Below are 57,671 nucleotides of genomic sequence, written 5' to 3'. Positions count from 1 at the left end.
AATTCGATAAAGTTCGGAATAACTTCAATTTCATTTTTTATATTAAATAATTTAAGAGTATCATCTTTCAAACTTTGGGAAACCGAAGTAACAAAATCAGATTTATTGATACTGAAGGTTACCGCAGGTTTATAAAAGGGATGATTTCCAACTAAAGTAATATCAGTTCCGTGAAGCGTAGTTACCATTGGAATATTAATTCCTTCATCTTTTAGCATTTGTTTGGCCATATAACCTGCATAAGCATGAGGAATAGCATAATGCACATGAAGTAATTCAATTTTATAAAGCTTCACCATATCAACCAATTTGCTCGACAAAGCCAATTCATAAGGCTGATAATGAAACAATGGATATTCAGGAACATTAACTTCATGGTAATGTACATTTGGATTTAAAAGCGCCAAACGTACTGGCTGACTGTAGGTTATAAAATGTATTTCGTGACCACGTCTTGCCAATTCAAGGCCTAATTCTGTAGCGACTACACCGCTTCCTCCAAAGGTAGGATAACAAACTATTGCAATTTTCATGTATGTATTTTAATGAAACGAAATTAATAAAAATAGGAATGGGTTTTATGGAAATTTAAGTTAAATACTATCAAACTTAAAATTTCATTCGTTGAATTCTTACAGCATTTAAAATAGCCAATAATGCTACACCAACATCTGCAAAAACTGCTTCCCACATTGTGGCTATACCGCCAGCTCCCATAACAAGAACTATAAATTTAACTGTGAATGCCAAACCAATATTTTGCCAAACGATTTGTTTTGTTTTTTTTCCAATATTGATTGCTGTAAAAATTTTAGTGGGTTGGTCGTTTTGAATTACTACATCTGCAGTTTCAATAGTAGCATCACTTCCTAAACCACCCATTGCAATTCCCACATCGGCCAAAGCAATAACTGGAGCATCATTGACTCCATCACCAACAAATATTATTTTTAAATGCTGCGCTTTTAGTTCTGAAACTTTTTGAACTTTATTCTCTGGTAATAAATCTCCAAAAGCCTGATCAATATTTAACTCTTTGGCGACAAGCGAAACTATTGCTTGATTATCCCCTGAAAGCATAATCGTTTTTACATTTGATTTCTGTAAGCTCTGAATTGTTTCTTTTGCATCTTCTTTGATTTCATCAGCAATAAGAAAATAGCCAGCATATTTTTGATTGATGGCTACAACAATAATTGTAAATGGAATCGCATCAATTTCAATATCATAACTGATGTCAAATTTTTTCATCAATTTAGCACTTCCCACTAAAATTTCTTTTCCATCAACGAGTCCTTTTATTCCATGACCTGCAATTTCATGCGCTTCAGTGACAGTTGTATCTTTCACAATATCCTTAGCATATTCAATTATAGCTGAACCAACAGGATGTGTTGATTTAGTTTCAATTGCTGCAGTATATTTTACTAAATCAATTTCTGAAATTCCAACGGCCACTACTTTTTGAACTTTAAAAACACCTTTAGTTAATGTTCCTGTTTTATCCATAACCACAACTTGAATCGTTGCCAAAATATCAAGAAACGTAGACCCTTTAATTAAAATTCCATTTTTACTTGCTGCGCCAATTCCTCCAAAATAACCCAATGGAATCGAGATTACTAATGCACAAGGACATGAAATTACCAAGAAAATTAATGCTCTGTACAACCAATCTTTAAAAACATAATCCGCTACAAACAGTATCGGTAGTAAACAAATCGCAATTGCCAGATAAACAACTATTGGCGTATAAATTTTGGCAAATTTTCTAATAAATAATTCAGTTGGTGCTTTTTTAGCTGAAGCTTCCTGAACCATTTCAAGAATCCTGGATAATTTGCTATCGTTGAAAGCTGTGGTAACTTCAACTTGTACAACAGCATTAAGATTAATCATTCCTGCGAGAACAGCTTCTCCTTTTGATTTTGTATCTGGTTTGCTTTCCCCTGTCAATGCAGCAGTGTTGAAAGTAGCATGTTCTGAAAGTAGTTTCCCATCCAAAGCCAATTTTTCTCCTTGTTTTAATTGAATGATTTCTCCAATAGTTATATCCGAAGCTTTTTTAGAAACAGTCTCAAATCCTTCAATAACGTTTGCTGTATCCGGTCTTTGGTCCAATAACGATTTAATATTAGATTTAGCTCTTTTTACTGCTAACATTTGGAATAACTCCCCGATTGAATAAAACAACATCACGGCAACACCTTCAGCATATTGACCAATTCCAAAAGCACCAAGTGTAGCAATACACATTAGAAAAAATTCAGAAAAAACTGCGCCTTTGCAAATACTTTCAAAAGCTTCTTTCAATACAGGCCATCCCACAGGGATATAGGCTATACAAAACCATATAATTCTAACCCAGCCTACAAACCAGGATTGAGGGAAAAAATTATCAAATGAAATAGCTATTAACAATAATACTAAACTTAGTATTGAAGGCAAAAACATTTTAAAAACACTATCACTTCCATTCGAATGATTATGATCGTGATCATCGTCATGAGAATGATTTTCTGAATCATCATGAGAACAACATCCAGAATCATGGGTTTTTTTTTTAACTGTTTTTTTTTCTAAAGCACAACAAGATTCGTTGTCGTTATGTTTGTGTGTCATTTTTAATAATTTTATCCTTAATAAAAAAAGAGAAATAAATAATAACTAAAATTGTCATTATTCCTGTAATCATAAATGTTGTATTGGCTCCAAATTGATACCAAATTATTCCTGCCAGAGAACTAGCAATTAAAGCACATATACTTTGAAATCCCGAATAGGTTCCTATTGCTGTAGCTGTATCTTTTTTATCGGAAATATTGCTAATCCAAGCTTTTGATATTCCTTCGGTAGCGGCTGCATAAACGCCATAAATAAAAAATAGAAGCGCAATCGTGCAACTATTTTTGCTGAAAGCCATCCCAAAATAGACAATTGCAAATAAGGAAATTCCAAATAGGAACATTTTCTTTAAACCTATTTTATCAGCTAAAATCCCTATTGGAAATGAGCAAAGAGCATAAACCAAATTATAAAAAATATAAATTCCAATTACATTAGTATCATTAAGACCTGCTTGCTTCGCTTTTAATAATAGAAAAATATCAGAGCTATTAAATAATGCAAATGCCAATAATCCAATTACCACTTTCCGATATTGTGCCGGACTTGTTTTCCAATAGTTTAGAAAAGAGAAAAAGGGTGTCGGCTTTTTTTTAGCTAAATGTTTTTGAGTTTTGTCTTTGAGCAAAAAAGAAGCAAATACAGCTAATAATCCCGGAATAAAAGCAATATAAAAAAGTGTTTTGTACTGTTGTGGGTAAAAATAAAGATAAATTAAAGCGATTACTGGTCCTAAAACTGCTCCTAAAGTATCCATTGACCTATGAAATCCAAAAATTTTTCCTTTAGTTTCAGGTGTTGCCTCGTCAGATAATATTGCATCTCTTGCTCCAGTACGAATTCCTTTTCCAAATCGATCAATCGATCGTGCAAAGAAAATCCACATTGGAAATATAAAAACTGCCATCATTGGTTTTGAAATAGCACTTAAAGTATATCCCAATCGAACAAAAGGAACTCGTTTGCCGGAATTATCGGATAATTTTCCGAAATATCCTTTACTTAATCCCGCTAACGCTTCGGCAAAACCCTCTAAAACACCAATTAATACAATTGAAAACCCAATTGATTTAAGATAGATAGGCATTATTGGGTAAAGCATCTCGCTTGCTGTGTCCGTAAATAAACTAATTAGGGATAAAACCCAGACTGTTTTTGAAATATAATTTAATATTTTCACCTTAAATTGTCTTCTTTTTTAAATAATCATTTCATAAATGCAAACAGCTATTTTTCCTTTTTAGATCGTTTTTTATTAATCCATTTATTAGCTTTATAGGTAAGATATGCAGAGCCACTACCTAAGATAGCACCAGCAAAAACATCCGAAGGATAATGAACTCCTAAATGCATACGTGAATACCCTACAGCACTCGCCCATACAAATGACGGCGCAATTACATACCATTTAGGATAAGCCATACTCAATGCTGTCGCTGTTGCAAAAGCTATAGATGTATGCCCCGAAGGAAATGAATAACCTCCTGCAGAAATAGCTTGATCGATATCTGCATACGTATCAAAAGGTCTATTTCTTTTTACAACTTGTTTTAATGCGGTTGTAACAAAAGCATTTACTAAGAATGTTTCACCAATAAAAATAGCCTGTTTTTTGATTGTACTATCTTTCTTTATCAAACCAACTGAATAGATAATAATAGGAGCCGCAATACTTATAGGAAGGGCACTTTTACTAACTAACTTAAAAGTGGGATCTAAATTCTTGTTTCTATTAACATTAATATCTCTTAAAATATTTATATCAATATTTTGAGCATTTACAATACTTACACAAAAAAGGAATATAGTTAAATAACTAGTTTTAAATACTTTAATTTTATTTTTCATAGTATTGGTTTACATATCAAATATACTATAATACAGCCTGTTATTTATACTGCAATTATAAAATAAAAAGCCAAAATAAAATCATTAAAATTTCATTTTGGCCTATAAATAAATTTACTTAAATATTTTATTTTATAATTGCATTATAAATTACTTCTTGAATATCCTCCCTAATATTTTCCTTTGATAATTTGTTTTCAGTAGCCAATGGAAAAGTTCTATTGGATAAAAATACATACACAATTTGTGTTTCAGGATCAGCCCAAGCCATAGTTCCCGTAAAACCAGTATGCCCAAAACTTGTCATTGAAGCACAACCGCATGTAGGTCCTTCTGCGCCTAATTGTGGTTTATCAAAACCAATACCTCGCCTATTCCCTGCTGCACAAAAATAGCAGGTATTGAAATCATTAAATGTTTTCTCTGAAAAATACTGGTGATTTCCATAATTTCCTTTTTGCAAATAGAGTTCCATCATTTTAGCTACATCCATTGCATTAGAAAAAATACCGGCATGACCTGAAACCCCGCCTTCTAAAGCTGCAGAAAGGTCATTTACATATCCTTGCAAAATTTGATGACGAAAATAAGTGTCTATTTCTGTTGGAGGAATTCTGTTTTTATCAAACTTTCGCAATGGATTAAAAGTTGAATTATTCATACCCAGTGAATGATAAAAATTCTCTTGAATCAAATCCTCCAGTTTTTTACCTGTTGTGTTTTCTAAATAATCTTTAAGAATCATGAAAGTCAAATCACTGTACTTATATTCTTTTTTTAATGATAATTTACTTTTAATTATCATCTTCATTATTGTATCATGAAAATCATTTCTTATAAAAAGACTATCCCCCAATTGTTTAGAAAACTGTTCTTCAGAAACTCTTCTGAAATATTTTTCAGAAGGAAATTTAGATTTGTCCATGGTAGCCTTATAAAAAGGAATCCCAGCAACAAGCCCGGCATAATGAGACAATAATTCTTTAAAATGAATATCTTGTTTATTCGTATTTTTAAAAATTGGAGACATCTCCCCTAATGTAGTTTCCAAATTAATTTTTTGTTGGTCGTACTGTAGCATAACATTAGGCAATGTGGCAAGAATTTTAGTCAATGAAGCCACATCATAAATATCCGAATCTTTAACTTTTAAAGTGGAATCATACGTATGATAACCAAATGATTTCTGATAAATTACTTTTCCATTTCTTGCAACAAGTACCTGAATACCTGGTGCCATTTTAGCACTGATAGCTTTTTTTGCAAGCGCATCAATTTGTGCTAAAATAGCAGAATTCATACCAACATTTTCCGGAGTTGTAAACCCCAATCGGTTTAATTTTTCGGTTGCTAAACCATCATTTACTTTGAAATTTGTATTTATGGATACAGGTAATTTTCCTTTGGCATCAATTGCCCCAAAAATTAATTCAGCTGAAACTATTTGTGCAATATCACTATTCTGATAAGAAACTACTAATCCTTCAATATCATCAAAATTTGTAATGGGTAATAATGAATACGGTTTAGCAAAAATATCCAGAATGACATTATTGTTTTTCGCTAAATAATTTATCTTAAATAATTCATCTGATTTTAAATCGCTATTTTTAAAAGCTACATCTGATTTGTGATATCCAATAATTACTGTTGTGAATGGTTTCAATTTCATTTGTAAACTATCCAGATTAGTATCTGAAATAACAGTTATATCGGCATATTTCTTTAAGGTTGAAACAAAAGAGTCATTAGTATCATCCCCTATTTTTACATAAGCAATTTTTTGACTTTCTAAATTTTTAATTGGTAAAACCAAAGCAGTATTTTTCAAAACAGTGATTGCATTTTCATACAATTCATAGTTTAGTGCTTCGTTTTCTGGAGAATTTAATTCGTTATATAAATTATTGGTTACAATAGGTTTAAAGGAATTCAAACCTGCTTTATATTTAAATTTCAATATTTTTTTAACCGAAAAAGCCAAACGTTCTTCTGTTATTAAATTAGTCGAATATGCCAGTTTAAATTTTTCAATTGCTAATGGTATATTTTCAGGAAATAACAAAACATCATTTCCAGCCATAAAAGCTTCAAAATTTATTTCGCTGGGCATATTAGAGTTACTTATGGCTTTCATATTTAAAGCATCAGTAAATATAAGTCCTTTGAAACCTAATTCTTTTTGGAGAATATTGGTTACCACATTATAAGAAATCGATGATGGAAAATTTGGTCTTGATTCTAAACTGGGCACATTTAAATGTCCCACCATTACAGAAGAAAGGCCTTCATGGAACATCTTTTTGTACGGATAAAACTCTACTTTCTCTAATCTTTCTTTCGAAAAATTTATTGTTGGCAATCCTTTATGAGAATCTGTTTCAGTATCGCCATGACCAGGAAAATGCTTTCCCGTAGAAAATACACCTTGGCTCTGAACACCTTTCATTAATGCGATAGCTCTTTCAGTAACCTTATATTTATCCTCTCCAAAAGAGCGAAAACCTATAATAGGATTTCTTGGATTAGTATTAATATCAAGAACTGGGGCAAAGTTAAATTGGATTCCTAATCGTTTGCTTTGTTCACCCATTTGAGCGCCCACTTTTTCTATCAATTTCATATCTTGGATAGCTCCAAGTGTCATATTCCAAGGATAACGGTATGTAGAATCGAGTCGCATGTTCAAACCCCACTCCGCGTCATTACCAATAAATAATGGGACTTTTGATTTCGATTGAAAACGGTTCGTGAGATTTGCTTGACGAACAGGTCCACCTTGAAAGAAAATCAATCCTCCAATTTTGTTTTCCTTAATCAATTTGTCAATTGCGTTGAAGTGTATGGTATCTTTATTAGAATAAGCGGCAACCATAAATAATTGCCCTAATCTTTCATCAAGATTCATTGCATTGTAAACGCTATCTACCCATTTGTTGCCTTGGGTAGATAATTCAAAAAGAGTCGGGACATTACTTGATTTTTCACTATCAAGATTCTCTATTTCAGACGGAATGTCAGTTAAAATTTTTTTTGGCTTATTAATTTTTGTTCCGACACAACTAGTGGCAACAAAGAAAAATAAGACATAAAAAAAAACAATTTTGATGTCTATTTTTTTCATTGAACTATTTTTATTTAAAAAAAGCGACTATGCCAGCTATCAATGGCTGGAACTTCCCAAGACTCATTATATTCTTCTATATTGTTAACCAAGTTATTGAAAACAATTGTATTTTCAGTAACGGCTTTATCTTTAACCATTTTCTTAAAATCAATTAAAGGCTTGTGGGCAATATGCTCGCCTAATTTAAAAGTCACATTCATTTTATCCAACAAATCAACATTATATTTTTGTTCTAAACTTTGGATAAATTCTACAGAGGAATCTATAGAGCAACCTGTTGCAGCTTGAACATCTTGATTTACTGCAATAATAATAAACCGATTGTATTTTAATTGGTAAGATGATTCTAAACTTGTACCATGTGCAGCCCAACTTTCAAGAAAAGATTGCAAAGCAGTTTCAATTTCAGAAAACTCTTCATCCGAAAATTTTCTGTTCGATTGATAAATCCATATCTTGGATTCTTCTGGTAAATTTTCAAATGGAATATACATACTATTTTTTTATAATTAATTCTACTATTCTTATGATTAAAAAACAGTTACAAGACCAAATCCTACTTGCTTTCCATCATAATAAGGTATAAATGTTGATTTTTTATTTGTGTTCTTTTTAGATGCTAATAATTTATTTATGGTAGGATACAACCAATAGCCTGCTTTTGCACTCAATATCCCAATTCCAGCTCCTGCAACTACATCAGTAAACCAATGACGATTATTATACATTCTAAATACACCCGTCCCCGTAGCAACAACATAGCCAGAAATTCCATACCAAATAGAAACATCCTTATATTCTTGATATAATAATTCTGCTCCCATAAAAGCTGTTGCAGTATGCCCTGAAGGGAAAGAATTTAAACTGGAACCATCAGGCCGTTCCACTTTAGTTATTTTTTTTAGACTATTCACAGTTAATCCCATAATTAAATAGGAAGTTGCAACAATAATAGTTTTATCTCGAATATTATTTTTTCCTTTAATTCCCAAAGCACCCAAAGCATATACTGAGGCAACGGGAACATATTGAGAAAAGTCATCAATTGAAAATTTTCTATCTATATTTTCTTTTACCTCTTCTCTAATTTCAAAATTAAATGCTTCTAATTGATCACTGCCAATTCCAATTATTCCATACCCAATTAAAGCCACAGGAATAATCAATTGTTTAGCCTTAAACTGTATTTGATAATTGTTTTTAACTTTTAAACTAGCTATCGAATCTGTTTTATCTATGGTTTGCGCCATTGAAACAAAACTCGTAACCATTATTATGAAAAATATAAAATTTTTGTAAATCATAATAAAATAGGTAAACGTTAAAAAAATATAACCCTACAAATCTTGTGCGTTTGCGATTAATTCCGCAATGTCCATCACTTTTACATCTGCCTCTCTTTCCTTATTTTTAATACCATCAGTCATCATAGTATTACAAAAAGGACAACCCGCAGCAATAATTTCTGGTTTTGTTTCTAATGCATCTTCCGTTCTCTCAACGTTGATTTCCTTATTACCAGGTTCAGCGTCTTTAAACATTTGCGCACCGCCAGCACCACAGCATAATCCGTTAGCTTTAGAACGTTTCATTTCTACTAATTCGGCATCTAATTTAAGGATTAGATCTCTTGGCGCTTCATATACATTATTCGCTCTTCCTAAATAGCATGGGTCATGAAAAGTAATTCTTTTCCCTTTGAATTGACCTCCTTCAATAGTTAATCTTCCATCATCTAAAAGCGATTTTAAAAACTCTGTGTGATGAACTACTTCATATTTCCCACCTAATTCAGGATACTCATTTTTTAAAGTATTAAAACAATGTGGACAAGCTGTAACAATTTTTTTAGCTTCATACGCATTGAGAACCTCAATATTCATCATAGCTTGCATTTGAAACAAAAATTCATTACCCGCCCTTTTAGCTGGATCTCCCGTACAACTTTCTTCTGTACCAAGAACTGCAAAAGACACATTGGAACGATTTAAAATTCGTACAAATGCCTTCGTTATTTTTTTTGCTCTATCGTCAAAACTTCCTGCACAACCTACCCAAAATAAAACTTCAGGTTGTTTTCCTTGAGCTAGCATTTCGGCCATGGTTGGTACTATTAAACTTTCTGACATAATATTTTGTTGATACGGTTATTCGTTGATTTGATTATTCGCGTAAGCGGTAATTTGTTAATTCGGTTTATCAGTTAAACAAATAAACGACTATTCATTTTTCCAATTCAAACGATCTTGCTGATTGTATTGCCATGGTGCTCCATTATTTTCTATATTGGTCATCATAGCATTTATTGGCATTGGTGCGGCACTTTGTTCCATTACTAAATAACGTCTCATATCCATAATAATAGATAAAGGACTTATACTTATTGGACATTCCTCAACACATGCATTACATGAAGTACATGCCCAAAGTTCTTCAGGTGTTATATAATCGTTTAATAATGATTTATTATCTGGAACGAAAACACCTTTATTAGCATCTATATTTCTTCCTACTTCTTCCAGTCTATCTCTTGTATCCATCATGATTTTTCGAGGAGACAATTTTTTTCCTGTAATATTGGCAGGACAAGCAGCCGTACAACGACCACATTCAGTACAAGTGTAAGCATTCAATAATTGTACCCAATTTAAATCCTGAACATCGCTTGCTCCAAACTTAGCTGGCACTTCACTTTCGTTAACCGGCGCTGCTGCAAATGGATCAGCATTAGGATCCATCATCATCTTCACTTCTTTGGTAACGGATTCTAAATTATCAAATTGACCTTGTGGATTTAAATTTGCAAAAAAGGTATTTGGAAATGCTAATATTATATGCAAATGTTTTGAAAAATAGAGATAGTTCATAAAAATCAAAATCCCGGTAATATGCAACCACCAAAATATTTCTGTAAGAAGCATAACCAACTCATTTGACATTCCATTAAACAATGGCTCAATAAATTGACTTACGGGGAATGAACCTGCTTTAATAAAATGAGAAAAACCTCCTGGTATATTTTGCAAATGCAAATCAGAAGCATTCATTAATAAAAACAATGTCATCAAAACAACTTCAAAATACAAAATATAATTGGCGTCTTTTTTAGGAGAACCATTCAAATCAGCACTTGAAAATCGTTTCAACTTAATTATGTTTCTTCTTATCCAAAAAGCAAAAACAGCAACTAAAACTAAAAGAGCCAAAACTTCAAATGAAGCAATCAATACATTATAAGCTGTTCCTAAAAAAGCAAAAATTCTATGAGTACCAAAAAGACCATCAATAATTATTTCCAATAACTCTATATTGATAATTATAAATCCTAGGTAAACGACAATATGAAGTGACCCTGCAACAGGTCTTTTCACCATTTTAGATTGTCCAAGAGCTATCATAGCCATATTTTTCCAACGCTGTTTAGCATTATCTTTACGGTATATTACTCCACCAAGGTTTATATTCCTAATGATTTTTTTTACATTGCTATAAAAACAACCAAAACCAATCCCTAATAATATGACAAATAATATATTGTCTAAATAGCTCATACTACTAGTTTTTTACTTTTATTAAAGTATCATTTTTTGGAGCAACATAAGGTTTGTTTTTCTTTCCAAACAAAGAAATATTAACATACCTAGTAGGAGAAAGTCTTACATCCTGAAGTAATAATTCTAATTCTTTTGTAGTTGCCTTAATGTTTTGGTAGAAGGCATCATCATTTAATAATTTACCCATAGAACCTTTTCCTGATTGTAAACCAGTCATAATAACATCAACTTTGGCTAGTGTTTTGTTCAAGTCTTTTACGGTTTTTCCAAGATCAGCTTTATTCAATGAATCCGATATTTTAGAAAAATCACCAGATATTTTATTGAAATTGGTCACTGCGCCTTTAATTTGAGCTTTATTATCATCCAATAAAGCATTAACACCTATGGTAGCTTTATGAAATTGCTCCATAGTTTTACTTAATTCAGCTAAACTAACCTTTAAATTTTCTTGCCCGTTTTTATCCAAAACATTATTAATTCCTGATATCAATTTATCAGTATTAGCCATGATCTTTTCAAATTTTTCCTGAAGTGGAGCTAATTGATTCCCTACTTTATCTGTAAGTCCTAATTTAGCTTCTCCCTGCAATTTCTGTCCATCAACGGCCAGAGTTTTATCATTATAATTCGGATAAATTGCAATTTGCTTTCCTCCAATGAATCCTGGCTCATATATAGAAGCAGTGCTGGATTTAGAAATAGGAAAATCCGTTTTCAATTGTAACTCAACCAATAATTTTCCTGTATTTTCATTTAATGCAATACTATTTACTTTTCCTATAATCAAACCGTTTAGAGTTACTGGCGCCGATGTGGCTAATCCTTCTACACTCTCATATTCTACATAAAATGTTTTGTAATTTGTAAAAAGGTCTCTTCCTTTTAAAAAACTATAGCCCCAAATGAATAATAAAATTGATGCAATGACTAATATGGCAGTTTTGATTTCTCTAGTTATTTTCAAAATATAATTTTTTTTCAAAATTAATATAAAATATTCAACTTGTTATTATTATTTAAGTGCTTCTTGAACACTAATTTTTTCTCCATTTTTAAAAGCTATTAAAAATGCAGAATCATATCCTTTATCTTTTGCTTCTTGCAATTGTTTTTTTGCCTCATCATAATCTGAAGTCTCTCCATACATATATTTATAAACTTTATTGTCATATGAAATAGATATATTTTTCAACCCTTTAAAATTTTTAGGGGCTAACTCCACTTTTTTTACACTGGCCGAAAGTTGTACCTTAAATAGAGGTTGAGAACTATCCGCACTTTTTATTGATTTTTTGAGTTCAGAAGAATTTAAAATTACTTTTGGTTTGACAGGAGATGAAGTGTCTTTTATTGGCTTGTCAAAAATTTTCTGTGACGGTTTTACATCAATAATTTCAGTTTCCCCATTCCCATAATAATCTCTTTTATAACTTACAATAGCCTCTGCTATAGCTTTAGCAATTTCATTTTGACCATCTTCTGAGTCTAAAAGGTTTCCTTCCGTAAAATTAGAAATAAAACCCATTTCAATTAGGACTCTGGGCATGTATGCTTTATGAAGAACCATATACGGGGCCTGCTTTACTCCTCCTCCCCTTATTTTTTTACCCAATAACTCAAATGCGTCTTCAACTTTACTTGCCAGTGAAATACTATTATCTAGGTATTCCTCTTGCATCAAAGTCATTCCTATCATTGTTTCAGGAGAATTAGGATCAAATCCCTCATATTTTTGTTTATAATCTTTTTCTAAGGTTATAACGGAGTTCTCTTTTTTAGCCGCTTCTAAGTTTGAAGCAACTTTTGTCATACCCATTACATAAGTTTCTGTCCCATATCCCTCAGTATTTCTATTTGCATTACAATGTATTGATACAAAAATATTAGCATCAGCCCTATTCGCAATATTGGCTCTTTCTACTAAGTCAATAAAAACATCCGTTTTTCGGGTATATATTACATCCATTTTAGGTATGGATTCTAAAATTTTTCCTACTTTTAGTACTACTGCAAGCGCAATATTTTTCTCTACATGTCCATTGTAAACTGCACCAAAATCATGAGCTCCATGCCCTGCGTCCAATGTTACTTTAAAAATATTTGATTGAGCATAAATACTAAATGAACCAACTGTAAAAAGAAGGGTAAATATTATTTTAATTTTATATGAAATATGCATAAATTTAAAAGTTAATTTTAATTAAAACACTAAGGTTATAAATTCTTTATTTGATTATTTTTGACAAAAAATAATATGTATGTTTGACATGTCAAAAAACAAGCCATAATTTTACAAAAATAGCATTTAAACCTTTGCATACAAACTTATTTAATATCGTTTTATTATCAATTTTCCTAACAATAGGAGCTGGTAAATTATATTCTCAAGATACAACAAAAAAAGCAACAGCTATAGCTACTAAAAAACAAACAGATAGCTCCAAAACCGTTGTTAATAATACTGGAAAATCGACTACAATTATAAAAAAGGAAACCGATTCAATAAAAAAAGACACTGTCAAATCCCAAAAAGCGTTTCTTGACGGTAAAGTAAAATACAAGGCTGAGAAATATGTAAAAATAGATCAAAAGAAAAAATTGATCACTTTATACGATAAAGCAGAGCTATATTATCAAGATGTTGAATTAAAATCTGGACTTATCGTCATGGATTATGAAAAGAACGAAGTTTATGCTGGCCGGATAAAGGATTCGACAGGAGCTTACAAACAATATCCAAACTTTAAGCAAGGTACTAATGTTGTCGAACCTGATTCAATTCGTTTTAATTTTAAAACAAAAAAAGCATTGATATGGAATTCCAGATCAGATCAAGGGGAATTTAAAATAAAAGCGGCTATTACTAAAAAAGAAAATGATTCTGTATATTTCTTAAAAGGCGCTCGCTTTACCACATCCAAAGATGTTGATAATCCAGAATATTATTTCCAAACGAACAAAGTAAAATTTATTCCAGGTAAAAAAGTGATCACTGGTTTGACCAATATGGTTATTGCCGATGTACCTACACCTATAGCTTTACCATTCGCATTTTTCCCAATGAGTAAAGAGACAAGCATTTCTGGATTGATTTTACCAAGTTATAATGATTCTAACACAAGAGGATTTTCTTTACAAAATGGAGGGTATTATTTTGCACTTAGCAATAATTATGATTTAACTGTTTTAGGAGATTATTATACCAATGGTAGTTATGGAATGCGTTTTGAGTCTAGTTATGCTGAACGATATAAATATCGAGGAAATTTAAATGTACGATTTGAAAATTTAATTACAAGCGAAAGAGGTTATCCTGATTATTTAAAACAGAAAATTTATAATATTCAATGGTCTCATTCTAAAGACTCTAAATCAAACCCTAACTCAAGTTTTTCTGCTTCCGTAAATCTTGGAAGTAGTAAATATTTTAGACAGTCCATAAATCAGGCAAACATTGGATCTAATCTTAATAATACATTAAGCTCTTCGATTTCTTACAGTAAAACCTTCAATTCAGTACCACAAGTCAGAATGTCATTGACAGCAACACATTCTCAAAACACACAAACGGAAGAAATCAATATGACTTTACCAACACTCCAAGTAAGTGTAGATCGTTTATATCCTTTTGTAGGTAAAGATGGCGTAAAAAAGGGTTTCTTTAAGAACATCAATCTACAATATAACTTAAGCGGTAAAAATAGCATTGTAACAACCGATTCTTTATTCTTTAAGCCTCAAATGTTTAGAAATGCAAAAACAGGTATTGAACATACTATTCCAATCAGTACCAATTTTAAATTATTCAAATATTTCAGCGCTTCTTCTTCTTTTAACTATAGAGAAGTTTGGTACACCAAGACAATTAATAGAAGTTATGATGACGAACAAAGCAAAGTAGTCGATAATATTGTAAATGGATTTGATGCCTATAGAACCTACTCTTTTTCATCAAGTTTAGGAACGACTATTTATGGGACATTTAATTTTGGAGCAGACAAAAAAATAAAATCCATTCGTCACGTCATGCGTCCTTCAGTTTCGTATGGTTATACCCCTAGTTTTGAAAAATATTACGATACGTATGCTTCAGATGCAACCGGGACTATGACAAAGCAATATTCTAGATTTGAAGCAGGAATTTTTGGAGCACCGGGTATTTCAAACTCTAATACGTTAGGATTTGACTTGAGTAATACTTTTGAAGCTAAAGTTACTGATAAGGATAGTACTAAATTGGAACCTAAAAAGGTAATGCTACTTAATAATTTAAATTTTTCAACCAGCTATAATCTTAATGCTGATGGTAAAACATCCCTAGCATGGGCACCAGTTAGAGTTAGTGGTGGAACACAACTTTTTGCCAACAAAATGAATGTTAATTTTGGAGCTACTTTAGATCCTTATGCCATTGACAATTCAGGCACTAGAATTAATGTCTATAATATTGACAATGGTGGAAGTTTATTTAGAATGACAAGTGCCAATATGACTTTGAACTATGCCATTTCAAGCAAAGAAAAAGATAAAATCAAGAAAGATAAAAACGTTCAAAGCGAAAGAAATGGAGGTCGGGAAGATGATTTATTTGGAACAAATACTGATTTAAACGACAGCAGAAAAAGTCAATTTAGCGAAAGTGAAAAAGAAGAAGATAAAATTTCTGAATTCTTCAATGCAAAACTACCATGGGACATGACTTTTGCTTACTCTTTGACTTACGGAAACAATAATAGAGAAAAGAAAATCATAGGGAATTCTATAATGATATCAGCCAATGCAGACATAAGTCCAAAATGGAAAGCTGGTGTATCAACAGGTTATGATTTTGTACAAAAAGGAGTTACTTTCACCCAATTACGTTTTGAAAGAGATTTATTAAGTTGGAGAATGGATTTTAACTGGACACCTTTTGGAACAAATGCTAATTGGGGCTTTTTTATTGGAATAAAATCTGGTGTATTGAGCGATATAAAATTCGATAAAAGAAGTAGAACAAACAGATAGTTTAGCTCAATATATCCATCCATTTTGAACTAATACTCAAGCCTAGATTCCTTAAGAAATAATTCTCCATACAAAATAAGCTATAATTCTAAATTATAGTTTTCGACTTAAATAATTAAACGCTACTACATATTATGAAACAGATAATCTTTACTAAAAATGCTCCTGCTCCTATTGGTCCATACAATCAAGCTGTTCTTAAGGGAAATACGCTTTATACTTCTGGCCAAATTGCAATAAACCCAACAACTGGAGAATTAATTACCGAAACAATTGAAGCCGAAACGGAACAAGTTATGCAAAACATGAAAGCAGTTTTAGAAGCTGCAGGAATGGCGTTTGAAAACGTAGTGAAAACTACAATTTTCATAATGGATATGAATGACTTTGGAAAAATAAATACTATTTATGGTTCTTATTTTAACGAAAAAACCGCTCCAGCTCGTGAAACGGTTCAAGTGGCTTGTTTGCCAAAAAATGTAAATGTAGAAATTTCTATGATTGCAATCCTATAGCATTTAATAGTAATTGTGCCGTTGCCTCATTTGTAGCCAATGGCACATTATGTACATCACAAACACGAATAAGCATATTAATATCAGCTTCGTGGGGATGACTGGATAATGGATCTTTAAAAAAGAAAACCATTTGAGTTTTACCCTCAGCAACTCTGGCAGCAATTTGGGCATCACCTCCTAAAGGACCTGAAAGCATTTTTGTTACTTTGAATCCTGAATTTTCGGCTTTGCCTCCTGTAGTCCCAGTTGCAATTAAATGTATTTTTTCTTCTTGTAAAATAGCTTTGTTTTTTTCTAAAAACTGAACTAAATCTGCTTTTTTACCATCATGTGCAATTATTGCAATCTCCATAAAAATTATTTATTAGCAATATGATACGCAATAAGTCCATCAATTGGTCTTCTTAGTACGTTACCTAATTTTAATTCATATTTATCAAAAGTCTCTTGAAGCTCCTCTTTTAAATAAAATGCTATAGAACCTACAAAATGTACAGGTACCTCTTTACAGTTATCATATTGTTTAATATAATTTTTCACAAAAGATTTCATTCCTTTGAAAATAATTTTTCTACAAAATTCAGTTTCTTTATGTTGAATTAAGAACTTGGCAAATGTTGCTAAATAAGCATTTGGATTTGGCTCTTTATATAATTTACTTTTAATAGCATCAGGATCTAAATCGTACTCTTTTTCAAATTCTACTGCCAATTCTTTCGGCATTTTATTGAAATAATACTTTCTGATTAATTCTTTTCCAAAAACATTACCACTACAATCATCCATAGCGATATAACCTAATGATTGTACTTTTTGATGTAATTCTTTACCATCAAAATAGCTACAGTTAGATCCGGTACCTAAAATACTAACAATAGCTTTTTCACCTTTAGGTGTTGTAGCATATACAGCAGCATAGGTATCCTCTTCAACAACTATAATTGCGTTTGGAAAATAGTTTTGAAAAATTTGTGAAAGTGCAACTTTCATTCTTTCTGTTCCACAACCTGCTCCGTAGAAGAACAAATGAGTCGCTTCCTTTTTATTTTGTAAAATATCAAAACGGTCATTTAAACGTTCCACTATTTCATCTCCCTCCAAAATTTCTGGATTTAATCCTAAAGTTTGCGTCGTAAACAATACTTTTCCATCATCATCTATCGCAATCCAATCAGCTTTGGTAGAACCACTATCAACTAATAATCTCATTTTTTTTTGGTTTTTTTGGTTTTTTGTATTTCGTTTTACTTATTTAAAATGCATGCAGTATAAAATTTGCATTTTAAAAAGTGCACAAAAAATAAAAAATCCCGTTAAATATAATATAACGGGACTTTGTAAATATAAAGAATTATTTTAAACCTGCAATATGTACAGATAAATCAATTAATTTGCTAGAATAACCATATTCATTATCATACCAAGAGATGATTTTGAAAAAAGTAGAGTTCAATCCAATTCCAGCATTAGCATCAATGATAGATGTTCTTGAATCAGAAACGAAATCTTGAGAAACAACTAAATCTTCAGTATATCCTAAGATACCTTTCATTGTAGTTTCAGAAGCATTTTTCAATACAGCCATAATTTCTTCGTAAGTAGTTTCTTTTTCAACTTTTACAGTTAAATCAACTACAGAAACATCAGTTGTAGGAACACGCATTGACATACCTGTTAATTTTCCGTTCAATGAAGGAATAACTTTTCCTACTGCTTTAGCAGCACCTGTAGAAGATGGGATGATGTTACATGAAGCAGCACGTCCACCTCTCCAGTCTTTTCTAGAAGGACCATCAGTAGTCATTTGAGTAGAAGTTGTTGCGTGAACTGTAGTCATTAAAGCTTCAACAATTCCAAAGTTATCATTGATAACTTTAGCTAATGGAGCTAAACAGTTAGTAGTACAAGATGCATTAGAAACAACCATATCAGTTGCTAAAGCTTCCTCATGGTTTACTCCCATTACAAACATTGGGGCATCTGCAGAAGGAGCAGAAATAATTACTTTTTTAGCACCACCTTTAATGTGCTCGTTTGCAGTTTCAATAGTAGTAAAGAAACCGGTACATTCAGCAACTACATCAACATCAACTTCATTCCATTTTAAATCTGCAGGATTTCTTTCAGCAGTAATACGAATGTTTTTTCCGTTTACAAAAAGTTTTCCGTCTATAACTTCAACAGTTCCATTGAAACGACCGTGAACTGAATCATATTTTAATAAGTAAGCTAAGTGATCTACATCTAATAAATCGTTGATAGCTACAACTTCTACATTATCTCTGTTGAAAGACTCTCTGAAAACAATTCTTCCTATTCTTCCAAAACCGTTTATTCCTAATTTTACTTTTGACATTTTACTTTAATTTTTGTTTGTATTTATTTAACTTATATAAAGTCTAATTTCCTCACAATAAACTTTAACCACTTCTATGTTGACATTATATCAGAAACTCTTAATAACTCTCTATCAATTTCTGTTTTACCTTTTATAGCTTGTTCTAATGGTGTTAGGGCAACTTTGTCGCTTTGTAAACCAACCATATAATTTGATTTGCCTTCCAATAATGATTCAACAGCTTTTACTCCTAATCTACTAGCTAAAACTCTATCGAAACATGATGGAGAACCACCACGTTGCATATGACCTAAAACAGAAACTCTCACATCATACTCCGGTAAATTAGCTTCAACGTAATCTTTTAATTCAAATACGTTTTTACCTATTTTATCCCCTTCAGCAATAACTACGATACTGGATGATTTTCCTGAAGCTTTACTTTTTTGTAATGATTCTAATAATCTTTCCAAGCCTAAATCTTCTTCCGGAATCAAAATTTCTTCAGCTCCTGCTCCAATACCAGCATTCAATGCGATATGACCTGCATCTCTTCCCATTACCTCTACAAAGAATAAACGGTTATGAGAACTAGCAGTATCCCTAATTTTATCGATTACATCTACTACTGTATTCAAGGCTGTATCATACCCTAAAGTATGGCTTGTTCCGAAAATATCATTATCGATAGTACCTGGAATTCCCATAACTGGGAAATTAAATTCGGTATTAAATATCAAACCTCCAGTAAAAGTACCATCACCACCTATTACAACTAAAGCATCAATTCCTGCTTTTAAAAGATGTTCATGGGCTTTTTTTCTTCCTTCTGGAGTCCTGAATTCTGTAGATCGAGCCGATTTTAAAATCGTTCCTCCTTTATTTACAATGTTGTTTACACTTCGAGGTCCCATTTCTTTGAAGTCTCCTTCAATCATTCCTTGGTATCCTCTGTATATTCCTATGCATTCTATATTATGATAAGCACATGTTCGAACAACTGACCGAATTGCTGCATTCATTCCTGGTGAATCTCCACCCGAGGTTAGAACACCAACCTTTTTTATTGTTTTTGGCATTATTTAAGTATTAAAGTGTAAAATTAGCAAACATTCAGCACTTTTAAAGCTGCATTTTTTATAAATTAGTAAACAGCTCTAAATTCAAACGTTTTCGTTAATAAGTTTTTAAAAAACCAAAATAAAACCCATTTTATTTAACAAAATTAAAAAAAATTCAATTATTATTTGATAATTAACAATTAATAGGATTTTTATCGTTGAAATTTAGAAAAAGTCAGCGCTCATTTTAAACGACGAAAAATAACAATTTTTGAACAAAAATTATCACAATTTATTTATAAATATTTTAAATGTAATTATAAAAAATAATTATAAACCACTAGTCTTTATGGTTTTATATTTTACACATCAAATATAAACGAACTAATCCTCTTTAGGAATAACAGCTTCCTGGTTGGTTTTTTGCTTTTCTGTAGTCGGTTTTTTAGGTTTCGAAAAGTTAATATAATCTGGAGATAAATTAGAATCTTGGTCCTCAATAGCAGCCTTAATTTCTCTATCAAGTTTATGCTTTTTAAATATTTTATTAACTAATTCTTTAAAAGTGTCAAAATCCACCTCATAAGAAACCCCTAAACCTTGCGTATACCCTATTCCTTGACCTATATAATTAATATCGTTTTCTTTATTGAAAAGACGTAAATTCATAGTACCATCTTCGTTAACCCTGTAAAGCACTTCTAAATCACCTACAATTGCTGATTCATTTATTCCGCCAAATGGTACCCCAACTTTTCCATTAATAGTAATCCTTTCATTAATTTTTGATGAAATCGTAGCAACAAATCTTCCATCCGTTTCTCTTCCGATTCTTTTATCAGCACCAATAAAATTAATTCCAACTTTAAATTTTTCGTTATCAGATTGTATTATGCCTCCTAATAAACTGGTTGCTGTTTCAAATAAACTACCTGAAAAATCAGATTGATTTACTCCTTCAGGACTTAAAAAACCACCTGATGACAATAAATATAATGCTTGCGTTTGCCTAACATCCTTATCATTTAATTTATACTGAATTTCTGATTTCAGGACATTACTTACCGTTGGGAATTCAATATTAAAATCTGGTTCCGGGCTCGTTAAATCCCCACGAAGACCTATCACAACTTCAACAGGAACTTTAGTATTAAAAGAAGAATTTTCTAATAATACAGCAGGATTTGCCGTTGTTTTGTAAACTGCTTCCAAATTTAATTGTGCTTTCATAGGATTCCCTTCCCAAGAAATTGAACCTCCTTTTTTTACAGCAAACTTTTTATCAATCAATCCGCCATATTTAAAATTATAAGTTCCTTCGTATGCCTGGAAATCTCCCCACATATTGAATTTACCCAAAGTGTTTATCTTAAATAATAAGGATCCAAAACCTTTTCCTTTCATTCCGTGCCCTGTATTTCTATCTAAAATAACTTCTACTTCAGCATTTGGAGTTATATCAAAATCAAACTCTAATTCTAAACCATTATAATTTCTGGTATTCTCGTAAATCCCTTTTTGAATATTATATTTTTCTTTAGGAGTAACAAAATGAATGAAATTATTATCACTAACACTTTCAGCATTATTAATAGGTATTTTTATTGCAGTTCCTTTTTCGGATTTTGCATCCACTTTTATAAATAAGGAATTCGTTGGTCCCTTAATCGTGGCAATACCATCTATAAAAGCAGTACCATAATAGGCTGCGTCTTCGCTGTCTTTAGTATCTAAAGCCAATAGATTTTTTGAATTAATGGCCAAATCTAATTTCCAATCACCAAAATTATGATGACTAATACTTCCATTTAAAGTTCCTTTAGTTCCATACTTAGTATCCGTTAGTGTATTATTTCTAAACAAAAACTTCTCATCAGCCAAGTCAACAATTGTTTTATCTTTTAATTCATAATCTACATTTAAATACGGAATAGTCATTCCAGCATTATCTATATAAAGGCGACCGTTTATTTCTGGTTTATTAAGATTTCCTTGAATAGTCGAATTCCCAGATACAGAACCTCTAATGTTTGACAGAACCTCACCTCCCAAAGAACTTAACACTCCTAAATTAAATTTCTCGAATTTCAGTTTTAAATCTAGAATTGTTTCTTTATCTACAATTTCAAAATTCCCATCAGCATTAAAAGATTGGAAATTTTCATTTTCGAGATTCGAATTTATAGTAAATTTTTTAAAACTTTCATCCCCTTGAATATCAAAATTCAAAATACCTAAATCCGTTTTATTCAAATTCAGATGATCGATTATTATGGATGCTGTAGGTTGAAAAACATTTTTATCTTGTTTATAATTTACTTCTCCATTGATATTACCATTAAAGACAAATTTGTTATTATCCGGTGTAATTTTATTTAAATCAACATTTTTAAAACTCAGTTTCAAATCTTTATAGGAAGTATCTTTTAAATCCCCTTTCAGTGAAATTTCTTGATTTTCATGAGACAGAATGATATTGTCAATATTGAAATTTTTAAAAGCCTTATCAAAAACTATTTGATTATCAGGCGTTTCTTTGGCATTCAAAAACCACAGATAATCTTTAAATTTAACTTCAGATTTACTAATACCCACAACATTTTTATTGGCTGCATTTATAGTATGATATAAATTTAAATTATAATAATCTTCCCCTTTTGCTCCTCCTTTAAATTCAGAACGAAAGTATAAAGTATCTTTCATTGTCACATTTATCAAACTAAAGTCTCTAATTTTATAGTATTTATTTTTAATACTATCTAATTCTATATAAGCATTATAAAGCGGGTTTTTATTATCTACAGCTATTCTAATATTATCAAAAGTATTGTTTGAAGCTACAATTTGCGGTGAATTAAAATTAAGCTTAAATTCCTGGTTGTCCGAGTTAATATTTCCTTTAAGGATAGTATTTGCACCAATTGAAATATCAGGATAAAAAATTTCAATAATTTTATTATAAATTGTAAAATCAAATTTCAGGAACTGTCCTTTTTTTACCTTATTTGGTTTATAATTTGTGTAAAGACTACCCAACGAATTTGTCACCATATTTTTTAATTGACTAAATTCATATTTACCCACAATCTGACCTTGGATAATATCAGGGGAATTTACAGTTATTGTTCTAACTTTATTTTGATCAAAAACTGAACTTACAGCAAAATCATTAAAACTATAGATTCCTTTTACATTTTGATATGAGGTCGCATTAATAAATAAATTCCCTTGCAGATTTTCTATAGTGTTCCCTGAAGCTTGAACAACAACATCGCCTTTAAATATTGAAATGGAATCTTTTACAAAATTCAATTTATGTAAATCAGCATTTTCAACATTAATATGAAAATCATAACGGCTATCTTTTTTACTTAAATCTAATAATCCATCAAATGTCATACTCAAATTAGGATCATTTACAGAAATCTGACCTTTATAATTAGGCATTTTAAATTTACCGTTGACCACAACATTATTATAAGTATAATTGTTATAATCAATTTTAGTAACATCTCCTTTTATCGACGTATCCAAATATTTTTCTTTAAAACCTTTCCCATCAACATCTATATTCATACTGACTTTCCCAAAGTCTTTTCTTTCAAATAAAGTACCAATATCAAAATCTTCTAAAACAACTTTACCTACATATGAAGCTTTGTCAATGAAATCTAAGTTTTTCATTTTCAAATCAGACTGGACTTTTCCTAAAGCGGTAGTCATAGAAAAACTAGCTTCAATTGCAGTAGTTGTAATCTGAGTAATACCTACTGCAGTAAATTTTCCTAATTTTTTTAATGTAGTTGGTAATTTTTTCCCAAGAATATCCGGAAGTATAACTATCAAATTATCATAACTCGACGAAAGCTTTTTGAACTTACCGTACATATAAAACTTTTGATCTTTTTTAGCAAAAAGATTCTTGAAGTTAACATTTCCTATAATCTGTGTATTCTTAGAATCTATTAAATTAAGATTTGTAATTTTTAAATCATTAAGAGTACCTTTAATACTTGCGTTAGTATAAAAATGCTGATTTTTACCTAATTCTTTATAAAAAAAGCGAATATCATTTGAAGCTATCGAAGTCGATTTCAACTTTATATCAAATTGAACTTTATCTGTAAAATTAGAGAAATCCTCAATCTTGTAATTTAGAAAAACATCACCCTTCAACTTCGAATCTTTCGTTACTAAATCAAGGTTTTCTAATTTTATACTCTTTTTAGAATAGCTAAATTTAGAACTTAAATTTTCAACATACAAACCTCGGTGATCCAGAAAGGACATTTTAGTAATAATAGTAGTTACTTCTGGTCCGTATATCTGAAAATCATTAACAGAAGCATTTAAATGAGTAAAATCAACTGATTTTGGAGTTTCCCGGTTTTCATCTGTTAAAATAAAATGGCCATTATAAATATGCAACTTAGTGGATTTAAGCAAAAAATGCTTTTGAGAAGGCTTTCCAGTTCCAAAAGCAGCAATGAATATATCTATATTTGACTCTTTTTCATTCTTATATGTTTTTAGATTGAAAACTAATCCGTCTAAACGCAAATCTCCAAAAATCAAGTCACCATCCAATAATTTCTTCCCTCCTAGAATGGTAGTTTTTATTCTATCAGCATAAATAAGTGTATCCTTATGATGATCAATAATTAGTACTTTTTTAAATTTTACACCTCCAAAAGCAGAAACTGCAACTCCGTCAATAGAGATATTAATTCCAAAATCTTTATTTATACTTCGAACAAAATATTGAGCAATTTTTGTTTGAACATAAGGTGTTGAAAGGGCTATTCCAAGCACCAATAAAAGTAGGATTAGTCCAAGTAGAGAACGAAATACTATTTTTTTAAATTTTTTGATACTTATTTATTGTTTTAATTTTTTATAAAATTTTATTTTGCTTTTGGAAACAACAGTAGCTTTAATAAAAATTCTTTAATTTTGGCTTTTTATGTAAAAAACCATTTTTACATAGGATTGTCAAATATAATTCAAAATTTGTGCCTTTTTATGCAAAATCCCGAGGTTTTTATTCTTGCTATCGAAAGTTCTTGTGACGATACTGCAGCTGCTGTTTTACAAAAAGACAAAGTACTCTCAAACATAGTCGCTAATCAATTGATTCACAATCAATATGGCGGTGTGGTTCCTGAACTTGCTTCTCGTGCACACCAACAAAATATAGTTCCAGTCATTGATGCTGCGCTTCAAAAAGCAAATATACAAAAAGAACAATTATCCGCAATTGCTTTTACCCAAGGCCCCGGATTGATGGGTTCCCTTCTGGTAGGAAGCTCATTTGCTAAATCATTGGCATTAGCCTTGAAAATTCCTTTGATTGCGGTAAATCACATGCACGCCCATATATTAGCGCATTTTATTGATGAAGAAGGATTTGAAAAGCCTACCTTTCCCTTTTTGGCTTTGACCATAAGTGGCGGACATACCCAAATTGTAAAAGTGAACGATTTCTTTGATATGACAATTATAGGGGAAACTACTGATGATGCCGTAGGAGAAGCTTTTGATAAAAGTGCAAAAATACTCGGACTTCCTTATCCCGGCGGACCTTTGATTGATAAATACGCTCAATTAGGAAACCCAAAAGCTTTTGCTTTTACAAAACCAAAAGTTCCAGGATTGGATTTTAGTTTTTCAGGTTTAAAAACTGCCATTTTATATTTTATTCAAAAGAAAAAATTAGAGAATCCAAATTTTATTGAAGAAAACCGAAATGATATTTGTGCTTCCATTCAATACACAATTATTGAAATTCTGATGGATAAATTAAAACTAGCCGTAAAGGAAACGGGAATAAAACAAATAGCAATTGGCGGAGGAGTTTCGGCCAATTCCGGAATAAGAAACGCTTTGGCGGAAGCCCAAAATAAATATGGCTGGAAAACATTTGTCCCTAAATTTGAGTACACCACGGATAATGCTGCAATGATTGGAATTGTGGGTTACCAAAAATTTTTAACTGGAAATTTTGAAACTTCATCTGTCGTTTCTAAAGCAAGAATACAATTCTAAATTATGCAATTATTTTATAATCCAACGATCAACGAGACCACTGAGAACTTTTCTTTTGACAAAGAAGAAAGCAAACATATCATTAAAGTATTACGCAAAAAAGACAGCGATATTCTTTATGTTACCAATGGTTTAGGGCATTTGTTTAAAACTGAAATCACTTTGGCTTCCGACAATAAATGTACGGTAAAAATTATTTCTTTCGAAAAGTCAGCACCTTCCAAATTTCATTTGCATTTAGCGGTTGCTCCCACTAAAATGAATGATCGTTTTGAATGGTTTTTGGAAAAAGCTACTGAAATTGGAATCCATGAAATCACGCCTATTATTTGTGATCGTTCCGAACGAAAAGTAATCAATACAGAAAGATTTGATAAAATTATATTGACTGCCATGAAGCAATCTAATGCATTATTTCTGCCAAAATTGAATGATGCGATATCTTTCAAAGAATTTATTAAACAAAAACAGGAAGGCCTGAATTTTATAGCGCATTGTGAGGAAACCAATAAAAAAACATTGAAATCTGCCTTAGAAGCAAATCAAAATATTACTGTATTAATAGGACCAGAAGGAGATTTTACAGACAAAGAAATCGAATCAGCACTAGATGCCAATTACATTCCAGTTTCTTTAGGCAACACAAGATTACGTACAGAAACTGCAGCTATTGTTGCGTGTCATAGTGTTATTTTTGTTAATGAATAGTATGAATTAATGATTCTGAATTTATAGTTATGAAAAAAATATATTATTTATTGCTATTAATTTCTGTCACCTCATTTTCGCAGGAAATCGCATTATTAAAGTATAGCGGTGGCGGAGATTGGTATGCTAATCCCACTTCATTACCTAATTTAATAAAATATTGCAATGCAAACATCAACACTAAAATAAAAACTAAGCCAGGAACGGTTGAACCCGGAAGTCCAGATTTACTTTCCTATCCATTCGTTCATATGACTGGACACGGAAATGTTGTTTTTAGTGATACTGAAGTCATTAATCTTAGGAATTATTTGCTTGCCGGAGGTTTTCTTCACATTGATGATAATTATGGCATGGATCAATACATTAGAAAAGAAATAAAGAAAATATTTCCAAACAATGATCTAGTCGAAATTCCTGCAAATCATGCTATTTTTCAAAAACCATATCTTTTCTCTAATGGATTACCAAAAATTCACGAGCATGATGGAAAAAGACCACAAGCTTTTGGAATATTTATAGAAAGTAAATTGGTGCTTCTTTATACTTACGAATGCGATTTAGGCGATGGATGGGAAGATCCTGAAGTACATAACGATCCCGCAGATGTTCGCGAAAAAGCATTAAAAATGGGCGCAAACATTATGAATTATATCTTTAATAATTAATCTCTGCAACTAAAGCATAAAGATATCAATTCGAAAGAAAATATTTCTTGTCATTTTCAGTATGTATTTTTTCTATTTCCAACACAATACGGGCTCACTTTTTACAATTAGTGAAACTTTTGGTGTTAAAAAAATCATCTTTTAAGAAAGAATATTCCCTCTATTCATAAAACTTCTCGAAGTACTGCTCTTTACGCGCCATACTCTGTAATTCATGAGACAAATGATTTACAGACCTATTATCCACAATAATTACAAAATTATCTCCTTAGAAATTACCGATACAAATAAATCTTTTAAAAAAAGTTTTTTTCAAGTTTCATTAAAAATAGACAACGAAATGGATGTGTTTTTAATGAAATTTTAACAATTTTAAATCAAATCTCACATATCAATATATTTGACGAGAACAGCAGTATCAATGTCGCACAAGTTACAACTATATCGTTATAGTTTATTTTTTATTTTTTTTACAAAAATTTGTTTTATCAAATAATTTGTTATAAAATTGTATTATCATTAACCCAAATCAATTTTTATAACAAAAAACTAGTATTATTATGAAAAAAATTCTTTTAACTGCAACAGCATTTTTGATGCTATTCTCATGTCAAAATGACCAAACAGAATCGACAGTTTCAGCAACAAATGCTATTGCACGCCGCTCATGCGCTTCACAAGATGTATTAGTGGAACAATTAAAAGCTGATCCTACATTGGCTTTAAGAATGAACCAAATTGAAGCTTTTACACAAAAATCAATGTTGACTAACCGTTTAGTAAATGGTAAAGTAGTAATTCCAGTAGTAGTAAATGTATTGTACAGAACTGCTGCTGAAAACATCTCTGATGCACAAATACAGTCACAAATTGATGTATTAAACAAAGATTATACTGCTACAAATTCTGATTTTAGTAGTACTCCTGCTGAGTTTGCTGGAGTTGCTGCAAATATTGGTATCACTTTTGAATTAGTAAAGATTAATAGAAAATCAACTACTAAAACTTCATGGGGAACTAGAGATACTATGAAAAAGACTAAACAAGGAGGATTAGATCCAACTTCACCAAGTACAAACCTTAACTTATGGGCATGTACAATTGGAGGAGGAATCTTAGGATACGCTCAATTTCCTGGTGGTTCATTAGCAACTGATGGGGTTGTAATTGATTCTAATTATTTTGGATTATCAAGCGCTGCTAGCTATCCTTACAATTTAGGAAGAACAGCATCTCACGAAGTAGGTCACTGGATGAACCTTAGACATATTTGGGGTGATGCATCTTGTGGAGATGATTTAGTTTCTGATACTCCGGTTGCTAAAACTTCAAACTTTGGTGTACCAACATACCCTTACGTAAGTACATGTCTACCTGCTCATAATGAAATGACTATGAATTACATGGATTATACTGACGATAGAGGAATGTTTATGTTTACTAATGGGCAAAAAGCGAGAATGACTGCTTTATTCGTTTCTGGCGGAGCTAGAGCAGGTTTCGGAATATAATTTTTTTTAGTTTTTTAGATTTTAAAACTCGCTACTTGTTAGCGAGTTTTTTTTTGAATAGTTCAGAGTAATACCCTTTATAAAATCATAATTCTTTAATGCTAATAGTCAAGTAACAATTTAAAGCTTCTAAATTTATTTTTTAATAAATAATAATCGTAAATTGCTTTATTATTTATTTGACAAACAGTACTTTATAATCTTAAAAAAACTACTATTATGAAAAAAATTATTTTAATTGCAACAGCATTTTTGATGTTATTTTCTTGTCAAAATGACCAAACAGAATTAACTTCCCATACAACAAACGCTATTACTCGAAGAACATGTGCTTCACAAGATGTTTTGGCAGAACAATTGAAAGCTGACCCTACATTAGCTTTAAGAATGAACCAAATTGAAGCTTTTACACAAAAAACAATGTTAACGAACCGTTTAGTTAATGGCAAAATAGTAATTCCTGTTGTTGTAAATGTATTGTACAGAACTGCCGCAGAAAACATCTCTGATGCTCAGATACAATCCCAAATTGATGTATTGAATAAAGATTACACAGCAACCAATTCTGATTTTAAAAGTATTCCTAGTGAGTTTTCAGGTGTAGCTGCAGATATTGGTATCACCTTTGAATTAGTAAATACGATTAGAAAATCTACTACAAAAACATCTTGGGGGACAAGAGATGCAATGAAGAACTCAAAAAAAGGAGGTATTAATCCAACTTCACCAACTACAACACTAAATATATGGGCTTGTACTATAGGAGGTGGAATTTTAGGATACGCACAATTTCCCGGTGGTTCATTGGCAACTGACGGAGTGGTAATTGATTCTTTCTATTTTGGTTCATCAAGCGCTGCAAGTTATCCTTATAATTTAGGAAGAACCGCATCTCACGAAGTAGGTCACTGGATGAACCTTCGCCACATTTGGGGAGATGCTTCATGTGGAGATGATTTAGTTTCTGACACGCCTGTTCACAAAACCGCAAATTTTGGTGTACCAACATATCCTTACGTAAGTGTATGTCTACCAACTCATAATGAAATGACTATGAATTATATGGATTATACAGATGATAGAGGAATGTACATGTTCACTAATGGCCAAAAGGCAAGAATGTCTGCTTTATTTGTTTCTGGTGGAGCCAGAGCAGGTTTCGGTATATAATTTTTCGGATTTTAGAATTTAAAACTCGCTACTTGTTAGCGAGTTTTTTTTATCTTTATATCCTAAAAAAGATAAATGATTACATCAAAAATTATAGCTAATGGAATTTTAAGAGCAATAACTACTATTGTTTTAGTCGCTTTATCTCTTTATTTTCTATATCAAATTCAATCGGTACTGATTTATCTAATAGTTGCATTAATTCTTACATTAATAGGAAATCCTATTTTAGATTTTTTTAAAAGAAGATTAAAATTCAAACATGTATTTGCTACAATTGCAACATTATTAATTTTTGTCTTTATTATAGTTGGATTTATAATGATGTTTATTCCTTTGATTTCATCACAAGGTCAAAATTTATCTCTTTTAAATACTGCAGAAATAGAAAAAGACACACTTCAATTAATTAACCAAATATCTTCATTTTTAGAAAGTCATAATATTGATTCCACAAAAATGCTAAAGGAATCTAACATCACTTCTAAAATAAACTTTAATTTTATTCCAAATTTTCTAAATGCCGTTTTAGGTACAATTAGTAGTTTTGGAATGGGCTTGGCTTCAGTACTTTTCATTACTTTTTTCTTTTTAAAAGACAGATTATTATTTAAAGATGGTGCCAAAAAATTAATTCCTGACAGCCATGAAGATCAAATTTTAAATTCTTTAGACAAAATAAATCACTTATTATCCCGCTATTTTATTGGATTACTACTCCAATTATTTATTGTGTTTATTTTATACTTTATTGTTTTACTCGTTTTTGATGTGTCAAATGCAATTGTCATCGCCTTTTTATGTGCTGTTTTAAATATTATTCCTTACGTGGGACCATTAATTGCCTCAATTTTAGCTGCAATTTTGACTATGATTGGTAATTTAGGTAGTGATTTTCAAACACAAATTTTACCTACAACCATTTATGTTTTGATAGGTTTTTGGATTGCACAAATTATTGATAACAATGTGTCTCAACCAATTATTTTTTCAAAAAGCGTAAGCTCACATCCATTAGAAATATTTCTTGTCATATTAATTGCGGGCTTTCTTTTTGGAATACTAGGAATGATTATAGCTGTTCCATTATTTACCATATTGAAAGTAATTGGTAAAGAATTTTTTCCTGAGAATAAGATTATACAACTATTAACAAAAAATATTTAATCTTGGATTTAAAAATTCTAAATCCCGAAATTCAAGAATTTATAGGGAAAAATATCTGTATTTCTATTTCGAAATTAGCGCTTCAAAAAAATCCTTTTCCAGATGTGGATTGGATTTCTATTTTAAATCAAATCGAAGCTAAATCAAAAGCAAAGGACAAACTACCTAATTGGTTTAGCACCAAAAATATTATTTATCCAAGTAAAATCTCAATAGAACAGACTTCATCTGAAAAAACAGCTTCTTATAAAGCTTCAATAATTTCAGGAGAACGTTTAATTGATTTAACAGGAGGTTTTGGTGTGGATGATTACTATTTCTCAAAAAAAATAAAAACTGTAGTTCATTGCGAAATCAATTCAGAACTGTCTGACCTTGTAAAACACAATTTTGAGCAATTAAATATTTCGAATATCATTTGCTATTCTGGTGATAGTTTAACTACATTAAATACTTTAAATACAAAATGGGATTGGATTTATATTGATCCTTCACGTCGAAATGATGTCAAAGGGAAAGTCTTTATGCTTAAAGATTGTTTGCCCAATGTTCCGGAAAATCTAGATTTTTATTTTAAGAATTCAAATGCCATTTTAATAAAAACTGCTCCGCTACTTGATATCTCCGCTGGATTATTAGAATTACAAAATGTTAAAACGATTCATATTATAGCGCTAGAAAATGAAGTAAAAGAATTATTATGGGAATTGCATAAAGATTATTCTGGAAATGTAAATATTAAAACAGTCAATCTTTTAAAAGACAAAAACGAAACATTCGACTTTGTTTTAGGAGAACAGACTAAATTAGCTTTTTTTAGTTTTCCTCAGAAGTATTTATACGAGCCTAATAGCGCTATAATGAAATCTGGTGGGTTTGATGAAGTAAGTTCATTTTACAACCTAAACAAGCTGCACAAACACTCTCATTTATACACTTCACTTGACTTAATATACTTTCCTGGACGAGTTTTTGAAATTCAAAATACATTTGCTTATAGCAAAACGGAAATGAAAACGTATTTAGAAAATACAAAAGCTAATATTACAACCCGAAATTTTCCTGATACTGTTGATACTATTCGAAAAAAATGGAAAATAAAAGATGGAGGAAATGTATATTGTTTTTTTACAACTGATGAAAATAACCATAAAATAGTTTTAATTTGCACCAAAATATCATAGAAATGAAACAAGTAATTACCGCAATACTATTATTCTTAAGCTTCAACATATTTGCTCAAAAAACATGTGAATATAGCGTAAACGTTACTGATTCTTTGGGAACTTATAAATCGACAAAGGAATACATGATTAGTGAGAAAAATTTTGCTGGAAATTCCAGTTATATCTTTTATTCATTGGCATTAACAGATGGTTTACCAACATTGAACGTACAATTGATTCAAAAGAGTAAAGACTTCATGAAAGCGAATTGCTTTGACAAAAATTCAAAATTGTTTTTGCAGTTAAATAATGGAAAAATAATAACGCTACTCCACATCGATCAAGAGAATTGTGGAACTATGATTCGTGATGACAAAGGCTATGACAATAGGGTTATTTCAGGTCAATTTATGTTTATGAAAGATAGTTTTGAAGAATTAAAAAATTCTCCTGTATCAATGATGAGAATTAAATATTTGACAGACACTGAAGATTATATTATTAGAAAAGAATTTAAATCGGAATTAAACAATGAGGTTTATCAACCAGAAACTTACTTTATTAATAACATCCATTGTATAGAATAAGTTAATTACAATCCCATTTGAAATTAGAAACTTTCTCTTTTAAAGCTGATCTTAGGTTATAATGCCACCATTCTGAATCAAAAGAGTTGAAGCCGTTTTTATTCATTATCTTTTTTAATAATTCCCTGTTTGCCTTAACCTCTTCTGATACATTTAGATACTTATGACTGGCTTCAACACCAAAATAATCAAAAGAAGTTCCCATATCCAATTCGTTTCCATTACTATTGACTAGAGTAATATCTACCGCTCCTCCTCTATTATGGATGGAACCTTTAGCAGGATTAGCCACATATTCTGGGTTAGGAACAATTTCCCACATTTTTTTCTGGATGTCCAAAGGTCGGTAGCAATCAAAAATTTTGATTTTATAGCCTTTCGTTATGAATTTTTTATTGGCTTCCAGCAATGCTTCAACAGTTTTCAATCTTAAAAAACATGCTGCGCAGTCATATACTTTAGCTTTTAAGAAATTATCCGTTGTGGCGTATTTCATGTCATACACAAAATCCGGGCTATAGTCTTTTAAATTTACGAAGGTCGTGTCATTGATAATTGGACTATTTTTTTCTTCATTAGCAGAAATAGTCGATTGCGATTTACAGGAAACAATCCAAAAAAGAGAACAAAAGATTAGAAATGGTTTGAAACAAAAAGTCATGAATGCTATTTTTTTATAAAAATAGAATAATTAAAGGAGTTTTCAATACATCTAAAAACAAAAAAACCGATACTAATTAAAGTATCGGTTTAAGTGAACCTTGAAGGACAAGATTCGAACCTTTTACTGGAAGATTTGCAACTCTTAGCCGACTGTTTTAACTAACATTAACGGTCTTCAAAAACAAACCTTTTATGTATAGGATTATTTTAATACCACAAACCGGAAATTCACCCTAGTTGAGGGATTAATATGTTTCCAAAGAAAAATAAGATGATTCCGTGGGCTTCATATTAATTCCTTTTTTAGTAAAATTCCCCTTCTCGTAAGTATGTATCGTCGTTGCGGATGATTAGAACTGTCAGGGAATTTCATTGTAATATAGTCCTTCTCTAATGCTGGGATTATGTATTGGGTTCTGAAATAGTCATCGTGTTTTAAGTTCAAAAGTGACTGGATTTCAGATCGTTTCATCTCGCCGTTTATCGCCACGACAATTCTTTGGATTTCAATGACAACTTCCCCAGTAACTTGTTCCGAGGTTTCATTATTATCATTGGCTGCAAAATAGAAACTAGTTGTAACGGAGTCGAATTCCAATTTGTAGACTGGTGCTGTTTTGTTGTATTCAAACCAATTTGATTCTATTTTATCAAAGCCAAAACCAGCATTTTCGGCCAGTTTGACCATTCTGAAAAGTTTTGAGATAATTGGATTTCTGGGAATGGAAAGGTCTTTTTTTTCAATTCTTCGATAGGTTTGGGCAAACCTCTGGGATTGAAAAATTCAATTTTATTGGTAACAATTCGGATACGGGAATGAGCTGGCGAAAAATAGTCGGCGTGCATCAGCAAATTCACCAAGGCTTCTCTGATAGCGGTAAGTCCAGTTGAGAGTTCTTCGCCAAAACCTTCGGCAGAAAGTTTGAAAGTCACATCTACTTTTTGTTTCAGCCTTGCAAAACACTCAAAATAGTATTCCCATAAATTTTCCTGTTCGTCCAAACGGAAAGCATAACGCGATTTGGCATCCGTATATGAATTACCTGGGATTTCCAATAAATCAATTCGGAAGTTAGGGAAATATTTTTCAATTACTTCTCTTTTACCCAATAGTAACAAACCGCCATAACTACAACTACTCTCATCGATAATTCGCAGTTTTTGCAAAAACTCCTCCTCACCAAAACGGTTATAACTTACATTGGGATTAAATCGCGCCATGTAATCCCGTAGCGCAACAAAGAGGTTTCATTTAGACTGCTCCTAGTCGTTCCGACTGCAATCTCGGAAGATTTAGTCCCGAAAGTTTGGTCCCGGTACATCGCATCGATTTCTTCTTTGGTCGCTTTATTATCGGCACTACCCCTGCGGATATAGGTATTTGCCTGCAAGTTGAAGTAAACTGGCTTTTTGTTTGAAGCCGGTATATAAAAAGCAATAACAGTCACGCCATCGAAATTATATTTTACTGATTTAGGGGCTAAGTTGACATTGAACTTGTCTCCTCTGATTGTATTCAAGAAATTCTGTTCGATTTTTCAGGATTTGTAATACCTTGAATTTCGTATGATTTTCCGGATTGTTTGACACCAAAAACGAGCCAACCACCGGAAGAATTGGCAAAAGCACTAACGGTTTCCCAAGATGATTTTGGGACTTCCGCTTTTGCTTCTTTCACTTCAAAGTCTTCTCATTCGAGATCAGCAAGTTTGTCGATAAATTCGGATTTGTTCATTTCTTAAATTTGGTAATTTGACACAATAATACGAAAATGTTAATGAAGATTCAAAGTTAGTGCGTTTGCAGCAACAAATGCAAACTCTAGAAGCGCATTTTTTATATAAACGCCTATTTACCAAAACATTGAACGAGAACGATGCCCATCCGAGGACAATATCATTAAGATTAAGAGATCTTAGATTGAAGATTAACGACTAAGACGACCGAGATTTACACGTACATAAGTACGAAAAGCCAACAACAAATAAAAAGCTCGTTCGCAGATTTGTAATAAAAATATTCTTTATACATTTGACAATAATCCACTAATGAATAGCGACTATCTACCTGATTTAGGGTGAATACTCGCTGTTTTGTAGCGAGTATTCACGAGTTGTAGGTAATGCTAACGATGACCATTTAAAACAATTTTTTATATTAAACTAAAATGAATATTAACTTTTTTTCTAACTTACTTATTTGGTTATTATTAATAACTTTACCAGAAATGGTATTTTCTCAAACGACCGACTTTACCATTCAAGATGTAAAGTTTGAAAGTCAGGGCGTCACTCTTGCAGGCTCAATTTTAAAGCCTAAAAAAACATTTGCAGCAGTTGTAATTGTTCATGGGTCTGATCCTGTAAAAAGAGAAATGGAGTTCGCTAAACGTCTTGCCAAAGAAGGTATTGCTGTATTGACATATGATAAACGTGGAGTTGGCGAATCTGGTGGTGTATATGTAGGACCATCTGTTGGCACGAATAATATTGACACTACTAATCTTAATTTATTATCTCATGATGCAAGTGCAGCAGTAAATACATTTCGAACCTATTTGAAAGATAAAAAAACACCTATTGGATTAGTTGGCTTCAGTCAAGCAGGATGGATTATCCCAATTGCTGCAAGCAAAAATCCACAAATAGAATTTATGGTTTTATTTAGTTGCCCTACAATTACAACCCTAGAACAACTTCGATTTCAGTTTTATACTAATGGAAACAATAATTTTTGGGAAAATCATACAGAACCAGATGCTCGTGAACATATCAAAAATGATTCTGATAGGTATCAATTTACAGCTACTGACCCAAAAATTTCCTTGAATACTCTTTCAATTCCAGGGCTTTGGCTTTTTGGTGAGAAAGATATCCAAATTCCCGTAAAATTGTGTATAGAGCAATTAAATTCATTTAAAGTTCAAGGCAAACCTTTCGAATATACCTTGTTTCCAACATTAGGGCACAATACTGCTTCTGGAAATATTACAGCACCTGTTGATATTTCAATTCAATGGATAAAACAGAAAGCTTTGAACATTAAGAAGCCTAAAGTATCAAAATAAAGCACTGCCTACAACAGCAGTTTCAATCCAGAGCAGCCTTTTTGTGCAAAATAGTTCAAGTTTTTCCCATAACTTTGTTCTCGGTCACCGAAAGTACTCACATATAAAATCGCCGCACCGGCTTGAAGCTGCGGGACGTCAAACTGTCTAATAACCTTTTTTGTTCCTGTTGATATATTTGTATTAAAAATCTTTCAAATAATTTGTATAACTCGTTGGCTTTTATTACATTTAAGTATGAAATTCATCAACGGAACCAACAGAAACCAGCTCCCGCTTTTTGTCTCATCGATTGATGATGCTATTGCGTAAGACAACGAAATCAGGCTCATTGACCTTTTTGTGGACAGTTTAAAACTCCCTGATTTTGGATTCACTTTCGATTTTGTCGAAAACGGGAGACCCGCTTATCATCCTTCGGATTTACTCAAACTCTTTATTTACGGCTACCTCAATCGTATGCGCTCGTCCAGAACTTTTGAGAAAGAATGCAGTCGTAACATTGAACTCATTTGGCTTTTGAAGGGTTTAGTTCCCGATCATAACACAATTGCTAATTTCCGCAAAGACAATCCTAAAGCCATTGCTCGCATTTTTCGTGCAACGGTGAAACTCGCCTCTCACTTTGAACTCATTGGCGGAAGCCTAGTTGCAGGAGACAGCACCAAACTCAGAGCGCAAAACTCAAAGAAAAACAATTTTAATCCCAACAAAATAGAGCGTCATATTACTTATATCGATGCTAAACTCGAAGAATACAACTCGGCTTTAGCCAAAGAAGATCGTGATATTCTGGAAAAACAAACGTTAGCAAAAAAGATAAAAAACACAACATTCAAAAGCAAAAATACATTGGGTATCAAAACACAATTGATACTACCGGCGTTACCCAAATCTCGACCTCAGATCCCGATAGTCGCCAAATCATGACTCGAAACAACATTTCCGAAGTGGCCTATACGGTACAAACAACAGTGGATGCACTCTACAACATTCCCCTCGATTTTCAAGGTGACCAATGAAAACGATCCCAAAGCGATGGGCGGCATGTTACGCCGAGCCAAAAACATTTTGGGGCACAACAATTTTACCTCCATTTACGACAAAGGATATCACACGGGGAGCGAATTTGAATATGTTAACCGACTTGGTATTGATGTACTGGTAGCTATTCCCGGCGTATCGGCACCTTAGCCCTAAAAAAGGGATTTTGTCCTCTTATTTTGCAAAAATAAGCGTGGAATTGTCCAAAAACTCAAATAATTATATTATACTTAAAAATTTAACTATTATTTAATTAAATAATCTAAAAATGTCAAGATTGATTTTTGTAATTTTATGTATTCTTTAATTTTAATTCAATTAATTATGAAAAATTCAAAAACCTTTATTATTGTATTGGCAGTTGTCTTGTCTGCTTTTTTCGCAAATGCTGGATTTTCACAAACCAAAGAAGAATCTCATGCAAAATTGAGTGAACATCACAACAAAGCTGTAAAAGCAGCGGGAGACATTGTCTCTGATAAAGCAAAAACCAAAGAAGAAAAAGTGGCGAAAGCCAATGAGGCTACAGCTAGTTTAAAAGAGGCTAAGAAAGAGCATGAAAATCTTAAAAAAGCCATTCCAGAGCATCAAAAAGCGATGGCTAAACCGTATCATGATAAAATAGATAAACACCATGCAGCGGCTACAAAACATGCTGAAGAAATGAATAAAGAGTTGAAAAAACCTGCACCGAATCATGCTAAGGTAAAAGAGCACGCAAAGGGAATGAAAGAATCTATAGAGAAAGCTGAGAATGAACATAAAGCAATGAAGACAAAAATAAAATAGACTGAATTACTGTTTTATTTGCAAACAATCCCCTTAGAGTGTTAAACTATAAGGGGATTCTTTTTTTGGTTAATGCTTATTTGTACAAATCTCCTGCTATTTGTTCCAGAATTGATTTTGGTAAAAGCCAAGCAAAGAAAACACCTAATTGGTTGACGAATCCGGTTACAATTTCGGGTTTTTTATTAAACAGGGCATTAACAGCAAGTTTGGCGACTTGTTCAGCTGTCATATTCACCTTTTCAGCTGCTTTTAGTGCTTTTTTCCCTACTTTTGCTCGGGAGGCAAAGTCTGTGTTGGTAGCTCCAGGAGAAACTGAAGTAACTGAAATGGAGCTGCCTAATAATTCATGGCGAAGTCCTCTGCTAAAATGAAGAACAAAAGCTTTAGTCGCGGCATATAAACATAATCCAGGTACCGCTTGGTAGGCAGCCGTACTTGCTATATTTAAAATATAGGCTTGCTTTTGTTGCTGTAACATCGGTAAAAACTGATGGCACATCTGAACCAGCGTACGTGTGTTGAGATGCATCATATTGATATTCTCAGCAATGGAAGATGACTTAAAGGGACCACTGAGACCGTATCCAGCATTATTGATTAAAATTTGAACCTGATACTTATTGGCTTCACACCACTGGTATACTTGGCTGGTACTTTCATTTAAAGATAGATCAATAGCTAAATAAGCCACTTTAATATGATGCTTTTTGGAGAGATTATCTGCTATTTCTTTCAGTGAGTCAGCTGAACGGGCTACTAAAAGTAAATTATATTTCCGTTGTGCTAATTCTTCGGCAATGGCTTTACCAATACCTTTGCTGGCACCAGTAATAAGGGCGTAGGTCATGTGTTCAGGCATTTAATTTTGTACTGTTTAGCGGTGTAATTTTTGCGAAAGCCAATGATAGAAAGGCGTTTTGCTATTTTCAGACTTTGGACTGTATTTTCCCGTAATGATTGGCACATACATAACACGGCGTCTACTCATTTCTCCATAATTAGGTGATTGTTGTACTCGATGCCAAATTCGTCCATCATGAACAGTTAAATCACCTGCATTTATATCGAAACCTACTTCCTTCGGGTCCGGAGTGTGGTCTACAAAATATTTTTTGGCAAACAAAAGCTGAAGTATACTTTGTTTATGAGTACCTGGAAGTACTCTTAATCCCCCATTTTCATAAGGACAATTATCCAAATGTATACCAACATTGAGCATAGGCATCATTTTTTGCCCTAAAAAAAAATCTCTAGGACAATCGGTATGCCAGCCCATTTGTGAAAAGGAACTATTGGGGATTCTGATATAGTTGTTTAACACTAAACCGTCTTTTTCGTCCTCACCAATTCGACCTTCATAGGGATACAACAATTCTGTCAAAGTTTGTAGGCGTGAATCTTTTAATAAGTTATGGAGTATCTCGCTTTCTTTAGAAAGGAAACAGAAACGCTGGATGGTTTCATTTCCATCTTCATCTTTTCCAAATTTCAATGGTATGCCATTTATTTTATCCCTGCCTTCTGCAAGCCATTTTTTTTCAATTTTAGAAACTTCTTCTATAATTAGCTTTATTGAAGACTCTGTTATAAAATCTCTGAACTTAATGACCCCGTGTTGGTTGAAAAATGTAGCTTGTTCAAGTGTGATTTTATCTGTTAAGGTGAATGTAGGACAATTTAATTTTTGATACTTCTTATCCATTTCTCTGTTAGTTTGATAGTTATGTAATTAACTACAACTTAGGTGATTATTTATAGTACGCCAATTTGTGCTTATCAAATATAGTGAAATTTGTTTTTAACCGAAAGGTTAAAACAAATTTCCTTTAACCGAATAAATCAATTCTACCTTGGCTATTCTTGGGCAATTTTTTTTGCTAAACGCCAAAGGAAGAAAGTAATAAAAGGAGCGGCTAAAAGATCGATGGTGTAATGTATATGCTGGATTAGTAGTAAAATTGCTATAATTGATGTTGCCATGAAAACGATGTTTTTTTCTCTTTTATTTACTAAACATAGTCCCATTAAAAATACTGTTGAGAGATGTCCTGAGAAAAATAAATCTTTGGTAATGAAGCTAACTCCATAAAAGGCGTTGCTTAATGGGTCGATTAAAGTAATAAGACCCACTGGCGCGTCTAATGGGACTAAAGTAATACTAATGATGCGCGATAAACATAAAAGGACATAGGCCACTAGAAAAGTGATAAGAATCTGAGGATTCTGTATAGCTCTAGCAGTAAAAAAAAGGGCGGAAGTCCATATACAAATAAAGATAGCTAAGGATACGTTATGGGCAGGGATTTGCTGGAGTAGCCAATCGTTTAGTACAGTTCCATTACGTGCTTCTATTTTTTGGAAAAACCAAGGAAATACATTTAGAATGACAATGATTGATCCAATACCGCCATACAGTAGTTTGCGATAGCGGTTAGAATTCAACGCGATGCTCCATTTTTTTTTAAAGGAAGGATAGTTGCAGTTCTCCATATTTTACGTTTACTAAAAGAACGATTTTTTTGTCAATTCATTTTCTATGACATAAAAGTACTGAAATTAATTAATGTATTTTCTTATTAGGATTGCAAGAAATCAGAGCATCACAACTGTAAGTACTTATGGTTCATTACACTGAATAGCCATCGGTTTTTCAGTAGCTAACCATTTTATGGTCATTACTTAGCCCTTGGCTCTCTTTTAAGCCAAAAGAAAGAGTTTCTAATTATGCTGGGTTCTTGTTATACAATCTAATCTCTAAGGTTTCTTTTGTGGTTTCTAATGCTCTTTTCTATTTTTTTCTCATAGTTCTTAATCATGTATTTATAAAATAAGTGCTTTACTATTTCTGCTGATAGAATGTAGATCGTGATTAACAAAAACATCCACAGGTATAACAATGGAGGTAATTTTACAAAATCAAACCATGTGGACAGCGGAGTAAATGGCAATACAAGTACAACTAGTATGATTACTACAGTTGCGATAGATAGGTACTTACCGGGTAAACTCTTGAAAAACGATAGTTTTGTTCGCACTACAAGTACGATTAATGTCGCCGAAATCACCGATTCTGTGAACCATGCAGTTTGAAATTCTTTCTCTTTTGCATGAAAAATAAATAGTAAAATTGCAAACATTAAGAAATCAAAAATAGAACTGAGTAGCCCGAAAACAATCATAAATTTTCGAATAAAAGTAAGATCCCATCGTTGTGGCGCTTCAATATTAAGTGCATCAACACGGTCGGTTGCAATTGCCATTTCTGGAAAATCGGTTAAAAGATTGGTTAGCAAAATCTGTTTGGGTAATAAGGGTAAAAAAGGAAGAAATAAGGAAGCACCAGCCATGCTGAACATATTGCCAAAATTGGCACTGGTTGCCATGAAAATATACTTCATTGTATTGGTAAATGTTTTTCGACCTTCAATAATACCATTTATAAGGACATCCAAATCCTGACTTAACAAGACAATATCTGCGGCTTCCTTGGCAACATCGACAGCTGTATCTACAGAGATGCCTACATCAGCAGTATGTAGTGCCGGCGCGTCATTGATGCCGTCGCCCATAAATCCAACTACATTGCCGCTACTTTTTAATAAAAAAATAATATGTTCTTTTTGATTGGGCTCTACTTCTGCAAATATATCAGTATGAATAGCTTGGTGCATGAGTGCAGCCTTGGTCATTTTTTGCAATTCGGCACCAGTAAGTATTTTTGGATCTTTAATGCCCGCTTGTAATGCTAAACTTTTTGCTACAAGCGCATTGTCTCCTGTAATAATTTTCAGTTTAACCCCTAGCGTATTTAGCTTTACAATTATGGCTTCAACATTTGCTTTTGGTGGATCAAATAAAGTAATAAACCCTAAGAAAATCATTTCTTTTTCATCTTCACGCGTAAAAGTACTAGTCTCAGCAAAGGGTTTATAGGCAACACCTAAGGTTCTGTAACCAGCTTGGCTTAATTCTTCATATTTTTGGACTATTGCTGCTTTAGTATCTGATAGATCCAAGAGTTTTCCTTCTGAAATTTCGGCATGGCTGCATATAGATAGTATGGAATTCAAAGCTCCTTTAGTAATCGCCAAATCGGTGCTTTCGCTTTGGACTACTATTGTTAAGCGTTTGCGAATAAAATCGTAAGGGATTTCAGACTTGGCAGTATAGGTAGGCGCTGTTTCTTTATACACTAAACAAATAGCTTCATCTATAGGGTTTCGAAATCCATGTTGCATCGATGCGTTTAACCAAGCATATTGCAATACTTTATCGTTATGTTTTCCGGAGATATCCAAAGTATCTTTCAAGTTTACTTTGCCCTCGGTAATGGTACCGGTTTTATCAGAACAGAGAATATTCATGCTTCCAATATTTTCAATGGAAGAAAGACGTTTGACTATGACTTGTAATTTAGCCATTCTTTTTGCTCCTGTGGAAAGGTTAACGCTTATAATCGCAGGAAGTAATTGAGGTGTTAAACCAACTGCAAGTGCAAGGGAGAATAAAAAAGAATCGAGAATTGGTTTATGCAAAAATACGTTTATACCAAAAATGATAATAACAAGTACTAGTGTAACTTCCATTAACAAATATCCGAATTTGCGTATTCCTATTTCAAAATCTGTCTCTGGTGCTTTTAGTTGAAGATTAACCGAGATTTTTCCAAATTCTGTTTGTTTCCCAGTTGTCATAACTAGAGCAGTTGCTTTTCCGCTAATGACGCTCGCTCCCATAAACAAGGTATTACTCCTTTTAGAAAGTACTGTGTTTGCAGGAAGTGGTGCTCCAGAATATTTTTCTACAGGGAAAGTTTCTCCGGTAAAAGCCGCTTCGTCAACAAATAAATCTTTGGAGTCTAAAATAAGACAGTCGCCAGGAATAATATCTCCGGCAGACAGGGTCACGATATCTCCAGGAACAACTTCTTCTACAGCTATTTCTTTTGAAATGCTGTTTCTAATTACCCTACATTTTAATCGAACCATTTTCAGCAGTTCTTTTACTGCGTTTGTGGCTCCTTTTTCCTGCCAAAAACCAAGTAAGCTACTTAGGAGTAGGATAAAGAGAATAATTAGAGTATCTGAAATATCTCCTAAACACGCAGATAATATAGCAGCAACGATAAGTAATATCGTAATTGGGCTTTTAAATTGTGAGATAAACAGAATAAACAGAGAGGAATTAGCATTGCTTTTTATGGAATTGGGACCATATTGTTTTAATCTACGGACCGCTTCTATATCATCAAGTCCATTTGCATTACCAGCTACTTTCCGATAAGCGCTTTCGATGCTTAAATTCCAAAGACTATTCTCAATATTAGATTTGCTTTCCATGAATCATTTACTAATGTTCAGTATAAAGATAGTGAATAACGAGTAACTGTCTAAATTATTTGTTACGCATTTACTATTACAAGTAGTTCCTTTTCTTTAAGTTGACTAGGACGCGTGTCAAGATGAGGGGAAGTAAAAGCTATCGCCGCTTTGTAGCAATTGAGGCAGGTATCAAAATCATATTCTGAACTAGAACGGAGAGTATGGCTAGGGCTTTTAAGGAAGTAAAAAGGGATGAAATAAAAAATTTGCGCAGGAAAACTACAAAATAGATTACTGATGTAATTTAAAACATAAATACGAAAAAACACTGACTATCAATTGATTAATATTGTAATGAAGACTAAATTCTTATTGATGCTAATTTGAATGCATTGGCTGCGAAACGCTAGTATTTACAGAAATAGGGAATACATTTGAGGTGTTTTTTAAGAGAGTGGCAAATGGAAGTTATTCAAGAATCAGCAAAAGTACACTCCTGGAACTTTATCGAGAGCTATTACTAAAACAAGGTGTTGGCAAACGGCAAATTCAGTTCTACAACTTTGAGTTGCCTGAAAATTACTTAAACAAAACATGGGACGACATTTACTTTGAAATAAAAAAGAAACTGCAAGCCGATAAGACCAACTATGTTTTTTGGACGAAGTGCAAAATATTCCGCTTTTTGAAAAATTAGTGGATGGACTTTTTGCTACTGAAAACACAGACGTTTACATAACAGGCTCAAATGCATTTTTATTGAGTAGTGAGTTGGCAACTTTATTGAGCGGTCGCGACATCGAAATTTCTATTTTACCTTTTTCGTTTAAAGAATACTTAACGGCACGGGGCATTGACACGAGCAACAAATACCTTAATTACGAAGCCTTGTTTTTTGATTATGTAAACGAAACATCATTGCCCAAAGTCGTAGAATTACGTGAAGAAGATTTTGATAAAATCTACGAATATTTGGAAGCCATCTACACAACAATAATCGAAAAAGACATTACGCAACGCCACCAAATAAATGACAAACGGGCTTTTGGCAACATTGTAAAATTTATAGCCTCAAACATCGGCAATTCACTTTCGCCAAACAATATTTCAAATACCTTAAAGCAAGACAAACAAAGTATCCATCACGCCACTGTAGAAAAATATTTAGAATATTTAGTGGAAAGTTTTGTGTTTTATAAAGTAAATCGATTCGATTTAAAAGGTAAAAAGCAACTCGCAACACAAGAAAAATATTATTTAGTGGACACAGGTTTGTTGAATATTTTGGCCGGTAAAGAACGAACCACCGACAGAGGACGCATATTGGAAAACGTTGTTTACCTCGAACTGCTACGCAGAGGCAACAAAATTTGGACAGGTACAACACGTAATGCTGAAGTAGATTTTGTTTGCAAATCCCCAACAGGCGACATCGAGTACTATCAAGTTGCTTGGCAAATGACAAACGAAAGCACCGTTGAACTTGAGTTTGGCGCATTAGAAAAAATTAACGACAACTACCCAAAATATTTACTAACGACAGATTCTTTTACCCAAAGCAGAAGCGGAGTAAAACACCTAAATGTTTTTAACTGGTTGCTTGAAACAAACTAAAAGCAAGAATAACCACTAGCCATAATCGAGTAGACGGCTCCGCCAGAAACCGACGAAGTGCGCCTCTCACACCACCCTTCTTCAGCCTTTGCAGGGTAATTGTAGTGGTTAGAATTGGGGTTTGTGCTACAACGCTTATAATTATTCTTAAAAACCTGCCATTGCCATCAGCAAAAGGATGAATTGCATTAAAAAAAGTATTATAAAAAAAGGATCGTCCGTTAGTATTAAGAAAGAGAAAAGGTAACGAAAATGGAAACTAAATTAAAAAACCCTTATAAATCAGATTTTTATAAGGATTTTAGTGAACCTTATGGTACAAAATTCGAACCTTTTACTTGAAGATTTAAAGCTTTTGTCCGAATCTTTTCAAGGATGAAGGTACTAAAAAAAAATAGTTATGGTTTTATGTAACCTAAAACGACAAGAAATTTCAGGACAAGACAGAATGTGCTATACTTGTTCATGTCGCTTTATCATGAGCTAAATAGTAAACTTATCAGCTCACTTCAAACCGTGCACAAAACTCCGCCAGAGTATATTTGGGATGATTTTTCGCATTCTTAAGACTGTTTTGTAACATGCTTTTTTCGAATCTTGAAATGGAAGTCACTTTCAGATGCTTTTATACTAATTGGAGCATTTAGTTTTATCCCTTTTACTGTTTATATCTTTATCTCTTGTGTTTTAGTGACAAGGTATACCATAAAACTACTAAATGGATTAATTGTCCGTGCATAAAAAAAGGACGGATAAATCCGCCCCTTTTAATCTGAGGAAATTAAAAACCATTAAAGTTATTCTTTTAAGAAACTTTTGTTTAATAATCTTCCATCCGTCGTATTTATTTTTAAAAGGTATAACCCTTTAGAAAAATCTGAAACATCAACATTAGCACTTTTGTTGGGTGATTTCAAATTCTCAACTCTCACAACTTTACCCAAGAAATTGTAAATCGCAATGGATTCAACTGTAGAATCTGACAACTCAATGCTGAGAGAGTTAACAGCCGGATTAGGATAAATCGTAACCGAATTCTCATCAATATCCTCATAAACTACTGGATTTGATGCTGATTTAGTAGTCGTAGATTTAGCCATGCCAGAACCTGAGATTATAGTAACATCAGTATAATTAGCTACTGTATTAACTCCATCAAGATTTGATGTACTTGCTAATCCTATCAATACTGTTTCTCCAAAATTTACAATGTTGGTTCCTAATTGTACCCAATTACCATTTGTTGAGGAAATATACGAAGTAACTGTACTTCCGTTTCTAACTACTCTGATATAATTAGGCAAAATACAAGTAGTAAACCCAGAAATTTTAGATTTATCTCCATCTGCTTTTCTGGATTCAAAATTAACAGCTGTTCCTGTTAAATTAGGGTTTGAAGCGATTGAAGTCATAGCAAACATAGCACTTTTATCTAAAGATCCTCTGATCATTACTCCCGCTCTAGCTGCTCTATTTGTATTATTAAGACTAGTTACTTTAGCAATTATCTCCCCATTACCTATTAATTGTTGGTATGTGAAATTAAACGAATCAATTCTAGAATCATTAAATCCACTTCCAGAAGCTGTAACTTCAAAATTACCGCCTTTGTAACATACTGAACCTGTATTTGTAGTTCCCACTGTACCTGATATCCAAGGAGCAGGTGCGTCTGTACAATAGATAAAATTATTTACAAGAGTAACAGTTCCAGAACCTTTGAATTTACCGGTGTAGGCCCTAAATTGACCTAATGTGTTAACATCTGTCAAAACTCCATTTAATGTAAAGTTTTTTGCTTTGTCATTAGCATCGTCAATGTTTGAACTATTCACTTTCATTGGAATTAAAGCGGATGCATTGTTAAATGCACTTAACTCCTCATTTGTGTAATAAACTGTTAAATCATAAGTAGCGTCCGCGTTTGCAGTATTTATAGCATACGCTTTTGCAGTTCTGGTAGTAGCAATACTTGAAAACGTTTTGGCAGTTGTTCCTTCATCAATAACAGATAAAGTCACACATCCAAGATCTGCAGAAGCATTCTCAACTTTAGCTATTAAAGCGTTATCGGTAGTACTAATGAAATAAATTGAATTTCCTGCATATAGTGTTGCAGTGGCATGTTCTCCTATTTGCGTTTCTATTCCAGCCGGTTTGGCAGAAACAACTACATTGTCAATCGCAAAACTAAATGGAGATCCTGCATTGGAGTCATTAAACCATCTCCATCCAATATAGAAGGACTGACCATCTAATTGATTGATAATACCCGTGTATTTTCCACTTGTATTTACAGCACCAATTGGAGCTGTTCCCACAAATTTCTTAACTGAAATATAAGTGGCACCATCTGTAGAATAAACAAACTCACCAAAGTCAAAAATACTGTTTTCTTCGGCAGCATCTCTTTCTCCACCAGCTTCCCAATCAAAACTTACCGTTACATTACTTGCCCCACTAGCGTTTAATACCGGAGATCTTAAAATAGTATTAGATGGAACATTAGAATTATAAAATGTAGTATTTGTGAGTCCATCTGTAATAAATGCTCTTCCTGCTCCACTTGACGCACCATTAATTGCCCATACATTCGTTCCTGCAGTGTCTATTAAAACAGTAGACCATCCTGAAGGCAAACCAACTTGTGAGAAAGTTTCTGTAGGTAATAGTTCAAAAACATCTTTACCCGTTCTAGGGACAAAGTCATTATCAACTATAGTAAATACTTGTTTTTCTAATTTACCGTTGTATAAGTAAGACAATACGATCGTTTCATTATTTTCGATTAATGCGTCATCATTTACGGTAATTTTAAGCGTTTTTGTTTCAGTACCGTTAAAGGTTAAACTTTGATTAGATAGCGTAAAATCCTGTCCTAAAGTTGCAGTACTTCCCGCAATACTAAAGCTTATTGTTGCCGATGGAGAAACCTGATTTCCTGTAATTACAATATCATAGGTGTTAACATCTGAACAACCATCAATTTGATTGTTTTCAGATAAAATTTGATTATTACTTGTGCTGAAAACAATTGTATTAGGAACCCCAGCAGCGTATGCATTTCCAATATCTACTGCGTGCCAAGCATTTGTAACTTGTTTTTCTTCATTAGATGCAATTCCGTATAATACTTGAGCAGCTAATATAGAGGCAGCACGCATGTTAGCAAATTTTGCATTAGGAGCAAGCATAGTTTCTGCTAAATACGTAATGTTATCTGCTTTGTCGTATCCTATAGGCAATACTTTATAGGCATTTCCTTTGTCAGTAATTTGATCATCGGCAGTCTTTTTGTTTTTCCCTAAAGAGAGTGCTTTTCCAGAACCAGTTACCATTAGGTAATACCATTTGTTCAGTACGCCACTGTTCGTATGCACACCACATTGGTCATTTGCCAAAGTTGGTGTTCCACACTCCGGTTCTTTCCAGTTTAATCCTCCGTAAGAGTCTGGTGCAGTGGCCGCCTTTGGATCATCCATCCATCTCAAAGCTGTTGTGGTAGCTTGACCTGGTCCAACACCTAAATCACGCTCATCAATTTGCTCACCTATACCCCATGGGTCGTATGGTAAGGTTCCATCAATCTTCGTGAGCACGTAATTTTCAACTGAAGCCGCCCATATATCTGAAAAACCTTCGTTCATAGCCCCAGATTCTCGTTGATATACTAAATTAGCAGTAAATTGACAAACACCGTGTCCAATTTCGTGTGCACATACGTCCATTGATGTTAATGGCGCAAAAGAACCATTTGGTTTTGTTCCACCTTGGTAACTACCATCACCATAAGTCATAGCGCTTCCGTTCCAAAAAGCATTGTCGTAAGCATCACCATAGTGTACATAATTAATGATTTTTGTACCTTTATTATCAAAGCTTGATCTGTTATGAATGTTTTTCCAATAGTCAAGCACAACTTCCGCGCCCCAATGTGCATCAAGAGCTATATCATCATTATTTAATTCATTGGCAACCGGATATCTGCTGGTAGTAGAAAAATTATTTTTTTTATGCTCTGCTGAAGTCCAACTGTTATCGGCTGTTTCACTATACAAGCCACTACTGTCCCCATCAAATATAGAAACAGTCAAATCAGATAATCCCGGTACACTTATCGGAGCACCACCTAAACCTCTGTAACTTTTGGTCTCATTTGAGATTCCAGACGGTGAAATTCCTTTTAATTCCCAAAATCCATTAGCGTTTTTTGAAGTCTGAAAAGTTCTATTTCCCGCATACCGAGTTTCTCCTGTCGCGGTAGTATAAGCCAGAGGAAAAGATCCCATTTTAAATGTGTTGGTCGATGGGTTAGTAATTATTGTTCCGGATGCTTTAATAGTTTTTGTAACTTCTTCCTTTCCGTTTAATGCTTCTGCATGTTTAATTATGGCATCTAATAGTAAGATTTCTCCGTTCGTTGCATCTACATAAATGTAAGCACGTGATAGTGGCTCAGCAGCGTAAACATTAAACTTGTATGCCAAAGTTAAATCCGCGGCAGGAGTCATGTAATTATCAACGATAACCAATTCCCCTTTAGGGTAAACTTCGTTATAGGCGGCGGTAATTTCAGGTGAATTCCCTAGAGACTGAATGTAATCCCAGGCATAAGTAGTTGCTCCTACGTGGTTAAGCGCCTTTTGCAAGGCTGCGCTTTCACTTAATCCTGGATTAATAGACATTGAAGGGAGGTTGTAAAACTCTGCAGTAAAACCTTGAACAATGTTTTTAGATGAAATAGCTTTAAAAACGCCGTGTTCTACTTTAATTCCATTATTGTATTGTTGGAATTTGTCGATTTGAATACCGTTTGAATTGATGGTATTTTCCTTTATAAAAGTGGTTCCCTCACCTAAACCTAATACCGTGTGTAAGAAGGCAGGCGTGTCATTTAAAGAAAGCGTTGAACCTGTCGATTTCATCGTGATCAAAGAAGGTGTCCCTAGGTTGGGTTCCATGGTAAAAACCTTCACTCTTTGATCATTTGTTAAATTGACGACAATTTGCTGTTCTGTAGATTGAGCATGTAACATCGTTATTCCCTGGAAACAAAATATTGCAGAAAGGAACACTTTTTTATGTAATTTTTTAATCATAAAAATGTAAAATTAGTTGGTTGGTTGGTTGGTTAAAAGTAAATAGTTAAATAAAACCCTTGAATTTTGAACTTATAATTATTCAAAAAAACAATCATTTTTTCCATACTAAAATAAAAACACTTTAACATTAAATTGTTAAAAGCTTCAATAAAACCGATTAACAACATATTTATTTAAAATATGAAAGAATTTTCTGTTTAAAAATGAAAGTTGTTATTGTTATCCGATAGTAGCAAAAAAAGCTGTAAAATCAGCTTCTCAATTAAATTTGTAAATTGTCTAAAAAAACGATACGTATCAGTAATTATTTTTTCCGTAAATCTGTTTTCGGACAGCTGATAAACATTTTACATCGTTTACTATTAAAAGAGTTCTGAATTTAATCTAAGCCTAATTTCAAGCAAAACTATTTTCTTGAAATTTAGAAAAACGTATATTTGTCACTTATTTTTTTAAGTAAATTTACTTCTACTGCGTTTTTCTAATATTATACATTGATTACAAATCTATTAACTTAATGTAAACAGAAAAACACTTGTATTAAATAAGCTAATTAAATTCAATAAGTTACAGTTACGCATATCATTCTATACCTGACGCAATGAACTCGATGCATTCGAAGTGTTAATTTGTTATCGCTGGGCAGTTAAATAAAAAATATCACATGGACTTAAAGAGGTTTGAAATCAAGAAAAATATTCAAAAAACGGATGATAAAAATTTGTCCTTCCGGGTTTTTGACCTCGAGACGGCACGTATTCAGGATTATTTAAAACCACATAAAAAAGATCATTTTTGTATTATTCTAGTAGAGTCTGGAACTAGTAAAGTACATATTGAAGACAAAATATATTTGTTAAACTCAGGAAAAATAGCCGTTATATTTCCGGATCAAATTCACTTTTTGTCTCATCTGAGTAGTGATTTAACAGGTAAAATTATATTATTTGAAGAAGTATTGTTTTGTTCCGATATATTAAAAAATGAGCTTAGTGCTTATAATGTTAACCTTTCAGCACACCTGAATTGTACTGCACTTTCTAGTCTTGAATTCGAACAGGTGCTTCCAATTATAAAGAATATACAAGACATTTACAACGCCCCCAGCCTTGTCAAAAAGGAACAAGCGCGTTTTTATATCAAAATTTTCCTTTTAGGACTCATAGAGTCGATACATGGTCAGCATCCAGTTCTACATCATGATGCGCAAGGACCAAATCAACATACTTATATCGAATTTAAAAAACTTTTGAACCATCAATATAAAAGTGAGCGTACCGTACAATACTATGCCTCAAAACTGGCTATCAGTACTAAAAAGCTCAATGCACTGAATAAAAAATATTCTGGCGAAACTGCTATAAATGCTATCCACAACCGAATCCTTACAGAAATTAAACGACAATTATTGTTTAGTGATCTCTCACACAAAGAAATAGCATTTGACCTTGGGTTCAGTTCCCCATCTGCACTTAATAAATTTGTAAAAGCTAAACTAAAGGAAACCCCAACGGACCTACAAAACGAACTGGCGCAAATTTATACCGCATAGTCTTGTTTATATAACACCCTACCCTCACTGCTACCCTATCTTTGCATCAGTAATTAATACTATTAAAATAAAGATCCACTGCTGTTGCTAAAAAGCGATTCCAGCTTAATTATTTAGTTTAATGCTGTTTAGGAGGAATTAAATAAAAGGTATCCTGTACTTTCAATTACGCAATGCCAAAAGGCAAACACTCGAGAACAGCATGTATAATTACCCAATCGTATTGCTACGAATTGGAATGGTTAAAGGAACGCATGACTTTACTTAAAATAAAACAAATGAACACTGATACTTTGACAAACAATAATTTGCTTGCTATTTTAGAGGAAAATAGAAAACTGGCAAATCAGATAAATCCTCAACAGATAAAAGTTTTGGTTCACGAAATTAAAGCAGCCAAACGAATTTTTGTTATGGCAGCTGGCAGGAGCGGACTTGCATTAAAAATGGCAGCCATGCGGTTTATGCATTTAGGATATACAGTATTCATTGTAGGAGAAACCAATACACCTGCTATTTTAAAAGGAGATTTACTCCTTCTGGCATCGGGTTCCGGAACTACTGCTTCTGTACTGTCATCCGCTGAGAAAGCGAAGAGTCAACAAGCTACTGTTATCGCTATTACTGCCGATGTAAAAAGCAAATTAGCCGTATTGGCAGACGCTATTATATTAGTAAATGCTGCAACAAAAACAGACTTCGGTGTTTCCGTCTCTAAGCAATATGCAGGCAGTCTTTTTGAACAGTTTACATTATTGGTGTTAGAAAGTGTTTTTATGACCTTATGGCAAGAATCAGGTTTGACCAAAGAGGACCTATGGCCCAAACACGCCAACCTGGAATAACGATTTTTTATATTATTTATTATTAATTTTTTTTATACATTTAGACATGACAAAATTACAAGTCGCAATTGATTTACTTACTACAGAAGCAGCATTAGAATTGGCACACAAAGTAGCACCGTACGTGGACATTATAGAATTAGGTACACCGCTAATTAAATCGGAAGGTCTAAAAGTGGTTACGGCAATGAAAGCCGCTTTCCCAGGCAAATTAATTTTTGCAGACATGAAAATTGCAGATACTGGTTTCTTAGAAGCTGAGATCGCATTTTTAGCAGGTGCAGATTTAGTAACAGTTATGGGTGCTGTTGATAATGCTACCATAAAAGGAGCGGTAGAAGCTGCAAAAAAACACGGTAAAAAGGTAGTAGTTGATACTATTGGAGTTAAAAACAGAGTAGAAAGAGCTCAAGAGGTAACTGCTTTTGGAGTTGCTTTTGTAGAGTTACATGCTGGTCTTGACGAACAAACATTAGCAGGATACTCCGTACAAACACTTATTAGCGAAGGAAAACTAGCAAAAGTTCCCTTTTCTGTTGCAGGTGGTGTAAACATCGATACAATTAAAGATGTTGTAGCTGCTGGTGCAGATGTAGCTGTTGCAGGTGGTGCTATATATGGCGCTGAAGATCCCGCTGCTGCTGCTAAAGCATTAAAAGAAGCTATAAACAGTGTAACTGTAGCGTAATTATTGGATTAAGGCTGGAATTTATAAATAAATTCCAGCCTTTTTTTTTTGTATAATAAATTTAGATACTAATTATGAAAACATTTGATTTTGGTATAGTTGGTTTAGGGGTAATGGGTCGGAATCTGCTCTTGAATATGGCGGACCAAAAGCATGCTGTAGCAGGCTTGGATTTGGATACGGAAAAAGTATTATCCCTAACACAGGAAGCTAATCCCCAACACCAAATTAAGGCCACAACAGAAGTAAAAGAGTTTCTCGAACTTCTTAAACAACCAAGAGCCATTATGGTATTAGTACCTGCAGGAAAGCCTGTGGATACTGTCATTCAAAGCCTACTGCCCTACTTAGATAAAGGAGACATTCTTATCGACGGGGGCAATACCTATTTTACAGATACCGACCGTAGATTTACAGAATTATCAGCTAAAGGGATTCACTTTTTTGGAATGGGTATCTCTGGTGGTGAAAAAGGAGCCCGATTTGGCCCGAGCCTTATGCCCGGCGGGAATAAAGAAGCCTATGAAAGACTACGTCCTATTTTTGAATCCATAGCAGCTAAAGTCGATGGTGAACCTTGTGTAGAATATTTAGGCAACGGATCTGCAGGTAATTACGTAAAAATGGCTCATAACGGAATCGAATATGGTATTATGCAGCTTATTTCTGAGGTATATGATCTTATGAAACGAGGGTACGGTCTAGACGATACTACGATTCAAAAAGTGTTTGAAGACTGGAATGACACTGAACTTCAATCCTACTTGATTGAAATTACAGGACATATTTTAAAGCAAACAGATACCGACGGCCAAAAGCTTATAAATGTAATATCGGATTGGGCAAAATCTAAAGGAACCGGAAAATGGACTTCCCAAAATGGGATGGATTTAGAAGTGCCGCTTCCTACTATAGACGCCGCAGTAACCCTGCGTAATATGTCTAAAAACAAACCGGAAAGAATTCAAGCTTCAGCGAAATTGGTTTGGAATGCGGAACAAAGTAACACTGACTTGCCTTTGGTTATAGAAGCGCTTAAAGGAGCGTTACATTTTTCTATATTAATTACCTATGCCCAAGGATTAGCATTGTTAACCAAAGCTTCACAAGAGTACAATTATAATCTAAACCTAGAGACCATCGCTAAAATTTGGCGTGGTGGATGTATTATTCGTTCGGTAGCACTTGAAGATTTCAGACAGGCTTATGCCAAGAACGGAGAGCTAAAAAACATACTGCTCGATGATACTATTGCTAAGGCCATAAACCAAAATCAATCCAGCATTAGATCTACGGTACAATTCGCAGTTCAAAAAGGGATACCTATTGCGGGTTTAATGAATTCCTTAGCTTATTTTGATGCTTACCGATCTGAAACGCTTCCTACTAACCTTATACAAGCGCAGCGTGACTACTTCGGGGCACATACGTATGAGCGCATTGATACTAACGGTACATTTCACACAGAGTGGAATGACTAAATTTTAAATGGAACAAAATGAATAATCTCGATACTATAAAGCCAACCATCATTCTTGTTTTTGGGGCAACAGGCGATTTAGCAAAAAGAAAGCTTTTCCCTGCCTTTTATAATCTTTATCTTGATGGTCGAATGCCAGAAAAGTTTGAGATCATTGCGCTTGGAAGAGCAAAAAAAGACGATGAGACCTACAGAAGCGATGTGAGCAATAACCTGACAGCGTTTTCCAGAAATAAAATAACCTCTGATAAAGCCTATCAGAAATTTGCTTCTCATATCACTTATTTACAAAATGATATCGACCAAGAAGAATCATTTCAAGTACTGAAATTAAAGTTGGACGCCATAGATTTGTCTTTTGGGGAACGTGGTAACAGGCTTTTTTACCTGTCAATAGCACCCTCTTTAATTGCAACGATCTCTAACAATATTAAAAAATTAGACCTTGCCGCTAATCCGGAACAGGATCGCATCATTATTGAAAAACCTTTTGGTTACAATAAAAGTTCTGCAGAGTTGCTAAATAAGCTATTATCAGAAACCTTTGAAGAGAAACAGATTTACCGAATAGATCACTATCTGGGCAAAGAAACCGTGCAGAATATCCTGGCTTTCCGCTTTGGAAATTCAATGTTTGAGCCACTCTGGAACCGTAATTTTATTGATTCTATACAGATTACTGTTGCAGAAGAAGTTGGAGTTGAAGACCGTGGCGGTTTTTATGAAGGTGCCGGAGCATTACGGGATATGATACAAAACCACCTGATGCAAATTTTAACCATGGTAGCGATGGAAGCCCCTAACTCCTTACAGGCTGATGAGATTAGAAACCGCAAAGCTGACGTTTTAAAAGCGATACGCCGTATAACCCCGGAGGAAGTAAAACATTACACGGTAAGAGGCCAGTACGACAAGGGATCTATAAAAGGTAAACCAGTACCTGGATACCTGAAAGAAAAAGGAGTTGCATCCAATTCTAATACAGAAACATTTGTAGCGATGAAATTTTACCTTGATAACTGGCGCTGGCAAGATGTTCCCTTTTATGTCCGAACGGGTAAAAGAATGAAAGAAAAACAATCCTCTATCGTCATACAGTTCAAACCGGTAACCCATTCTACCTTTTCTTATGGAAAAGAAGGGATGATGCCAAACCGTCTAATTATAAACATTCAGCCCGCAATGGATATTCGGTTACAGTTTATGACAAAAAAACCGGGACTGTCCCTTTCGCTAAAACCTGCAGAGATGGTGTTTGATTATTTTTCATGCTCTACACAATCACCAGAAGCTTATGAAACACTATTACTGGATGCTTTGCAGGGTGACCCTACATTATTCATGCGTTCAGATCAAGTTGAAGAAGCTTGGGATGTGGTAACAACCATTCAGGAAGCCTGGGAAAATGATAAATTTTCAAGTTTATATCAATATGAAGCCGGCGGCTGGGGTCCTGAGGCAGCAAATGAATTACTGGCCCGTCAAGGACACACTTGGGCATCAAACACACTTAATAAGGTAGAACAAGAAGAAGAAAAAGAAGTAACAAATGATAAGTATTTTTAATAATAAAGAAGAAATAGCACCCCATGTAGCCAATATATTTATAGCTGCTGCACAAAACGCAATACAGAAACGGGGCCGTTTTTTGGTAGCACTTACCGGTGGTTCATCTCCAGTATCTATCTACAAGCTTTTGGCTACGCCCCAATACAAGGCCAAAATAGATTGGGATAATGTTTTTGTTTTTTGGGGAGACGAGCGCTGGGTGGCGCTTGATGATGCACGCAGTAACGCAAAAATGTCATACGATTACCTGCTAAGTCATGTTGGTATACCAAAAAAGAACGTATTCCCAATGTATAAAGAAGGTTTTTCACCTGAGGAATATGCTTTGGAATATGAGAAATTGATTAAAAGTCTTACAGGAGAGGATGGAGAATTTGACCTCATTTTATTAGGAATGGGAGATGATGGCCATACCGCTTCACTTTTTCCCGGTCAAGCCGTATTGCAAGAGAATGATAAATGGGTATCGGCCTATTATTTAGAGTCGCAAAGTATGTATCGAATAACGCTAACGGCTCCTATCATCAATAAAGCGAAGGAAATTGTGGTTGTAACTTTTGGAGAAAATAAAGCGCATGCATTAAACGAAGTTTTATATGGAGATTACAATCCTGAAAAATATCCTATGCAATTAATTAAACCTTTAGATGGAAAATTATCATTCTTGACCGATCAGGCTGCTGTAAAGTAGGAAATGATAATTTGTAAAAAAATCAAGAGGCTGTCCGAAAAGTAATTTTCGGGCAGTTTTTTTTGTTTATTACTTTGATTCTTCGTATTTTTAAGTACCAAAATCAGCGATTATGCAGCCAGTTTTTAAACCTCATTCGG

General features: G+C 33.1%; 47 protein-coding genes and 1 pseudogene (1 of these 48 running past the window's edge). 21 read left to right on the top strand and 27 right to left on the bottom strand.

From position 1 onward, the window contains the following. The 11 genes from bshA to ACM55I_RS11195 all read right to left on the bottom strand — a co-directional run. Positions 1 to 533: the 5' portion of an N-acetyl-alpha-D-glucosaminyl L-malate synthase BshA gene (gene bshA / locus ACM55I_RS11245; protein ID WP_416846894.1), read on the bottom strand. The gene continues 601 nt to the left of window position 1, outside the view; 533 of the gene's 1,134 nt are visible here — the first part of the coding sequence; it begins with the start codon at positions 531 to 533; its stop codon lies beyond the left edge, outside the window. A gap of 76 nt (positions 534 to 609) precedes the next feature. Next, complete coding sequence (locus tag ACM55I_RS11240; protein ID WP_416846892.1) at positions 610 to 2,622, bottom strand: heavy metal translocating P-type ATPase; 2,013 nt, start codon at positions 2,620 to 2,622, stop codon at positions 610 to 612. Further along, on the bottom strand, positions 2,606 to 3,805 hold the full coding sequence (locus ACM55I_RS11235; protein WP_416846891.1) for an MFS transporter: 1,200 nt from the start codon (positions 3,803 to 3,805) through the stop codon (positions 2,606 to 2,608). The genes ACM55I_RS11240 and ACM55I_RS11235 overlap by 17 nt, the downstream gene beginning before the upstream one ends. A 47-nt stretch (positions 3,806 to 3,852) precedes the next feature. Beyond that, positions 3,853 to 4,473, bottom strand: a complete 621-nt coding sequence (locus ACM55I_RS11230) for a phosphatase PAP2 family protein (RefSeq protein ID WP_416846890.1) — start codon at positions 4,471 to 4,473, stop codon at positions 3,853 to 3,855. A 127-nt stretch (positions 4,474 to 4,600) separates the two neighbouring features. Further along, positions 4,601 to 7,597, bottom strand: a complete 2,997-nt coding sequence (locus tag ACM55I_RS11225; protein WP_416846889.1) for a glycoside hydrolase family 3 N-terminal domain-containing protein — start codon at positions 7,595 to 7,597, stop codon at positions 4,601 to 4,603. A gap of 14 nt (positions 7,598 to 7,611) precedes the next feature. Next, positions 7,612 to 8,094, bottom strand: a complete 483-nt coding sequence (locus tag ACM55I_RS11220) for a hypothetical protein (RefSeq protein ID WP_035672808.1) — start codon at positions 8,092 to 8,094, stop codon at positions 7,612 to 7,614. Between the two features lie 36 nt (positions 8,095 to 8,130). After that, positions 8,131 to 8,871, bottom strand: a complete 741-nt coding sequence (locus ACM55I_RS11215) for a phosphatase PAP2 family protein (protein ID WP_416846888.1) — start codon at positions 8,869 to 8,871, stop codon at positions 8,131 to 8,133. A 66-nt stretch (positions 8,872 to 8,937) separates the two neighbouring features. After that, the gene (locus ACM55I_RS11210; RefSeq protein ID WP_039109865.1) at positions 8,938 to 9,729 is read right to left on the bottom strand and encodes a (Fe-S)-binding protein; all 792 of its coding nucleotides are present in this window, start codon (positions 9,727 to 9,729) and stop codon (positions 8,938 to 8,940) included. Between the two features lie 90 nt (positions 9,730 to 9,819). After that, positions 9,820 to 11,151: a 4Fe-4S dicluster domain-containing protein gene (locus ACM55I_RS11205; protein ID WP_416846886.1), complete on the bottom strand. Its 1,332-nt coding sequence runs from the start codon at positions 11,149 to 11,151 to the stop codon at positions 9,820 to 9,822. A gap of 4 nt (positions 11,152 to 11,155) precedes the next feature. Next, the gene (locus ACM55I_RS11200; protein WP_416846885.1) at positions 11,156 to 12,121 is read right to left on the bottom strand and encodes an MlaD family protein; all 966 of its coding nucleotides are present in this window, start codon (positions 12,119 to 12,121) and stop codon (positions 11,156 to 11,158) included. Positions 12,122 to 12,169: 48 nt separating this feature from the next. Further along, complete coding sequence (locus ACM55I_RS11195; protein ID WP_416846884.1) at positions 12,170 to 13,336, bottom strand: N-acetylmuramoyl-L-alanine amidase family protein; 1,167 nt, start codon at positions 13,334 to 13,336, stop codon at positions 12,170 to 12,172. Between the two features lie 83 nt (positions 13,337 to 13,419). Here ACM55I_RS11195 and ACM55I_RS11190 point away from each other — a divergent pair, with 83 nt between their 5' ends. Further along, positions 13,420 to 16,164, top strand: coding sequence for a putative LPS assembly protein LptD (locus ACM55I_RS11190; protein ID WP_416846883.1), 2,745 nt, complete (start codon positions 13,420 to 13,422; stop codon positions 16,162 to 16,164). A gap of 134 nt (positions 16,165 to 16,298) precedes the next feature. Then, the gene (locus tag ACM55I_RS11185) at positions 16,299 to 16,679 is read left to right on the top strand and encodes a RidA family protein (protein WP_416846882.1); all 381 of its coding nucleotides are present in this window, start codon (positions 16,299 to 16,301) and stop codon (positions 16,677 to 16,679) included. Here ACM55I_RS11185 and ACM55I_RS11180 read toward each other — a convergent pair. From ACM55I_RS11180 to ACM55I_RS11160, 5 genes are all read right to left on the bottom strand, one after another. After that, positions 16,660 to 17,034: a methylglyoxal synthase gene (locus ACM55I_RS11180; RefSeq protein ID WP_416846881.1), complete on the bottom strand. Its 375-nt coding sequence runs from the start codon at positions 17,032 to 17,034 to the stop codon at positions 16,660 to 16,662. The two genes, ACM55I_RS11185 and ACM55I_RS11180, sit on opposite strands and share 20 nt — an antisense overlap. A gap of 5 nt (positions 17,035 to 17,039) precedes the next feature. After that, positions 17,040 to 17,891: an N-acetylglucosamine kinase gene (locus ACM55I_RS11175; RefSeq protein WP_039109859.1), complete on the bottom strand. Its 852-nt coding sequence runs from the start codon at positions 17,889 to 17,891 to the stop codon at positions 17,040 to 17,042. Positions 17,892 to 18,033: 142 nt separating this feature from the next. Continuing rightward, positions 18,034 to 19,038 carry a type I glyceraldehyde-3-phosphate dehydrogenase gene (gene gap, locus ACM55I_RS11170; protein ID WP_035672828.1) on the bottom strand — a complete coding sequence of 335 codons (1,005 nt, stop codon included), beginning with the start codon at positions 19,036 to 19,038 and terminating at the stop codon, positions 18,034 to 18,036. 74 nt (positions 19,039 to 19,112) lie between these two features. Then, on the bottom strand, positions 19,113 to 20,099 hold the full coding sequence (gene pfkA / locus ACM55I_RS11165; protein ID WP_035672830.1) for a 6-phosphofructokinase: 987 nt from the start codon (positions 20,097 to 20,099) through the stop codon (positions 19,113 to 19,115). 366 nt (positions 20,100 to 20,465) lie between these two features. Further along, positions 20,466 to 24,893, bottom strand: coding sequence for a translocation/assembly module TamB domain-containing protein (locus ACM55I_RS11160; protein WP_416846880.1), 4,428 nt, complete (start codon positions 24,891 to 24,893; stop codon positions 20,466 to 20,468). A 210-nt stretch (positions 24,894 to 25,103) separates the two neighbouring features. Here ACM55I_RS11160 and tsaD point away from each other — a divergent pair, with 210 nt between their 5' ends. From tsaD to ACM55I_RS11120, 8 genes are all read left to right on the top strand, one after another. Beyond that, positions 25,104 to 26,126, top strand: a complete 1,023-nt coding sequence (tsaD, locus tag ACM55I_RS11155; RefSeq protein WP_416846879.1) for a tRNA (adenosine(37)-N6)-threonylcarbamoyltransferase complex transferase subunit TsaD — start codon at positions 25,104 to 25,106, stop codon at positions 26,124 to 26,126. A gap of 3 nt (positions 26,127 to 26,129) precedes the next feature. Next, the gene (locus tag ACM55I_RS11150) at positions 26,130 to 26,834 is read left to right on the top strand and encodes a 16S rRNA (uracil(1498)-N(3))-methyltransferase (protein WP_416846878.1); all 705 of its coding nucleotides are present in this window, start codon (positions 26,130 to 26,132) and stop codon (positions 26,832 to 26,834) included. 29 nt (positions 26,835 to 26,863) lie between these two features. After that, entirely contained in the window at positions 26,864 to 27,502 is a 639-nt protein-coding gene (locus ACM55I_RS11145) for a DUF4159 domain-containing protein (protein WP_416846877.1), read from the top strand. Positions 27,503 to 28,062: 560 nt separating this feature from the next. After that, the gene (locus tag ACM55I_RS11140) at positions 28,063 to 29,013 is read left to right on the top strand and encodes a zinc metalloprotease (RefSeq protein WP_416846876.1); all 951 of its coding nucleotides are present in this window, start codon (positions 28,063 to 28,065) and stop codon (positions 29,011 to 29,013) included. A 219-nt stretch (positions 29,014 to 29,232) separates the two neighbouring features. After that, the gene (locus tag ACM55I_RS11135; RefSeq protein WP_416846875.1) at positions 29,233 to 30,183 is read left to right on the top strand and encodes a zinc metalloprotease; all 951 of its coding nucleotides are present in this window, start codon (positions 29,233 to 29,235) and stop codon (positions 30,181 to 30,183) included. A 75-nt stretch (positions 30,184 to 30,258) separates the two neighbouring features. After that, the gene (locus ACM55I_RS11130) at positions 30,259 to 31,350 is read left to right on the top strand and encodes an AI-2E family transporter (protein WP_416846873.1); all 1,092 of its coding nucleotides are present in this window, start codon (positions 30,259 to 30,261) and stop codon (positions 31,348 to 31,350) included. A gap of 2 nt (positions 31,351 to 31,352) precedes the next feature. Next, positions 31,353 to 32,534: a class I SAM-dependent methyltransferase gene (locus ACM55I_RS11125; protein ID WP_416846872.1), complete on the top strand. Its 1,182-nt coding sequence runs from the start codon at positions 31,353 to 31,355 to the stop codon at positions 32,532 to 32,534. Between the two features lie 2 nt (positions 32,535 to 32,536). Further along, on the top strand, positions 32,537 to 33,103 hold the full coding sequence (locus ACM55I_RS11120; protein ID WP_039109850.1) for a hypothetical protein: 567 nt from the start codon (positions 32,537 to 32,539) through the stop codon (positions 33,101 to 33,103). Position 33,104: 1 nt separating this feature from the next. On the opposite strand, the gene ACM55I_RS11115 is transcribed toward ACM55I_RS11120, so the two are convergent. From ACM55I_RS11115 to ACM55I_RS11095, 5 genes are all read right to left on the bottom strand, one after another. Further along, complete coding sequence (locus ACM55I_RS11115; protein ID WP_416846871.1) at positions 33,105 to 33,764, bottom strand: M15 family metallopeptidase; 660 nt, start codon at positions 33,762 to 33,764, stop codon at positions 33,105 to 33,107. A 288-nt stretch (positions 33,765 to 34,052) separates the two neighbouring features. Beyond that, positions 34,053 to 34,454 carry a Fic family protein gene (locus ACM55I_RS11110; RefSeq protein ID WP_416846870.1) on the bottom strand — a complete coding sequence of 134 codons (402 nt, stop codon included), beginning with the start codon at positions 34,452 to 34,454 and terminating at the stop codon, positions 34,053 to 34,055. Further along, positions 34,409 to 34,987, bottom strand: coding sequence for a hypothetical protein (locus ACM55I_RS11105; RefSeq protein WP_416846869.1), 579 nt, complete (start codon positions 34,985 to 34,987; stop codon positions 34,409 to 34,411). The genes ACM55I_RS11110 and ACM55I_RS11105 overlap by 46 nt, the downstream gene beginning before the upstream one ends. Beyond that, positions 34,963 to 35,286: an AlbA family DNA-binding domain-containing protein gene (locus ACM55I_RS11100; protein WP_416846867.1), complete on the bottom strand. Its 324-nt coding sequence runs from the start codon at positions 35,284 to 35,286 to the stop codon at positions 34,963 to 34,965. Before ACM55I_RS11100 ends, ACM55I_RS11105 begins: the two co-directional genes overlap by 25 nt. After that, positions 35,283 to 35,444, bottom strand: coding sequence for an AlbA family DNA-binding domain-containing protein (locus tag ACM55I_RS11095; RefSeq protein WP_416846865.1), 162 nt, complete (start codon positions 35,442 to 35,444; stop codon positions 35,283 to 35,285). Before ACM55I_RS11095 ends, ACM55I_RS11100 begins: the two co-directional genes overlap by 4 nt. Positions 35,445 to 35,933: 489 nt before the next feature. On the opposite strand from ACM55I_RS11095, the gene ACM55I_RS11090 reads away from it, so the two are divergent. The 4 genes from ACM55I_RS11090 to ACM55I_RS11075 all read left to right on the top strand — a co-directional run bounded on the left by ACM55I_RS11090 (position 35,934) and on the right by ACM55I_RS11075 (position 38,666). Next, positions 35,934 to 36,833, top strand: coding sequence for an alpha/beta hydrolase family protein (locus tag ACM55I_RS11090; RefSeq protein ID WP_416846864.1), 900 nt, complete (start codon positions 35,934 to 35,936; stop codon positions 36,831 to 36,833). Between the two features lie 321 nt (positions 36,834 to 37,154). After that, positions 37,155 to 37,763, top strand: a complete 609-nt coding sequence (locus tag ACM55I_RS11085) for a transposase (RefSeq protein WP_465245410.1) — start codon at positions 37,155 to 37,157, stop codon at positions 37,761 to 37,763. Positions 37,764 to 37,811: 48 nt separating this feature from the next. After that, on the top strand, positions 37,812 to 38,027 hold the full coding sequence (locus ACM55I_RS11080) for a hypothetical protein (protein ID WP_416846861.1): 216 nt from the start codon (positions 37,812 to 37,814) through the stop codon (positions 38,025 to 38,027). A gap of 174 nt (positions 38,028 to 38,201) precedes the next feature. Beyond that, positions 38,202 to 38,666, top strand: coding sequence for a hypothetical protein (locus tag ACM55I_RS11075; protein ID WP_416846860.1), 465 nt, complete (start codon positions 38,202 to 38,204; stop codon positions 38,664 to 38,666). A gap of 76 nt (positions 38,667 to 38,742) precedes the next feature. Here the strand turns inward: ACM55I_RS11075 and ACM55I_RS11070 are convergent, their stop codons facing one another. The 4 genes from ACM55I_RS11070 to mgtA form a co-directional block, all read right to left on the bottom strand. After that, entirely contained in the window at positions 38,743 to 39,516 is a 774-nt protein-coding gene (locus ACM55I_RS11070) for an SDR family NAD(P)-dependent oxidoreductase (RefSeq protein WP_416846858.1), read from the bottom strand. A 27-nt stretch (positions 39,517 to 39,543) separates the two neighbouring features. Next, a complete protein-coding gene (locus tag ACM55I_RS11065; protein WP_416846856.1) occupies positions 39,544 to 40,371 on the bottom strand; it encodes a phytanoyl-CoA dioxygenase family protein in 828 nt (275 codons plus the stop codon). A 152-nt stretch (positions 40,372 to 40,523) separates the two neighbouring features. After that, the gene (locus ACM55I_RS11060; protein WP_416846855.1) at positions 40,524 to 41,159 is read right to left on the bottom strand and encodes a phosphatase PAP2-related protein; all 636 of its coding nucleotides are present in this window, start codon (positions 41,157 to 41,159) and stop codon (positions 40,524 to 40,526) included. A 257-nt stretch (positions 41,160 to 41,416) separates the two neighbouring features. Next, positions 41,417 to 44,008, bottom strand: a complete 2,592-nt coding sequence (gene mgtA, locus ACM55I_RS11055) for a magnesium-translocating P-type ATPase (protein WP_416846854.1) — start codon at positions 44,006 to 44,008, stop codon at positions 41,417 to 41,419. Positions 44,009 to 44,647: 639 nt separating this feature from the next. On the opposite strand from mgtA, the gene ACM55I_RS11050 reads away from it, so the two are divergent. Beyond that, on the top strand, positions 44,648 to 45,604 hold the full coding sequence (locus tag ACM55I_RS11050; RefSeq protein ID WP_416846853.1) for an ATP-binding protein: 957 nt from the start codon (positions 44,648 to 44,650) through the stop codon (positions 45,602 to 45,604). Here the strand turns inward: ACM55I_RS11050 and ACM55I_RS11045 are convergent. After that, a pseudogene (locus ACM55I_RS11045) lies at positions 45,579 to 45,800 on the bottom strand (Fic family protein); the annotation flags it as partial. The gene ACM55I_RS11050 and the pseudogene ACM55I_RS11045 overlap by 26 nt on opposite strands. Before the next feature lie 601 nt (positions 45,801 to 46,401). Continuing rightward, positions 46,402 to 50,703, bottom strand: a complete 4,302-nt coding sequence (locus tag ACM55I_RS11040) for a M4 family metallopeptidase (protein WP_416846852.1) — start codon at positions 50,701 to 50,703, stop codon at positions 46,402 to 46,404. Positions 50,704 to 51,370: 667 nt separating this feature from the next. Here ACM55I_RS11040 and ACM55I_RS11035 point away from each other — a divergent pair. The 6 genes from ACM55I_RS11035 (at position 51,371) to pgl (ending at position 57,531) form a co-directional block, all read left to right on the top strand. Next, a complete protein-coding gene (locus ACM55I_RS11035) occupies positions 51,371 to 52,258 on the top strand; it encodes an AraC family transcriptional regulator (RefSeq protein WP_416846851.1) in 888 nt (295 codons plus the stop codon). Between the two features lie 173 nt (positions 52,259 to 52,431). Continuing rightward, positions 52,432 to 53,103: a 6-phospho-3-hexuloisomerase gene (hxlB, locus tag ACM55I_RS11030; protein ID WP_416846850.1), complete on the top strand. Its 672-nt coding sequence runs from the start codon at positions 52,432 to 52,434 to the stop codon at positions 53,101 to 53,103. Between the two features lie 46 nt (positions 53,104 to 53,149). Beyond that, entirely contained in the window at positions 53,150 to 53,791 is a 642-nt protein-coding gene (gene hxlA, locus ACM55I_RS11025; RefSeq protein WP_416846849.1) for a 3-hexulose-6-phosphate synthase, read from the top strand. 74 nt (positions 53,792 to 53,865) lie between these two features. Beyond that, on the top strand, positions 53,866 to 55,272 hold the full coding sequence (gndA, locus tag ACM55I_RS11020) for an NADP-dependent phosphogluconate dehydrogenase (protein WP_416846848.1): 1,407 nt from the start codon (positions 53,866 to 53,868) through the stop codon (positions 55,270 to 55,272). A gap of 17 nt (positions 55,273 to 55,289) precedes the next feature. Then, positions 55,290 to 56,837, top strand: coding sequence for a glucose-6-phosphate dehydrogenase (gene zwf, locus ACM55I_RS11015; protein WP_416846847.1), 1,548 nt, complete (start codon positions 55,290 to 55,292; stop codon positions 56,835 to 56,837). Continuing rightward, a complete protein-coding gene (pgl, locus tag ACM55I_RS11010) occupies positions 56,821 to 57,531 on the top strand; it encodes a 6-phosphogluconolactonase (protein WP_416846846.1) in 711 nt (236 codons plus the stop codon). Before zwf ends, pgl begins: the two co-directional genes overlap by 17 nt. Positions 57,532 to 57,671: the final 140 nt, after the last annotated feature.

It is taken from the genome of Flavobacterium algoris (assembly GCF_048158525.1).
Taxonomy (GTDB): Bacteria; Bacteroidota; Bacteroidia; order Flavobacteriales; family Flavobacteriaceae; genus Flavobacterium; species Flavobacterium algoris.
Note: the sequence above shows the minus strand (reverse complement) of the source record. Positions and strands in the feature narration are given on the sequence as shown.

What these genes read in the sequence shown, in the direction of transcription:
- gndA (WP_416846848.1), top strand. Translation starts at nt 53,866, where the DNA reads ATGAAAACATTTGATTTTGGTATAGTTGGTTTAGGGGTAATGGGTCGG.
- ACM55I_RS11075 (WP_416846860.1), top strand. Translation starts at nt 38,202, where the DNA reads ATGAAAAATTCAAAAACCTTTATTATTGTATTGGCAGTTGTCTTGTCT.
- ACM55I_RS11230 (WP_416846890.1), bottom strand. Translation starts at nt 4,473, where the DNA reads ATGAAAAATAAAATTAAAGTATTTAAAACTAGTTATTTAACTATATTC.
- ACM55I_RS11110 (WP_416846870.1), bottom strand. Translation starts at nt 34,454, where the DNA reads ATGGTCAAACTGGCCGAAAATGCTGGTTTTGGCTTTGATAAAATAGAA.
- ACM55I_RS11135 (WP_416846875.1), top strand. Translation starts at nt 29,233, where the DNA reads ATGAAAAAAATTATTTTAATTGCAACAGCATTTTTGATGTTATTTTCT.
- ACM55I_RS11195 (WP_416846884.1), bottom strand. Translation starts at nt 13,336, where the DNA reads ATGCATATTTCATATAAAATTAAAATAATATTTACCCTTCTTTTTACA.
- ACM55I_RS11070 (WP_416846858.1), bottom strand. Translation starts at nt 39,516, where the DNA reads ATGACCTACGCCCTTATTACTGGTGCCAGCAAAGGTATTGGTAAAGCC.
- ACM55I_RS11180 (WP_416846881.1), bottom strand. Translation starts at nt 17,034, where the DNA reads ATGGAGATTGCAATAATTGCACATGATGGTAAAAAAGCAGATTTAGTT.
- mgtA (WP_416846854.1), bottom strand. Translation starts at nt 44,008, where the DNA reads ATGGAAAGCAAATCTAATATTGAGAATAGTCTTTGGAATTTAAGCATC.
- gap (WP_035672828.1), bottom strand. Translation starts at nt 19,038, where the DNA reads ATGTCAAAAGTAAAATTAGGAATAAACGGTTTTGGAAGAATAGGAAGA.
- ACM55I_RS11115 (WP_416846871.1), bottom strand. Translation starts at nt 33,764, where the DNA reads ATGACTTTTTGTTTCAAACCATTTCTAATCTTTTGTTCTCTTTTTTGG.
- ACM55I_RS11130 (WP_416846873.1), top strand. Translation starts at nt 30,259, where the DNA reads ATGATTACATCAAAAATTATAGCTAATGGAATTTTAAGAGCAATAACT.
- ACM55I_RS11040 (WP_416846852.1), bottom strand. Translation starts at nt 50,703, where the DNA reads ATGATTAAAAAATTACATAAAAAAGTGTTCCTTTCTGCAATATTTTGT.
- ACM55I_RS11220 (WP_035672808.1), bottom strand. Translation starts at nt 8,094, where the DNA reads ATGTATATTCCATTTGAAAATTTACCAGAAGAATCCAAGATATGGATT.
- ACM55I_RS11120 (WP_039109850.1), top strand. Translation starts at nt 32,537, where the DNA reads ATGAAACAAGTAATTACCGCAATACTATTATTCTTAAGCTTCAACATA.
- ACM55I_RS11210 (WP_039109865.1), bottom strand. Translation starts at nt 9,729, where the DNA reads ATGTCAGAAAGTTTAATAGTACCAACCATGGCCGAAATGCTAGCTCAA.
- zwf (WP_416846847.1), top strand. Translation starts at nt 55,290, where the DNA reads ATGAATAATCTCGATACTATAAAGCCAACCATCATTCTTGTTTTTGGG.
- ACM55I_RS11060 (WP_416846855.1), bottom strand. Translation starts at nt 41,159, where the DNA reads ATGGAGAACTGCAACTATCCTTCCTTTAAAAAAAAATGGAGCATCGCG.
- ACM55I_RS11140 (WP_416846876.1), top strand. Translation starts at nt 28,063, where the DNA reads ATGAAAAAAATTCTTTTAACTGCAACAGCATTTTTGATGCTATTCTCA.
- ACM55I_RS11215 (WP_416846888.1), bottom strand. Translation starts at nt 8,871, where the DNA reads ATGGTTACGAGTTTTGTTTCAATGGCGCAAACCATAGATAAAACAGAT.
- pgl (WP_416846846.1), top strand. Translation starts at nt 56,821, where the DNA reads ATGATAAGTATTTTTAATAATAAAGAAGAAATAGCACCCCATGTAGCC.
- ACM55I_RS11105 (WP_416846869.1), bottom strand. Translation starts at nt 34,987, where the DNA reads ATGGCGCGATTTAATCCCAATGTAAGTTATAACCGTTTTGGTGAGGAG.
- tsaD (WP_416846879.1), top strand. Translation starts at nt 25,104, where the DNA reads ATGCAAAATCCCGAGGTTTTTATTCTTGCTATCGAAAGTTCTTGTGAC.
- hxlA (WP_416846849.1), top strand. Translation starts at nt 53,150, where the DNA reads ATGACAAAATTACAAGTCGCAATTGATTTACTTACTACAGAAGCAGCA.
- ACM55I_RS11175 (WP_039109859.1), bottom strand. Translation starts at nt 17,891, where the DNA reads ATGAGATTATTAGTTGATAGTGGTTCTACCAAAGCTGATTGGATTGCG.
- ACM55I_RS11080 (WP_416846861.1), top strand. Translation starts at nt 37,812, where the DNA reads ATGCACTCTACAACATTCCCCTCGATTTTCAAGGTGACCAATGAAAAC.
- ACM55I_RS11205 (WP_416846886.1), bottom strand. Translation starts at nt 11,151, where the DNA reads ATGAGCTATTTAGACAATATATTATTTGTCATATTATTAGGGATTGGT.
- ACM55I_RS11225 (WP_416846889.1), bottom strand. Translation starts at nt 7,597, where the DNA reads ATGAAAAAAATAGACATCAAAATTGTTTTTTTTTATGTCTTATTTTTC.
- ACM55I_RS11150 (WP_416846878.1), top strand. Translation starts at nt 26,130, where the DNA reads ATGCAATTATTTTATAATCCAACGATCAACGAGACCACTGAGAACTTT.
- ACM55I_RS11090 (WP_416846864.1), top strand. Translation starts at nt 35,934, where the DNA reads ATGAATATTAACTTTTTTTCTAACTTACTTATTTGGTTATTATTAATA.
- ACM55I_RS11145 (WP_416846877.1), top strand. Translation starts at nt 26,864, where the DNA reads ATGAAAAAAATATATTATTTATTGCTATTAATTTCTGTCACCTCATTT.
- pfkA (WP_035672830.1), bottom strand. Translation starts at nt 20,099, where the DNA reads ATGCCAAAAACAATAAAAAAGGTTGGTGTTCTAACCTCGGGTGGAGAT.
- ACM55I_RS11240 (WP_416846892.1), bottom strand. Translation starts at nt 2,622, where the DNA reads ATGACACACAAACATAACGACAACGAATCTTGTTGTGCTTTAGAAAAA.
- ACM55I_RS11065 (WP_416846856.1), bottom strand. Translation starts at nt 40,371, where the DNA reads ATGGATAAGAAGTATCAAAAATTAAATTGTCCTACATTCACCTTAACA.
- ACM55I_RS11035 (WP_416846851.1), top strand. Translation starts at nt 51,371, where the DNA reads ATGGACTTAAAGAGGTTTGAAATCAAGAAAAATATTCAAAAAACGGAT.
- ACM55I_RS11185 (WP_416846882.1), top strand. Translation starts at nt 16,299, where the DNA reads ATGAAACAGATAATCTTTACTAAAAATGCTCCTGCTCCTATTGGTCCA.
- hxlB (WP_416846850.1), top strand. Translation starts at nt 52,432, where the DNA reads ATGCCAAAAGGCAAACACTCGAGAACAGCATGTATAATTACCCAATCG.